We start from the raw sequence: 57671 nt of genomic DNA, 5'->3' as shown, positions 1-57671 counted from the left end.
CTATGCCGAGGCACCGGACCCGAAGCGACCGGTGGTGTGCTTCGACGAAAGCCCGACCCAACTCATCGGCGAGGTGCGACAGCCGATCCCGGCCGAACCGGGCCGGCTTGAGCGGTATGACTGCGAGTACAAGCGCAACGGCACCGCCAACCTGTTCGTCTTCCTCGACGCACACCGCTCCTGGCGCAAAGTCAAGGTCACCGAGCGGCGCGCCGCGGAAGACTTTGCCCATTGCATGCGCGACCTCGTCGATATCCATTACCCGCAGGCCGAACGCGTCAGGGTGGTGCTCGACAATCTGTCAACCCACTCGGCCGCCGCGCTCTACCAGGCTCTGCCTGCTTCACAGGCGCGACGCGTCCTTCGACGGCTGGAATTCCACTACACGCCCAAACACGCCAGCTGGCTCAACATGGTCGAGATCGAAATCGGCGTCCTGCGCGGCCAGTGCCTCGATCGTCGCATCAATAGCTATGATCGCCTCGTCGCGGAGACCGCTGCCTGGGAGCACCTGCGAAACACCAGTGGCGCTCGCATCAACTGGATGTTCTCTACCGAAAACGCACGCCTTAAGATGGCCAAAGCCTATCCCAAGCCGACTTCCAAAGAGTCATAACCTCTGTGCAGAGGTACTAGGCCGTAGACTCATAAGCGCGAAGCCACAGTCGCATTGAGGCGAGCTGGATCATGGCGAGGAAGTTAGCTGCCAGTTTGTCGTACCGTGTAGCGACACGGCGGAAATGCTTCAGCTTGGAGAAGAAGCGTTCGATCAGGTTGCGCTCGCGATAGAGGCGCTTGCTGAAGCACGGCTTCCAGCGCCGGTTGCTCTTCGGTGGGATGTTGGGCGTGGCACCGTGCTGCTGGATCAACTCCCGGATACGGTCGGCATCGTAGGCCTTGTCGGCCAGGACGATAATGCGCGGGCCGAGATGGTCGAGCAATCGATCGGCGATCTGCCCATCGTGCGTTTGTCCCGCCGTCAGGCCGAGCCGGATCGGGAGTCCTTGCGCGTCGACGACGACGTGGATTTTGGTCGTGAGGCCACCTCGGCTGCGACCGAGACAATTATCTGCGCCCCCCTTTTTGCCGTCGCAGCCTGCTGGTGCGCCCGAATGGAAGTGCTGTCGATCATCTGGATTTCACCATGATGGGCTCGGCTGATGGCGTCCATCAGCCGAGCCCACACGCCTGCTTTTCGCCAACGCGAGAAGCGGTTGTAGCAGGTGGTGCGTGGCCCATAGCGCTCGGGCAGGTCGCGCCATGGCGCACCGGAGCGCAGCACCCAGAAGATTCCGTTTAACACGCGTCGGTCATCGACGCGCGGCACGCCTCTAGGTTTGTTGGGTAACAGCGGTTCGATCACGCGCCACTCGAAGTCGGTCAGGTCATATCGGCTCATGTAGAGCCTGAATCACAATCCCGCGCGATATGGAAGCGAGTTGGCAAACCCATCAAAATCAGACGTTCCGCGCCACAGCCTAATCGTAGTAGCCCGGTCCGAATGTTATCGCGGACATCACAGGTTGATCGGCTTCGCCCGTCGAGGACCAGACGCCTATACCAAGCTGCGTTGAGGTTGCGCCATCCGGCCCCAAGCGTAACTTCGGGTCGAGAGATTGGAGAATCTGTGTCGCTTCGCCCATCGATACCGAGATAAGAGCCAATCCGTTCAACGTCGGGTTGCTTGGGCTTGCAAACTCCAAGGCCTCCAGGCGCTCGTCAGAATCATAGTAGGCAAAAACGCCTGCATCCGCCCAATAATCTGTCGGATTGCCTTCGGGTGTACGCTTAAACGGCTGGTGCTTATCACCGAAAAATGTCCGAACGCTTCCTTTGGTTGATCCAATCGGAAGACCTCTCAATCCGCCGCCGGGTTCTAATGCGAGTTCAGTCATTCCTCGACAATATGTGCGATCGGTCAAACGACGCAATGATCGCTTTTCACCCATCTCCCTCATTCCCATTTATGGGTTCACGACCTAGCCGAATTGGTGGCAGTCCCAATGCCGAGTTCGCGACCGAATACTGAGTTCACAGAACCCATGGCCAGCTGCGCACGCCGACACTGATCTCGCCTCTGCACAGCCTTTCCAGCTTGGTCGTTATGGACATTGTGAGGTAATCGATTGATAGTCCCTGGGGCTCATTCCTGGACGGGCTCGGTTGCCAAGATTCGGGACCTTGCCATTACCCAGGACTGGGCGATCTCAAGTTGCATCTGGTAGCGTTCAATCAGCGCCGTCCAAAGCGGTCTACCATGAGAGTACGCGGCATTTTCAACAGTTCGTCTCGCGTCAACCAAACGAGCCAATCGTCGTCATGTATCCCGTGCGCAGGCAAGTGCAGGACTGATCCGTGCGGCTCGCGGTGAAGATAGCCATAGCGGTCGACAACGCCTTTTTCGATGTGCCAGCCGGCAACCAGTGCATAAATGAAGTCCGGCGACCATTTGGCCCATGCCAATCCGAATGCGATGCCACCAATAAAGGTAGAGAGTCCGCGGCCTCTGAAGTCCTCGCGCAACCAGATGTCGCCATGATACGCGACCAGCCCGGTTATGCTGCACGCAGTCGGAGCGTCGCAGCGAGATGACGAACCCGGCCCGGCTTTCAGGTTAGGATCCGCGAACCAGGCTCTGAGCGACCCAAGGTGCTCAGCGAGGTCTATGTTGGATAGATGATCTAAACGCAGTGCCTGGACATGAGCAACTCCCCCTCCCCGATCCCGCCCGATGATCCAAAAGGCCTTCCCAGGCGGAAGATCAGAACTGTCAGGACGGAAGCATGGATAAGTCGATGACTTACCGGCAAGTCTGCTGGTAATCTCAACGTACTCGTCGAAATCGTCGCCCGTCGTGATGTGGAGACCGGACTTGCGGCCCAGCTCCTCGGCCGCATAAAGGTACTTCGAAAACTCCAACGTGGTCACGTTGCTTTGCATGCCGATGCGCCCTGATCAATGGACTGAACCCAGCATCGTTTCTAGAGTTTGCGGGCGGCCGCCGATACTACGGCATCTGGTAGTTGACGCGTCCGCCTATAGGCACGAAAGCGGTCCAGGCCGAATTAGCTGGTTAACACCTGCTGCCTTACCGGGGCAGCCGGATGGATAGGGAGAATCGCCTTGGATTTCGACTATATTGTTGTGGGTGGAGGTTCGTCTGGATGCGTCATGGCGAGCAGGCTCTCCGCCGATGGAAATCGCGTGCTGCTCATCGAAGCCGGTCCTGATACGCCCCCCGACGCCGTTCCTGACGACATCCTCGACGGTAATCCGACGCGGGCTTACTTCAATCCCGACTATCAGTGGCCTTCACTCGACGCGACCATGATACGGGATGGTCGCAAGCCCGTTCATTACGAGCAGGCCCGGGTCATGGGCGGCGGCTCCAGCATTAACGCCCAGGTGGCGAACCGTGGTGGTCCGGGAGACTACAATGAATGGGCCGCGAGCGGTGCAACGGGCTGGGGTTGGGAGGAGGTTCTACCTTACTTCCGTCGCCTCGAATGCGACCTGGATTTTGACGGCGAATTTCACGGCAAAGCGGGTCCCCTGCCTGATCGACACGCAACGATCCGAAGCCGATACACGGATCGGTTCCATGGTTGACCTGGGCTCCGTGGCAATGATAGCGCCCCGTATTGCCCTTGCTGCCGGAATAGGAGACGTGCAGCTTTCGGCCGCAGTGGCCGCAGCGCAAGAGGCCGCCCAGAAGCAACTCGCCCCGGCGAAGAGCGCCGCGCGGCATCAGGCCCTTGCTTGTGGCATTGTCCGTGATCAGGCGCTGATTCCTCTCAAAATCGTGCCAGCTCAGGTAACCCTCATGATGATCGACGAGCAAGACCTCCCAGTCGGCGCGATCGCGCCTGAACCCACGTGTGATTCGTTTGCGTCCGTTCTCGATGGTAACTTTGCTGCCGGTTCGCCCGAACACATAGATCTGGTTCCAGGACGAAGCAAGGATCGGCCAGAAGAACGGGATTGTACGGCAGTGGGCCAGACGCGGCACGCGACCGCGACAGCCTGTCGAAGACGGTCGAAACCCGCTGATAAACGACGACAAGATCTGAAGCGCTGGAAGAGCAAAGGCGGCCGCCCGCGCGCTCTTCAACTAGCGCTGTAGCGGGCGGCCGCCTTTGCGGCGCGGTGCTGATCATGGGAGGTTGAAGGGATAGACGCGGGGCACGTCTCCAGCCGCCCTGAGGCGGCTTTCGACGTACCCCGCCATGCGCGTGCCTTGTGGTAGATCTGCGGGTAATCAGCGCCGCAGAAACAATCCGGCGTAACACCGATCTCAACTGGCAAGTCCGGGCTCGGTGTCACGCTCCACTGACGGTGCGCGACTGCATTATCGCATTGTCAGCGCATTCCGTCGACCTTTTCCCCGAACTCCCAGCGGCGCTCCGAAAGGATCGTCGCGGATGCTCACGGGCCGCTTCTTTCTGTGCGGCCGCTGCCGTTCGCAGGTAACGATCTGCCGCAGCTGCGACCGGGGACAGCGCTACTGCGGCCAGGACTGCGCCCGTGCTGCCCGCCGCGAGAGTGTGCGCGAGGCGGGGCGACGTTATCAGCGCAGCCGCCGGGGACGCCTGGCTCATGCGGTCCGGGCCCGACGATATCGGGCTCGGCACAATAAAGTGACGCATCATTCTCCACCTGCATCTCCTGCCGGTTCACTACTGGTCAGTCCCTCGAACGATGTCGTCGCTGCTTTTGCTGACGTCGCCGGGCGGGCGACGACATCGGTCATGCCCACGCCGTGCTGTCGGCGCTGCGACTGTCGACTGTCGCCGTTCGTTCGCACCGGCTTCGTGCGTCGCCGGGGGCCTCGTTATGCCCGTGAAGCTGACTACGCAGACGGAGAGCCCGTATCATGACCATCAGCCCCGAACTGGAAGCGCAGATCCTGCGCCTGTATCACGCCGAGAAGTGGCGCTGCGGCACCATCGCCAGGCAATTGCATGTCCATCACACGACGGTGCATCGCGTTCTGGCCCAGGCGGGATTGCCCCGGCACAAGCCGCTGCAGAGAGCCTCAATCATTGACCCGTATCTTCCATTCATTGAGCAGACGCTGGAAAAGTTCCCCTCGCTGACCGCCAGCCGCCTTTATGCGATGGTGCGCGAGCGCGGCTACCGGGGCTTGCCGACGCACTTTCGGCACCTGGTCGCCCTGCACCGTCCCCGCAAGCCGGCCGAGGCGTTCCTGCGGCTGCGCACATTGCCGGGCGAGCAGGGACAGGTCGACTGGGCCCACTTCGGTCACATCGAGATCGGCAACGCCCGCCGGCCGCTCATGGCGTTCGTGATGGTGCTTTCTTACTCACGCGACATCTACCTGCGCTTCTTCCTCGACGCGCGCATGGAAAACTTCCTGCGCGGTCACGTCGGCGCGTTCAACACATGGTGCGGGCTGCCCAGGGTCCTGCTCTACGACAATCTCAAGAGTGCGGTGCTCGAGCGCCAGGGCGATGCGATCCGCTTCCATCCGACGCTGCTTGCCTTCGCCGGCTTCTATCGGTTCGAGCCACGTCCTGTCGCGGTTGCCCGGGGCAACGAAAAAGGCCGCGTCGAGCGCGCCATACGGCATATAAGGGAAGCATTCTTCATCGCCCGCAAGTTCACCGATCTCGACGATCTGAACGCCCAGGCCGAACAGTGGTGCCGCAACCAGGCAGCCGACCGGCCATGCCCCGAGGACCGGACGATGACGGTCCGCCAGGCGTTTGCGCAAGAGCAGCCACTGCTTCTGCCGCTGCCCGCCAACCCATACCCCGTCGAGGAGCAGGTCGCCGCCAAGGTTGGCAAAACGCCCTATGTGCGCTTCGACCTCAACGATTACTCGGTACCGCATGCTCATGTCCGGCGCACGCTCAGCGTGCGCGCCGATCTCGGCCTGGTCCGCGTCTTCGACGGCGCAAAGATGATCGCCAGTCACCGTCGCAGCTATGATCGCGACCAGCAGATCGAGGACCCTCAGCACCTCAAGGCACTCGTCGCAATCAAGCGCGAGGCGCGCCAGCATCGCGGCCTCAACAGCCTGACCCGCGCCGTGCCGGCCTGCCAGACCCTGATGATCCGGGCCGCCGAGCGTGGCTCCAATATCGGTGCGATCACAAACGCGTTGCTGAAACTGCTTGACCTGTACGGCGCGCAGGAACTGCAGGCCGCCGTCGAGGAAGCTTTGCATGCCGGCGCCTCCCATTCGAGGTCGGTTCGCGACGTACTGGAACGCCGCCGGGTCGCCCGCGGTGCTCCGCCGCCGGTCGAAACGAGCCTGCCCGAACACGTGCGGCGCAAGGATACGACGGTACGGCCGCATCGCCTCGACAGCTACGACCAACTGACCCTTGGAGGCAAAGATGATGAATAATCCCGACATCCTGCTCAACCGGGCCAAGGCGTTGCGCCTCAATGGCCTGATCACCCATTGGGACGAAATCGCTGACGCGGACTGGCTGGCCGCCGTGCTTCAATGGGAAGAAGAGGAGCGCTCCGACCGTTCGATGCGGCGACGCACGCGTGCCGCCAGGCTCGGCCACTTCAAGCAACTGTCCGATTATGACTGGCACTGGCCTCGCCGCATCGACCGCGCCGCCGTCGAGGATCTGATGACCCTGTCCTTCATGAACGATGCCGCCAACATCGTCTTTATCGGCCCCAACGGCGTCGGGAAATCGACACTTGCTCGCAATGTCGCTCACCAGGCGCTCATCTGCGGTCACACCGTCGTCTTCCGAACCGCCAGCGAGATGCTCGGCGAACTCGCCGCCCTCGACAGCGACGCAGCCTTGCGCCGACGCCTTCACCACTACGCCGCCGCCGACGTTCTTGCGATCGACGAGGTCGGGTATCTGTCCTACTCGAACCGTCATGCGGACCTGCTGTTCGAACTCATCAGCCGGCGCTACGAAAAACGCTCAACCATCATCACCACCAACAGACCCTTCGCTGATTGGTCGGAGGTCTTTCCCAATGCCGCCTGCGTCGTCAGCCTCGTCGACCGCCTCATGCACCGATCCGAGGTGATCTCCATCGAAGGCGATTCCTACCGCTTCAAGGAAGCGGCCGAGCGATCAAAGGCACAGCGCGAAAAACGCACCAGCCGCTCCTCCGGCGAAAAGGTGCCCGCAGCATGAAACCAGATCCTCAACCGTCCGGCCTCAGTCGTGGTATCCACTTCCTCATCAATCCCGAATGGACACCCGAACAGGCGCTCGCTGTCTTCGAGCTCCTCAACGATCTCGCCGATAGCATCTGGTCTCACTACGGCGTCCAACTCCAGGAACTTATCCAGGAGCAGCAACGAACACCGACCGATCACAGCGATATCGAAAAAGCCCCGTCCTCGCTCTAAAGCACACATCCTCCACACTCGGCGGCCTGCAAAGGCCGCCTTTTTGTTCCGTCCACAAGCACCAAACGCTTGTCGTCGTTTAGACGCGCTTTTGAAAAGCCATCAACACCAGGCGACGAGGTCTGGCTCGTCGGCGAACGCCGGTCGACTGGCGAGCAAAAATACTATGTGTCGAACTTACCGGCCGATGCGAGCCTCAAGATGCTCGCCGCCACGATCAAGGCCAGGTGGGTCTGTGAGCAGGCACATCAGCAATTGAAGGAGGAACTCGGCCTCGACCACTTTGAAGGCCGATCATGGACTGGATTACATCGACACGCCTTGATGACCATGATCGCCTACGCCTTTCTCCAAGCCCGCCGCCTCAAAGCAGCGGGACGGAAAAAAAAGAGCCGGCGGACCACCGCCACAACCGAGCATGCCAGCTGTTAGACAAGCCATTCTCGACCTCTTCACGCGGTCGCCACCCCGCAGATGTCCTCACTGTCAGAAGCTGCTCGCACACGCCCTCAAACCTAAACTGCCAAAGTAGTGCTAGAGCGGTTTTCCCTTAATCGGAGTCGTTTGTTTGCAGTGAACGGCTTGTTCTGATTCCCTGATCGAAGTGATTTGCGGAAGGAGCAGCGGCATGGCACGAGCTTACAGCCTGGATTTGCGGACGCGTGTTATCGAGGCGATAGAGGCAGGCCTGTCGACCCGAGAAGCGGCACGGCGGTTTGCCATCGGGATATCGACGTCTGGTGCATGGTATCGGGCCTGGCGTTCGAGCGGCAATCTGGAACCTGGGCGGCAGGGCAAGCCGAAGGTATCGAAGCTGGACGCGCACGAGACTTTCATTCTCGCCTTGGTCGAGACCGATGAGCGGGACATCACGCTTGCCGAGATCGTCGATCGCCTTGCGGCAGAGCGCGGGGTCAAAGCCAGCCTGACGACGGTCCATGCGTTCTTCGCAAAGCGTGGCATCACGTACAAAAAAAGACAGCGCACGCGGCCGAACAGCAGCGACCGGATGTTTTGGCAGCGCGGGAAGAGTGGTTCGAAGGCCAACTCGATCTCGATCCGAGCCGCCTGATCTTCATCGACGAAAGTGGCCTCAATACCAAGATGGCCCGGCTACGAGGCCGCTCTGCGCGTGGACAGCGTTGCCGGGCGGCTGTTCCTCATGGGCACTGGAAATCCACGACCTTCACGGCCGGCCTGCGCCTCGACGGGATCGTCGCGCCCTGGCTCCTGGACGGCGCCATGGATGGCGAAGCATTCCTGGTCTACTTGCGCCGCGTCCTCGTGCCGACGCTTCAACCCGACGATGTCGTCGTGATGGACAACCTGCCTGCTCATAAAGTGGTCGGTGTCCGCGAAATCATCGAGGCTGCGGGGGCTTCCCTTCGCTATCTTCCGCCCTACTCCCCGGACTTTAACCCCATTGAGATGGCCTTCGCCAAGCTGAAGGCTTTACTGCGAAAGGCAGCAGCCCGGTCCATCCCGGAATTATGGGACGCCGTGGCCGTCGCCATCGATCGTTTCCACCCCAAAGAATGCGAAAACCTGTTCGCCCACGCCGGCTACGATGCCTAACCGTGATTATCCAGAAACTGCTCTAGGACGTAGAGACGATTTAAGGGTTTGGGATTGAACGAAGCCGCTGACGCGGCATTTGGCGGGTGGGTTTGCGGTTGAGGCTTCTGTTTTGAAGGATTGCGGCTGTTGAAGCGCAATCTTGAGAACAGGAGCAATGAGATGGCCGAGTTGAGCCCTCTTCGCCGGCGCATGATCGAAGACATGACGATCCGCAATCTGTCGCCGGCCACGCAACGATCATACGTGCACGCGGTGGCGAAGTTTTCCCGCCATTTCGGCCGATCCCCTGACCGCCTTGGCCTTGAAGATGTCCGCGCCTTTCAGGTGCATTTGGTCTCGGCCGGGATATCGTGGCCGGCGCTGAACCAGACGGTGTGCGCGTTGCGTTTCTTCTACGGCGTGACGCTCGGCCATGCCGAGATTCCGGAACGGATCGTCTATGCCCGCTCGCCACGCACGCTGCCGGTGGTTCTCGGCACCGATGAGGTCGTCCACTTCCTGGAGGCAGTGCCGAGCCTGAAGACGCGCACGGCGCTGACGACGGCCTACGCAGCGGGTCTTCGCGCCTCGGAGACCGTCGGGCTGAAGGTCGGCGATATCGACAGCGGCCGCGGCGTCATACTCGTTCGTCACGGCAAGGGCGGCAAGGACCGCACCGTGATGCTGTCGACGCAGCTTCTTCGGATCCTGCGGGTTTACTGGCGACTGGCGAAGCCGCAGGGCTGGCTGTTTCCCGGCCGCGACCCCAATCGCCCCATCGACGTGCAGGTGCTGTATTCGGCCTGCCGCTCGGCGCGCGCCGCCGCCGGCATCGACAAGCGGGTGACGGTGCACACGCTCAGGCACTCATTCGCCACGCATCTGCTCGAGAACGGCACCGATATCCGCATCATCCAGGTGCTGCTTGGCCACAACAATCTTTCCTCGACGGCACGCTACACCAAGGTCTCGAACGGGCTCATCCGGCGCACGACGAGCCCGCTCGACAGGCTGAACATCGAAGTGGTGCCGCCAGGCTGACCGGTTCCGCCCATGTCGGCGAGACTGGAGGTGGCGCATATCTTCGGCCGCCACGGCGAGGCGTATCGGCAGGTTCATGACGGCCATCTCGGACGTGTCGAGCGGCGTGTGATGAGCGCGATCGAGCTCTGCCGGACGGCCGAGCTCGGCGGCCATGTCGAGGGCTGCCGATCCTGCGGGGCGATCCGCGTGGCCTACAATTCCTGTCGCAACCGGCATTGCCCCAAATGCCAGGGACAGGCCTGCCGCGACTGGCTCGCCGCACGCGAGGCCGAACTCCTGCCGGTTCCCTACTTCCACGTCGTGTTCACGTTGCCGGCCGAGGTCGCCGCAATCGCCTTCCAGAACAAGGCGGCGGTTTACGCCATCCTGTTCAGGACTGCGGCCGAGACGCTGCGCACGATCGCCGCCGATTCCAAACATCTCGGCGCCGAGATCGGCCTCATCGCGGTGCTGCACAGCTGGGGGCAGAACCTGCACTACCATCCCCACATCCATTGCATCGTGCCGGGCGGTGGCGTCTCGCCCGACGGCTCGCGCTGGGTTTCCTGTCGGCCAGGGTTCTTCCTTCCGGTGCGCGTCCTGTCGCGCCTTTTTCGCCGCCGCTTCCTGGAGGAATTACGAGCCGCCTTCGACGCGCGCGGCCTCAAGTTCTTCGGCGACATTGCCGGCCTGACCGAGCCAGCCGCCTTCACCCGCCTGTTGGCCAGGACGCGCCGCCTCGATTGGGTGGTCTACGCCAAACCGCCATTCGGCGGTCCAGGGCAGGTGCTGGCCTACCTCGGTCGCTACACCCATCGCGTCGCCATCGCCAATTCCCGGCTGATCAGCATGGAGAACGATCGTGTCGGATTCCGCTGGAAGGATTATCGTCATGGCGGAAGGACAAAGGTGATGACGCTCGACGCGCACGAGTTCATCCGCCGCTTCCTGCTGCACACGCTGCCGGACGGCTTCCATCGTATCCGCCACTACGGCTTCCTCGCCAACGGCCATCGCGCCGCTAGGCTCGACCAGTGCCGCAGGCTGCTGACCAAACCACAACAGGATGATCGCGAACCGGATGCCGAAAGCGCCGCTGCCGCTCCTCTTGCGGCAACGCGCCGCTGCCCATGCTGTGGAGGACGGATGATCCCGCTCGCCGTCTGGCGATGCGGACAGGCACCGCCCGGCCCGTTCTGGTGCGACACCTCATGATCGCGGCCGGCGCCTCCTCATCGCCATGCTCAGCATCCGTCACCATGGGCGCCGGAACGCCAACGCTTGGCCCATCGCACAAGGGCGCAAGCAGCCAGCCTGGTGATAGAAGGCACCACAGCCTGTCCGATAGCACTCGCCATCAAGATGCCGCCCCCTGCCGCAGCGTCCATTGCCGTCATTGCATCCCGACGGCCCTTGATCATTCCCGCGAAGACTATCCCGGTCACAGCTCCGGGCTACAATCCCCATAGCGCCAGTCCTGCCCGCGGCTGCGTTCAATCCGGCTTGCAATGAGGTCCGACTGCCAACCCGGCCGCTCCCTCGTGCCCGCGGACCTCACAGAAGCCTCCAGATTCCCAAGGATTGGCAAATCAGATTCAACGCTGATTTTTGGAGATCGGCGATGGATTGCGATGCGCTTGGGGACGACCAGTGGGACCGGATCAAGGGTTTTGTGCCCGGTGGCACGAAAGGCAAGCGCGGCCCGCGTACAGATAATCGGAAGTTCCTCGACGCGCTGTTGTGGATGGCGCGTTCGGGTGGCCGTTGGCGCGACCTGCCGGAGCGGCTTGGCGATTACCGCTCGGTGAAGCGGCGTTATTATCGTTGGATCGGGATGGGCGTGCTGGACGATATGCTGGAAATGCTCGCCCGCGAAGCCGACCTCGAATGGCTGATGATCGACAGCACGATCGTGCGAGCGCACCAGCATGCCGCCGGGGCACGCAAGGTCAAAGATCCCATGAGGCGACGGGCGGCGGAACTCAGGTAAGGTTTCGGGGTCCGACATCCTAACCCTGGAGACGTCTCATGAATCTCTCATCCATTGCTCTGCCGCCCGTCGACGAGAAGACTGCCACAATTTTCATGGCACTGGAATTGAGCAAGTCGACCTGGCTTGTGGCGCTGCACTCGCCGGCGGTCGACAAGATCAGCCTGCATCGCCTGCAAGGAGGTGACACCGAAGGGCTTATGGCTCTCATTGAACACCGGCGCGAACAGGCGCAGGCCGCCTTGACGCGTCCGGTTCGGGTAATGTCGTGCTACGAGGCCGGCTACGACGGTTTCTGGCTGCATCGTTTCCTGTGCGACCGCGGCATCGACAATCAGGTTCTGGACGCGGCCAGCATCCTGGTCGACCGCCGGTCACGCCGCGCCAAGACGGACCGCCTCGATGCGGCGGCGCTGCTGCGCACGCTGATGGCGCTGGAACGTGGCGAGCCGAGGGTCTGCCGGGTTGTGCGGGTGCCGAGCCTCGAGCAGGAGAACGATCGCCGTCGCAGCCGGGAACGGGCTCGGCTCGTCAACGAACGCGGCCAGCATTCCAGCCGCGTCAAGGGGCTTTTGATGACCCAGGGCATCCGCGACTTCAAGCCAGCCAGACGGGACTGGCGTGAGCAGCTCGAGACGCTGCGCACGGCTGACGGGCGGGATCTGCCGTCCTGCCTGAAGAACGAGATCAAGCGCGAGTGCCACCGCTTGTGGCAAGTGATTGAGATGATCATGGAGGTCGAGGCTGAGCAGCGTCAGGCCGCCGAGATCACAGCTCCCGGGATCATCCAACTGAGTCATCTGCGTGGCATTGGCCTGACGATCGCAAGCGTAATGACGAACGAGGTGTTCTTCCGCGACTTCCAGAATCGGCGTGAGGTCGCCGGTTATCTCGGTCTTGCATCCAGCCCTTGGAGCAGCGGCGCGGTCAGCCGCGATCAAGGCATCCAGAGATCGGGCAATCCGCGAGCGCGTCGAACCGCCATTGAACTTGCCTGGCTGTGGCTGCGCCATCAGCCCGATAGCGGTCTCGCGCGCTGGTTTCATGAGCGCGTCGGCGCCGGCAAAGGACGCATCCGCCGCACCATGATCGTCGCCTTGGCGCGCAAGCTGATAATCGCCTTGTGGCGGTATCTGACCCAGGGCCTGCTGCCGGAGGGCGCCATGACCAAGGCCTGACGAAAGAGTTCGACGCGAGGGGCGGCCAACGTCACTTGCGACGAAGCGGGATGGATGTGGACCGGCGCCCCCCAGGGCTGTTAACGCCGTCAAAAAGATGGGTCCCATCCTTCCCGGCCTCGCCAAACTTGCCCGTGCATGCGGGATATGGGTGCAGGCTCCACCAGAGCCGACCGGATATGAGGTGATGTGGACTTGTTCCGCAATTCGCCGCGAGGCCGATCCCGACAGCGTCCGAAGGTGATTAAGCCGCCGCCGCTACTATTGACACAACGAGCCTCATATGAGGGGGGCGGATGCCCAGGGCCTGGGTCGGTCTCGCGGCGGCCTGAGTACCAAGATCCACGCCGCCACCGAGGCGCTCGGCCTTCCCATCCGCCTGATCGGCACCCCCGGCCAGCGCAACGACATCGCCTTGGCCCACGACCTGATCGACGGTATCGACGCCGATGCCGCCATCGCCGACAAGGGATACGACGCCGATCACCTCGTTGACAGGATCACTGAACAGGGCGCAGAGGTCGTCATCCCGCCCAAGCGCAACCGCAAGGCCCAGCGGCCATACGACCGCGATCTCTACAAGGAGCGCAACCGCATCGAGCGCTTCTTCAACAAGCTCAAGCAGTTCAGGCGCGTCGCAACCCGTTACGACAAGCTGCTCGCAAACTTCATGGGTTTCGTCAAACTCGCAGCGATCGCCATTTGGCTCAGATAGTTAAATCGTCACCACGTCCTAGAGAATCGTAGTGTTGAAGATCGCCGCGTGGCCGACATAGTAAGCGAAGAGCGTTGCTGTCAACGCCGCACATAATCCGACCGGAGCGAGCCAGGCCGCGGGAGTGTCGGTCTCCTTAGGTCGCTGATCGGAAAGGATCGCGACGAAGACGACGATGATGGCCGAGTGCCCGATCACATCCAGCTTGCCGAATTCGAAGCACGCGCTGATGAACATCTCAACCAACACGGCCGCCGCAACGCGTCGGACCAGCGGCGTCCAAGCGAGGGCAAAGGCGAGCGTGAACTCGATCATGCCCGCGGCTCGCATGTAGAACTCGTTGTTGAAGCCAAGGGTGATACCGGGGTGCTCGATCAGGAGCGGGAAGCTCCATTCGGGATAGGCCCACTTCTCGACCGACGCCCACATCAAGGTGACGGCGGTCGCATAGCGCACGACGTCGAGCGGCTGAACGCCGAATAAGTTCTTTTGCAACCCGGTGAGAGCGAGATAGGCCGCAAGCCCCAGAAAGATCGGATAGTCAGCCAGATGAAACGCGCCGTAATCGCGCACGGCTAGCCCGAACAGGACGACGATCCCCGCGGCGGATAGGGGTGTGGTGCGGCGTGACAGCAGACCGGCCGCGATGGCGAGCTGCAAAGGTCCCACCAATGCGGACGTCGTTTTCAATTCGGGGGTTAAGAGGATGCCTCCGACCGCCCAGAGCGAGATGAAGAAAAACCCACAGATCGCGCGGACCATCGTCTCGGTATGCAGCAGCAAGCCCTCCGTGAAGCGGTTGAGCGAGCGGGTTATCATCTCGCCTAGAGACGTCCGCTCCACCACGCAGCCGGAAAAGATACAGAGCAAGGCAACGCCCAGGAGGAGCTCGAAATCCTGACAAAGGACGTTTTCGAGGCCGCGCGGCTGGCCGGCAACGTCATAGGCAGAGAACCATTTGACGTGGGCGCTGGCAGCCCGGGTCCCGAGGATACAGAAGGAAAATCCCGCAATGGACTTAGCAAACAGGAACATTCCCCGAGAGGCGGAAAGGGGATCCCGCCCAAAAAATCTGAACATTTCGAAAGAATCCCCGTTTTGGAAGGCACAGCTTTAACGATTCACCTTTAGGATGAATTTTAAGGTCATGGACGTCCTCTGCACCCGCCGGTTGTCGGGTGGTTATCCGGCCTCGGGCTGAGATGGCAGAAGGCCCCTATGAGGACTTTGAGGCCGCACTCGAAATGGCACCTGCCGCGCTTGCGGTATCTGCCAAAGCGGCCGTAATTTCCCCGTTTTGCGAGAGCCGATGCCTGGCCAACCTGAGCCCGTTTTCGGGTTCATTCTTGCACCTGAATCCGAGAGCGTTTGACAGGCAACTTCTACAGTACGGTCGAGCCTCTTCGTTACTTGTATGCACTCCCGGCGTGTCATGGACAGTTCTCGATAAGGGCGGTTTCAATCCCCGTGCAGTTGACCTCCCTTTCAGGCCGGCCTTGGCGGAGCACCCACGGCAGGCGCCGCTTCCATCGTTCACCTCGCCGCAGAAGAACATCTGTCTGCCACCGCTTCTTCTTGCGAGTCCGTCTGCCTTCAGTCGGTGCGTTCGATGCCTCCAGAATCTTCGCTTCCCCAAACGTCGGCGGCATAGGGAGCGATACGTCGGGCGTGGTCACCTCCTTGGCGTCGGATGCTTCATCAATGGCGGCCATGGGCCGAGAACGAACATCTTCACAAGGAAAAATCGGCGCTTCAGCGATCGCTTCCGCCTCCGCGATATCATTCGTGATAGCGGCCAGGTCGATGCCGGCCCAGATTGATTGTGGCCGCTTCACGAGCTCACGCTTCTGTTTGATCTCGACGACAAAGGGTCGCTGCTGCCTCATATGCTCTCGGCGGACTCGGGAGAGTTGCGAATGTCGTCTAGGCCGATAGCACGCTTTCGTCCACCCGCCCCACGTATTCTCCAACGGTTTTCGAAGACGTTGATGTCTTCGACGCCAAGACGCCAGCGGCTCACCGCCGACCTCCCGGCCGGCACTCTCGATCTCCTGTCCTTGTGTCAGTGCGATCGCTACTACGATCATATGTTCGGCCTTCACGGCGATCGTGTTCTGGATCAACGTTCGCGCCAAAGAAATGGGCGGCGTCGCCGCCCCCAGATTGCTGACAAACCCCTGGCAATTGCCGTGGGTTTTTGATTCACTGGGTCATGTTGAAGCGACCGGCGCCTGAACAGACCGCGCTTGAGATTGTAACGTTGGATCAGCTTGTTCCGGCTGATCATCTGTTGCGCAAGATCGACCTCGTGATCGACTTTTCCTTCATCCACGATCTGACCGCACCGCTGTACTGTGCCGACAATGGCCGGCCGCCGCTCGACCCGACCTTGATGTTCAAGGCGCTGTTCATCGGCTACCTGTTCGGGGTTCGCTCGGAACGCCAGTTGGTACGCGAGATCGAGGTCAACGTGGCCTATCGCTGGTTCTTGCGGCTGAAGCTGACGGACAAGGTGTTCGATGCCTCGACGCTGTCGCAGAACCGGCGCCGGCGCTATCAGGACGAGACCATCGCGCAGGGTATCTTCGACAGGATCGTCGAGCAGGCGATCCGGCATGGGCTTGTCGACGGCACGGTGCTCTACACCGACAGCACCCATCTCAAGGCCAGCGCCAACAAGAACCGCTTCGACCTTGCGGTGGTAGCCAAGTCGCGCGCCGACTACTGGGAGGCGCTGGACGCCGCCATTGAGGAGGACCGCGCCCAGCATGGCAAGAAGCCGCTCAAGGACAAAGAACGCCAGCCCGTCGAGAAGGAGACCAAGGTGTCGCGTACCGATCCCGACAGCGGCTACATGGTGCGCGACGGCAAGCCGAAGGGCTTCTTCTACCTCGACCACCGCACGGTGGATGCCGCCCACGCCATCATCACCGACACCCATGCCACGCCGGCCAATGTGCATGACTCGATCGTCTATCTCTCACGCCTCGACCGGCAGGTGGAGCGCTTCGGCTTCGATGTCGCCGCCGTCGGGCTTGACGCCGGCTATGCCACGCCAGGCATCGCCAAGGGGCTGGAGGAGCGCCGGATCAGGGGCGTCACCGGCTATCGCAATCCGACACCACCCAGGCCCGGCATGATGAGGAAGAGCGCCTTCATTTATGAGCCGGAGCTTGAGGGCTACCGTTGCCCTGAAGGCCAGGTCCTCGCTTACGCCACCACCGACCGCACCGGCTACCGCCACTACAAGAGCGATCCCGCCATCTGCCGCAATTGCCCGTTGCTGGCCTCCTGCACGACAAACGCCAATGCAACACGGTTGATCACCCGCCATGTCTGGCAGGATGCGCGCGAACGAAACGACGCCAACCGTCTCACTCAATGGGGCAAGGCTATCTACCGCCGCCGCAAGGAGACGGTCGAGCGTTCCTTCGCCGATGCCAAGCAACTGCATGGCCACCGCTACGCACGCTTCCGAAGTCACGTTCGCGTCGCCTGCCAATGCCTACTCACAGCCGCCGCACAGAACATCAAGAAAATCGCCCTTTGCCTGTGGCCAAAGCCAAAATCAGGCCTCGCCTGAGGACAGCGAACCACCCTGCCGACTTCCTGCAACCTCCTGGCAAATTATCCTGACAGCGAAATCACAAGCCTATTCAATTCCATAAAACAAAACCCCGCCTAAAATAGACGGGGTTTGTCAGCGGTCTGTGGGCGGCGTCGCCGCCCCCTTCCGTATCTAAGGCTGATTGGGTTGGATTTAGAAGTCCATGCCGCCCATGCCGCCGCCGGGCATGCCGCCGGCAGCTTCCTTCTTCGGAGCTTCGACGATCATGGCTTCGGTGGTGACCAGCACGACGGCGACCGAGGCCGCGTCCTGGAGAGCGGTGCGCACGACCTTGACCGGGTCGACGATACCCATGGCAATCATGTCGCCATACTCGCCGGTCTGGGCGTTATAGCCGAAGGTCGCGCCCTTGTTGTCCAAGATCTTGCCGGCAACGATCGAGGTTTCAGCAGGTGGCAGGGTCATCTCCGATTCGGACTCGTCTTGATGGAGACATATCATGGCTAGACACAATCCAGGCGAGCGCGCCCTCTCAAGGAAGTGCGGGCAAAATGCGCAGACATCGATCAAGTTTTCCCGGTGCCGAGGCGATGCCGAAAGACTACCCGAGCGGTTGAGACAGAGAGGCTGTTTCGATACGGTCATAGAGAGATTGTCTCTATTGGCGGGTAGACGCACAGGATCTATCTAGCCCACGACCGGCAGCAGATCGGCCACCGGAAACACCCTCTCGTCCTTCACCGTCTTGATGACGATGTAGGTGAAGTAGCGGTCGATGCCGATCTCGCGCTCGAGCAAGGCATCGACGAGGTGCTGATAGGTGTCAATGTCGCGCGCCATCACCTTCAGCACATAATCGACGCCGCCGCCCACCGACCAGCAGGCGACGATTTCGGGAATGTCGCGGATGACGCGCTCGAAGCGGTCGAAGTCGGCCTGGCGGTGGCTGGCTAAAGTCACCTCCATCAGCACGGTCGCCACCGGCGCGATCGTGCGCATGGCGATCGCGCCGTGATAGCCGGACACGATGCCGGCCCTCTCCAGCTTGCGCAGCCGCATCCAGCACGGCGTCGGCGACAATCCGACCTTGTCGGCCAGCGCCAGCTTGGTAATGCGCCCGTCGCGCTGGATGGCGTCGAGGATTTTGAGATCGATCGAATCGAGTTTCGCTGCAGTCATCACCGTTCACTTTTTTCTCACTACCATGTTCGTGTCGTGAGGGCAGTCTGGATGCCGCAAGTTTGTCGTTTGAGAGGAGTGATCAAAATGCCGATCTATATTCGGTGCTTTAGGCCCGCTTCAAGCTCGAGGTTATAAACAAAATTGGCGCCCAGAGATTGGCCAACACCGGCTTGTGGGTTGATGGATAGAGAATGCTTGATTGAAGGTGCACGTCCGACTGGCCGGGGACACTAAGATCAGACGCTTTGGGCGCGTTTCCTCAGGCGGCCGGCTGCAAGGCGGCCCTGAGCAGCATGCCGAACAGATCGCGCGGCTCGTCGGGATCGGCGAGCAGGTCGAGCTCTTCATAAAGGCCGGTCGCCTTGAGCTGATCGCGGACGTAGCGCAGCGCAGAGAAATCCTCGGTGGCGAAGCCGACGGAATCGAACAGCGTGATCTGCTCCGGCGTCTTGCGGCCTTGCGCCTGGCCGGTCATCACCTGCCACAGCTCGGTCACCGTATGGTCGGCATCGAGCTGCTGGATCTCGCCTTCGATGCGGGTCTGTGGGGGAAACTCGACGAAGATATCCGATCGCAACAGGATGTCGCGATGCAGTTCGGTCTTGCCGGGGCAGTCGCCGCCGACGGCGTTGATGTGGACGCCCGAGCCGACCATGTTGTCGGTCAGGATGGTGGCGCATTGCTTGTCGGCCGTCACCGTGGTGATGATGTCGACGCCTTCCACCGCATCCTGACCGGTCGTGCAAATGGTGATGTCAAAGCCCTTGCCGAACAGGTTGCGGGCGCATTTTTCCGAAGCCGAGCGGTCAATGTCGTAGAGCCGCAGCCGGTCGATGCCGGTGAGCGCCTTGAAGGCGATGGCCTGGAACTCGGACTGGGCGCCGTTGCCGATGATGGCCATGGCGCGTGACCCCTTGGGCGCCAGGTATTTGGCCGCAAGCGCGGAGGTGGCTGCGGTGCGCAGCGCCGTCAGGATGGTCATTTCACTGAGCAGCATCGGATAGCCCGAGCCGACATCGGCCAGCACGCCGAAGGCGGTGACCGTCTGGCGGCCCTCGCGCATGTTCTTGGGATGGCCGTTGACATATTTGAAGCCGTAGAGCCGGCCATCGCTGGTCGGCATCAGCTCGATGACGCCGTCATGGCTATGCGAGGCGATGCGCGGTGTCTTGTCGAACAGCTCCCAGCGGCGGAAGTCTTCTTCGATGTAGCCGGCAAGCTCGGTGAGAAACCGTTCGATCCCGATGGCGAGCACCAGCTTCATCATGCGGTCGACACTGATGAAGGGGACGATGGCAAGGCGAGAAGGCTGGGTCATGGTCAGATGCTTCCGGAATGACTGCGGGTCGGGTGGTCCATGATGCGACGGCCCATCAGGCTGGCGGTGAGGTCGACCATCGGGTCGCGGTGCGGCCGCGCTCGTCCAGGAACGGGTTCAGCTCGACGAGGTCAAGGCTGGATACCATGCTGCTGTCGGACACTATCTGCGGCCTCCGGGCGAGTTTCCGGAACGGGAATCACTTTGCATGCACCATTTCCCCGATTGATGACCTCGTCACCGGCAATGGTGCGGGTGCGTCCGCAGCGAAGGTTCCGTGCCCGCTCCGTCGGCGTTCTACGACTTCCGAGCGAGCCTCACGTGGAGCCAGTCCATAATTCTCGCGATATGCCTTTGAAAAGTGCGAGGCCGAGATGAAACCACAGGCCATCGCGATCTCGACGATTGGAAGTTGCGAGTTCAAGATCAACAAGTGCGCGCGCTCAAGTCTCATCTCGAGATAGTATCGCGCAGGCGAACGTCCTATTTGTTGCGAAAAGATGCGTTCAACTTGGCGCCGAGACAAGCGGCTGGAGGCAGCGATGTCTTCGAGCGCGACTGGCTCGTCGAGATGCCTCTCCATCTGCTCGATGATCTTCAACAGGCCGTCATGGTGAATGGCCGCGCCTGCATGCAGAGGTAGTCTCTGACGATCTCCAGGTTGACGGACCGTCATAGCGACCGCCTTCTCGCACACCCGGTTGGCTGTAGGGGATTCATAATCTTCTCTGACGAACTGCACGAACATGTCGAAAGCAGCATCTCCGCCAGAGCAGGAGTACGTGTCTCCGTCGATCTCATAAGCAGCTTGAACAGCAGCGATACGTGGAAATTGTTCAACGAACGAAGGGAACTGTTCCCAGTGTACTGCACATCTTCGTCCATCCGCCAGACCGGTCTGGGCGATGCTGAAGATCCCGCTCGCGATTCCGACCAGACACAGTTTCCTAGCCCGGCATTCTCGCAACCAACCATGCAGGGCCCGATTTGCGGCAAGTGGGTGGCTCCCCCCGCAAATTACGGCGACTGAAGGGGACCAGCCCGTTTTGCCAAGGAGGCCGCGTTCCTCCTTGAGCGACGTATCAACGGAGATCGTAGGTCCACAACTCGATCTCACAGGGAGTCCGTCGTCAGATACAACTCGCCAAGCGTAAATCTCCGATTCGAGCACTTCGTTGGCAAGCCGTAAGGCCTCAACTGCAGAAGAAAAGGCCTGCATCGAAAATCCAGGCTCCAGATAGAGACTGAACAGACGTTCTGCTCCCTTTATCTTCAGCATCTCTACGCCTCTCACGAAGTGCCTTCTTGCTATCAGTACACTTTTGAATAAGCGGCACAGCGCTCTTTGACGGTGCGATCGCTCAGGTGCGCGATTTCGGCACGCTTGTGCGCAGTATAAATCGAGGCAAAGCCGTCCGGAAACCAACGCGTTACAACATCGTTCTGCTCAAAACGCAGCAAAGCCTCTTCCAGGGATTGTGGTAGCCGCTTGTAACCGCGATCAGACAGCTGGGCCTCAGACAGCACGGATAAGTTCTCCTGAGTTACCTGAGGTGTGGGGAGACCGTCTTCGATGCCCTGGGCACCTGCATTGAGAATCGATGCCAAGGCCAGATGTGGCGAAGCGGCGGCATCGGCCGCACGGTACTCAAAGTTATATTGCCTGGCGATCTTCTCGGGATCTGCGGAGGTCGTGGGACAGATTCGAACTGAAGCCTCGCGATCGCGGAAGCCAAGATTGTTATATGCCGCGCTCCAGCGGTTTGGCGTCAATCGCAGATAGGAAATGTCAGACGGCGCGGTTAGCGCAACGATGGAGTCGAGATATTTGAGTACGCCGGCGATGAATGACCCGGTAAGTTTGGACATGCCGAACGGGTCGTTCTCGTCGTACGTTGCCGGGGAGCCATTCCCATCCAGGAAGCTCATATGGATGTGAACGCCGTTACCGACGCTGGTGGGGTCTAAAATTGGTGCGAACGTCACCTGCTCACCGCAGCGTTGCGCCGCCATGCGGGTCAACTCCCGAAGAATTACCGCTTGGTCGGCAGAGCGATGACCCTGAGCGGGGCCATTGGTAACCTCGTACTGGTTTGGACCAAATTCCTTCATGAAGGTATCGGGCGTCAGGCCTGCCTGAGCGAGAGCCGCCATTAAAGCCTCTCCGAGCTGCCGCCGCCGAGTAAACCCGCGCAAGCTGTAGGCGTCGGGAAGAACCTCGCCGGCGTCGAGCATCTGGAATTCATGCTCGAAGGCGCTCACAAGCTGGATACCGCCGCAAGATCGGAGCCGCTCAAGTGCCGCTTTGAGAATCGAGCGAGTACAACAATCCCATGGGCGGCCGTCGAGATCGGTGATATCCCCCAACATGAAATGCTCAACCAGGCCGCCGTCTGCGAAGTCGACCTCAACGCGCGCTTCAGGATCAGGGATCAGAAGGAGATCGCCGAGCGAGCCAAAGGGGCTTGGAGCGATCGCGTCGAAGCAGGTAATCATTACATTCGTCGGCGTCCAGCCGATTCCACGCTTTAGGCGCTTATCCAGTTCCAACACTGGAAATGCTTTACCACGTGTTCTCCCGGCAATATCGGACGTAGCTGCGAAGACAAGCGGGTTCGAAATCATCGGTGTCCTTCAAAACGTTGGGCTCAGCAGAACAAGATCGTGAGGTTCAAATTAGTCAGTTTCATAACGTACGCCAGTGCTCCGCGGCCATAGGCAACCCCACCACCGCGATAGCCTGTCTCGAAACGACCATGTTGCCTTCAGTGCACAAAACCTCAATGAAATTTTTTTGTCAATCACAAATACTGAGTTGACATTGAAAATGAAATCTCGTCCTGTTTGCAGCGAACGATGGGAGCACGCGGCGGGGCTTCCTGAGAGAGTTGGTCCCCAGGGACATTTGCAATCTCAATGCATTGGTGGCTCAGGCGTCGGCAAGCCCGTCGATCTCTCGAAGGACAGAGAATGGCATGAAGCAGGGTTATGATACGCTACGCTTGCTGGGGCAGGGCGATCCGGACCCGTTTGAGGTCATCAACCCCGACGGGTCAAGTTCTGTGTTCCTGGTGTGTGAACATGCGGGGCAGGCGATCCCCGCGGCGCTCGGAAATCTGGGCATTTCTCTTGAGGTGCTTGACGATCATGTCGGCTGGGATATCGGGGCAGCCGAAGTGGCGCGTCTTTTGGCGCGGCGGCTAGATGCTGTTGCTGTCTTTCAGCCGTATAGCCGCCTGGTCATAGATTGCAACCGGCCGCCGGAGGCATACGATGCTATTCCTGCAACAAGCGACGGGATCAGAATACCCGGCAATCAGGAAGTCGACATTGCCGATCGCGCGGCTCGCGTGGCCGAGATCTTCGAGCCTTTTCACACAGAGATCAGTCGACGTCTAGAGGAGGGTCGACACACAGTGGCGATATCGGTTCACAGTTTCACCCCCCGTATGAACAACGTATGGCGCCCGTGGGATATCGGTTTCCTATTCCGTCGTGATACGGATACGTCAGCGCGCCTGAGAGACTCTGTTACACGCAGATATCCGCGTTTAATCGTGGGGATGAATGAGCCCTATCAGGTCAACGACTCGACCGATTGGTTTGTGCCGCGGCATTGTGAGACACGTGGCTTGAACAACAGCCTGATTGAGATCCGAAATGACCATCTCCGGACGCCCGATGGTCAGAAGCGCTGGGCCGATATCGTCGCATCATCGATCGAAGACTATTTGGATGGGAACTGAAATGAGCCTTACTCGCAATGTGCCTGTGGTGCCGGAGCAATCGGCCTTACTTTTTATCGATGTCCAAAATTTCAGTGCTCACCGTGACGGCGCCGAATTTGCTGGGCTTCCGAAAGACGATTTTGCAGCAAAGTACGGCTGGTTTTTCGGCGAGCTTGAGGCTCGGGTCATTCCGAACATGCAGGCTTTGCAAGCCGCCTTCAGGAAGGCCCATATTGAAGTAATGTATACAACGATCGAAAGCTTGACAGCTGATGGTCGGGACAGATCTCTCGACTACAAGATCACTGGGTTCCATGTCCCAAAGGGGTCATGGGACGGTAAGGTAATTGACCAGATAGCTGTGCAGGGTGATGAGATAGTTCTGCCCAAGACGTCATCTTCCGTCTTCATTTCCACAAATATCGATTACATCTTGCGGAATCTCGGTGTTAAACAGCTCGTACTCGCAGGGTTGGTTACCGACCAGTGTGTAGAAGGCGCAATCAGGGATGCCTGTGACCTTGGCTATCTCGTCACACAGGTTACAGATGCATGCCTGACTTATACCCGGGAACGCCATGATAGCTCGCTACGGGCGATTAAGGGGTATTGCCGTCAGGTCACTACCCGTGAGCTCATTGCCGAAATACAAGGCCTGGAACACGCCCCTAAGCCGCTAACGCCCAGTGCTGGTTAGAGCAGCACCTCATTCTCGTGGCGGAGCGCTGGAGCTTGCTAGCTAGGTCTCACTCCCCCATACTGAAAACAGCAGTGCTTAAGGGTTTGCGGGGTAGCCGGCTTTGGAGAGATTATGACCGATAGCACAATTCCGGGCGAAACCGTAAGGGAGCAGATAAGGAGAGCAGCAGATTCTTTAACCGCCACGGAGCGGCGCTTATCTGCGCTAATTCTGTCGAATTATCCGTTTGCCGGACTTGAGCCAATCCAGGTAATTGCGACCTCCTCAAACGTCTCTGCTCCCTCTATCTCACGCTTCGTGAGTAAACTCGGCTACCAGGGTCTGCAGGAATTCCAACAACAACTTATAAAGGAACTGAAGCAAGGGCAAAAGTCTCCGCTCGATTTGCGGACAACAACAAGCGGTATAACGGACGAGTTTTTCGAGAATTTTATCCAAAAATCAACCGAGTTGCTAAAGGCATCCGCCGGGGCGATCACTGCCGCCCAGTTTGAAAGAGTAGGGGCACTAATTTCCGACCCACGATCTGATATATTTACCTTGGGTGGTCGGATCAGCGATCTAGTTGCGCAGTATTTGTCTAGGCACTTGAAACAAATCCGCGCTGGTGTTCATCAGGTATCGTCCGAGGATGACTGGTGGCCAGAGTATATAATGCGAATGCGGCAAAGGGATGTATTAGTCCTCGTCGATTTTCGAAGGTACCAACGTTCCCTTGAAGAGTTCGCCGAAAGAGTGTCAAAGCACTGCGGGCTGAAGATCATCCTGATAACGGATCGATGGATGTCTCCAATCTCCAAATATGCATCAGAAGTGATAGCGCTGCACATTGAGAACGAGACTGCATTTGACAGCAACGTTGCCGCGTTCGCGTTGATCGAGGCGCTCATAACCCGGGTCGCCGAGGCGAACTGGCCCCAGGCAAGCCAGCGGATAAAAAAATGGGACTCGTTGAGGACTTCGGTCTCGCATCAGAGAGAGCCAGTGAGGGAGTCATAACTAAAGAAAAGCTAAGGCTAATGGAAGGGAAGATGCTCTTCGGGCCGGCTATTGGAGTTTTTGACGAGAACTCCCGTTGCTCTGATTTTTGTGCGCGTGGGCCTCGTTAAGTGTCACATTGCTCTCGTGACGGATTTGTTCGAGTTCCTCAATCCGGCGGCGTGTCCGCTCGCCGGTGGCTGCAAAAATCTGAGCGACGACGGCTTCGATCTGCGCCACCGCCGGTGCCATCGTGTCATAGGGCGAACTGACTTCGATCGGGCACGAAAGGGTAACTTCGGCGAAATCGGAAATCGGCGATAGCCATGGATCGGTGAACAGGAGGATGCGAACGTGACGGGCGGCGGCTTGTTCGGCAAAAGCGACCACGTCGCGTTGGTAGCGGCGGTAGTCAAAGACGATCAGAACGTCTCTCTTTCCTAAATCGACCAACAGATCCAGTTGCTGAGCGGATAGTGTCTCGATGTAGGCGACGTTGGCTCGAAACTGCGATAAGTAGCTTGCCAACATTCCCGCGACGTGCCGACTGTAGCGTCCTCCGAGCAGGACCACCTTACCTTTGGAGTCCATGACAAGTCGGGCTGCGCGCTCATATGTAGCCAGCGGAGTGGTCGTCAACGCCTTGTCGAGGCTCCCGGCAACCGAATGCATGTAGGCTATAGCCGCGCCTTGTTCGCCGTCGGTGGCCAACTCTGGCCGCTTCGCTCCCATCATAAGCAGTGGCGAATGCAATCGCGCTTCGATGTCGGCGAGCAACCGCTGCTGGAAGTCGGGAAAACCTTCAAAGCCGAGCTTGATGGCCAGGCGAACCACAGTGGGGTCACTGACCCCAGCACGCTTCGCCAAGCTCGTTGCGGTGCCTAGCCCGGCCGTCGGATAATCGGTGAGTAACACCTGAACAATGCGCTCCTCCGACGGGGTGAGCGATAAGCCGCCTTGAAGCAGCATGTCTCGAAACTGCATCAATCAGTTCCCCTTGAACTCCTGAAGAGGAAATTACAAATCCTCGTGACCTGCGTCAACATGTCAATTTCTTAATCGCATCGAGCGACTCAAAAAGGCAAGCGCTCTGCAGAAATAGGTTTGTCCGCTCCACAGCTTTCAGCCCGAGGGCGAATGGCATGATCACAGAATAAGGGAAACCTACGAGGTAATTACTCACGCCCTTGTCAGGGGCAAGAATCCCTGAATCTATGGGGATATGGATCGCACTGATTTGCAGCGTCTGACGAAGGAAGAGTTGATCGATCTGGTGCTGCGGATACAGCGGCCAGAGAAGACATCGCGCACGTCGTCCAAGCCACCTTCGAGCGATCGCAAGGCGCGTCGGGACAGGGCAAAGCCTGGCGGCGCTAAGGCGGGTCATAAAGGTCACAGCCGCGCCATGAGTGAGGATGCCGATCGCATCATCGATCATCATCCCGACCAATGTCTTTGCTGCCGCGCCAGCCTGTCGAGCGATCTTGCTGCCGAAACCGTCAGCGAGCACGACAAGATTGAGCTTCCTGCGATCAGGCCTTTGATTGAGCGCCATCGGCGCCTGGCAGTCCGTTGCCCGTCCTGCGGCACGCTGGTCGTCGCGGCTGTGCCAGATGCGGCGAAGGGGACGCCGTTCGGGCCACGCGTACACGCCGTAGCGACCTATCTCAAGACTTTCCAGGCCCTGTCCTACGAGCGGCTGCAGGGCGCGTTCGCGAACCTTTTCGGTCTCAACATTAGCCAGGGCGGACTGATGAACATGTTGCGCCGTGCGCAGGGCGCGTTCGCGGCCGAGTGCGACAAGGCCGTCGCGGCGTTGCGCCGGGCCAAGGTCATCGCCTCCGATGAGACCGGCGTGCGGATCGAAGGAAGCAACGCCTACCACTGGGTGTTTCGCTGCGCCGAAGCGGTTGTTCATCAAGCGGCGCCAACGCGCGGCGCTGTCGTGGTCCGGACCCTGATGGACGGCCATCGTCCCGACGTCTGGTGTTCCGATCGCTATGCCGCACAACAAGGTCACGCAAATGCGCATCAGACCTGCCTGGCGCATCTCGCCCGCGACGTCGCCTATGCGGACGAGGCAAGTGAGGACATGCTGCCCTCACGGCTCAAACGTTGGCTGCAAAGGGCCTTCGCCCTAGCCGACGGTATGGAAACCTTCGCCGCCTCGACCATCGCCGGCAAGCGTCGCGCCCTGGAGCGAAGTCTGGACGATATCTTCGCCACCACAACGTCGTGCGATCTGGCCCGCGACATCCAAAACAAGTTCAGGCGAGCTCGTGATCAACTTTTGACCTTTGCCCAATGGCCAGGAATGGTCGACGCGACGAACAACGCCTGCGAACGGGCGCTGAGACCCGCCGTCGTTCAACGGAAGATCACCAACGGCTATCGCGCCATGTGGGCCGCCCAGGGCGAAGCCGACATTCGAACCGTCGTCGACACGGCTCGTCTCGCGCCAGGCATGAACCCCTTCAAAATCATCCTTCAAACCGTCAGCGCCTGAAATCTGCGATGACTGAGCCCGCGACCTTGATCTTCCGAGCCTCTCTTCGGGCACGGCTTTGTCGGGACATCGAGGTGTCGAGTTCGAGCACGCTGGCGGATCTGGCCGAAGCCATCGTAGCGGCATTTGGCTTCGACTTGGACCACGCCTACGGCTTCTATTCAAAGCTGACGGGAAAGCTGTTTGACTCGCCCCTGCGGTTCGAACTCTTCGCCGACATAGAGGGGAGCGGCTCTCGCAGCGTGAAGGGCACGCGCGTCAGCACAGCCTTCCAGAAGGTGGGCTCGGCAATGACCTTCTTGTACGACTAGAGCGGTTTTCCCTTAATCGGAGTCGTTTGTTTGCAGTGAACGGCTTGTTCTGATTCCCTGATCGAAGTGATTTGCGGAAGGAGCAGCGGCATGGCACGAGCTTACAGCCTGGATTTGCGGACGCGTGTTATCGAGGCGATAGAGGCAGGCCTGTCGACCCGAGAAGCGGCACGGCGGTTTGCCATCGGGATATCGACGTCTGGTGCATGGTATCGGGCCTGGCGTTCGAGCGGCAATCTGGAACCTGGGCGGCAGGGCAAGCCGAAGGTATCGAAGCTGGACGCGCACGAGACTTTCATTCTCGCCTTGGTCGAGACCGATGAGCGGGACATCACGCTTGCCGAGATCGTCGATCGCCTTGCGGCAGAGCGCGGGGTCAAAGCCAGCCTGACGACGGTCCATGCGTTCTTCGCAAAGCGTGGCATCACGTACAAAAAAAGACAGCGCACGCGGCCGAACAGCAGCGACCGGATGTTTTGGCAGCCCGGGAAGAGTGGTTCGAAGGCCAACTCGATCTCGATCCGAGCCGCCTGATCTTCATCGACGAAAGTGGCCTCAATACCAAGATGGCCCGGCTACGAGGCCGCTCTGCGCGTGGACAGCGTTGCCGGGCGGCTGTTCCTCATGGGCACTGGAAATCCACGACCTTCACGGCCGGCCTGCGCCTCGACGGGATCGTCGCGCCCTGGCTCCTGGACGGCGCCATGGATGGCGAAGCATTCCTGGTCTACTTGCGCCGCGTCCTCGTGCCGACGCTTCAACCCGACGATGTCGTCGTGATGGACAACCTGCCTGCTCATAAAGTGGTCGGTGTCCGCGAAATCATCGAGGCTGCGGGGGCTTCCCTTCGCTATCTTCCGCCCTACTCCCCGGACTTTAACCCCATTGAGATGGCCTTCGCCAAGCTGAAGGCTTTACTGCGAAAGGCAGCAGCCCGGTCCATCCCGGAATTATGGGACGCCGTGGCCGTCGCCATCGATCGTTTCCACCCCAAAGAATGCGAAAACCTGTTCGCCCACGCCGGCTACGATGCCTAACCGTGATTATCCAGAAACTGCTCTACGGTGACGAGTGGCGCTTCCGCGTTGAAGTTATTGGAACAGGGCAGGCGCAGCCCGATGCCAATTACCCGAGGATCGTCAGCAAGATCGGCAAGGCTCCCCCGCAGTACCCGGACATCGACGACGAGTGACGACGCACCGTGCCGCATCGAAAGGGTGGGTAATTACCCTACGAGGGCGCGTCGACCGAAGACCCTTGTCGAATGACTCGAACTCGACCTTGCGATGGACCTGTCCGACGAAGGCTGTTGATGCCGTTGCGATGGTGGCCGCTCTTGTTTGGTGTGAGCGTGAGACTGTCTTCCGAGACAGACCTATGACGGTATCCTTGTTTTACCGCCAAGGAGGTCTCGCCGGGCAAGGGCGCCGCTGGGGCCGGCCAGCATCGCTGCTTTGCCCGGCCCCACGCTCGGAAGACTGCGATATGTCTAACTGAGCTAGATCAAACTTTGAGCATCTCGCGGGGATTTACCCTGACGCGCTCGCCTTTGGGATCGAAGAATCGGTAGCTGGCGGTGACTTTCACCTTTTTGGGACCGCCGTTGGATTGAACCTCCAACTCCGTACCTGGCTCGGCGAATTCGCTATTGACCCATGCTCGTCCAATATTGCGTTCGAGCAGTGGGCTGACCCAGCCGATCGTCGTTTCACCTGCGTTCTTCTTGGGACCACAGGTCAGCTTTAAACCTCCCGCTATCTGAGGTTCCGTTGTGTCGGCCTCTATTCCTACGAGTTTGGTGCGGAGGCCTGCTTGCTTGCGGCGCAGCATCTCATCTCTGCCATGGAAAAAGCCCTTGTCAAAAGCTACGGACCATCCAAGGCCATATTCAAGAGGGGAACCTCCCGCATAAAAGTCGGCTCCGAACAGAAAGCCTTTATCAACCGCGATTGGGAAGGCGGCCATCAGTCCGGCCGGGCCGCCACCGTACTTCGCGCAATACTCAGTGAACTTTTCCCACATGCCGTGAGCATATTCAGGCCCGAAATGGACCTCGTAACCGAGTTCACCTGAAAAGCCCACTCGTGCAATCGTGGTTGGAACGCCATGGAAATCAACATGCACTAATCGGTTGTGCTCAAGATCTGCAATGTCCACGGCTTGTTGAAGTACATTGATCGACTTTGGGCCCTGTATGGAAAGGAACGTGTTAGACAATTCAGTGACCCAGACCTTTCGACCATCTGCCTTTTCCAAAATCCACTTGCGCGAGGCGTCGCGAGTAATTCCACCGTGGATCATAAACTGATCTTCGCTAATCCAAAAAACGATAACGTCGTCGATTAGACTAGCCTTGTCGTCAAGGATACTTGAGTAAATAGTGCCGCCAGGGGTGATCTTTCCCAAGTCGTTTACGATAAGTTCCTGTATGAATTGAAACGATTCCGGTCCGCACACCCCAAAACAACTCTGGAAATCATACTCGGCAAAGCCGACATTGGAGCGGACCATCATGTATTCATCGTTTGAAGAAGTTATGTGCGAAGCGACTTTCCAGCCTCCAAAGTCAATCATGGGGGCGCCAAGCTTCTCGTATATTGAATGATATGCCGTTCTTTTTTCCATGTTATCCTCCAAATTTAACAAATGGCTATCTTTGTCGGCCGATCCGCGACATTGGCGCCGTTCTCAGAACGGCAACCCCACTTAGTCTCCGATGCTTGATAGGCTGCCAGCATGTCCTCGATCCCGGCGTCCATCCTGCATGCAACGAACATGCTATCTCACAAAGCATGAATTTCTGAAAATTATTTGTCAATGATGCGATCATTTTGATAGATAGAAAATTTTTTCCGGCGTGGCCTTGTGTTCAGCCATGGCCTCAAGTTCGCGATAGATCGGATGAGGCTTGGTTTGTTGAGCAAGCGGGAAGGTCGAAGGTGGCCGAGGAGGTCGAGTGCCGCGGACTGAAAGAATTTCTTCAAACATTGCAATTAACTGTAGACAGGAAAAAAATTCCACATTATTTTCGCTCCTCAGCCAGCCTATCAGCGGACTGCTTGGCCAAAGGTGGGGAGGGGTGGATCTTGTGCAGAGGGCATTCTGCTCTGAAGAAAGTTGATTGCGAGCCGGTCGCAATCGTCGTCCTGGCCCTTCACCACTCGCCGTACCGGAAGTGGCTGCATCGATAAGGATAGCCGGTTGGGCTTTTTCTTGTAACAGGAGCATCAAATGAGCGAAAGATACAGCTGTGACGTACTCGTTGCGGGAGCGGGAATTGCGGGTGCGGGGGCAGCCTACTATCTGTCGAACCAAAATCTGAACGTTATCCAAGTCGAGTACGACCATCCGGCTTCCGGACCGACCGGCTCATCGTCCGCGGTGTGCCACGCGTTCTATGGCGATCCCGAGTTATCTTTGCTCGCAAAACGGGGAATCGAGATCCTTAAGGATCTCCCCGGCGCCTTTCATCAATCTGGCTGCCTGTGGGTTTGCGGTCCTGAGCACGAACCCGCAAATCGCGAGATTGTTAAGCGGATCCGCGACGATGAAGGTAGCCGAATCGAGGGTCTGACCGGAGAACAGGCGCAGGCAATTCTCCCTCATTTCAATATGGAGGGGATCACTTTTGCCGCCTGGGAAGACGAATCGGGACACTGCGACCCTTACGGTGCAACTAACGAATTGGTCAATCGAGCTCGCGCAAATGGCGTTAAGTTTATGGGCGGCCGCTCGGTTACCGAAATTCAAGTAACAAATGGAAACACGACCGGGGTGACGCTAAGTGATGGCACCGTCATCTCTACCGGTCGCGTAATTCTTGCAACGGGTGTTTGGTCGAAGGCGCTCCTGGCTAAGCTTGGAGTTAGCCTACCGACGTTTATTGAACGCCACTTCATGGCAGTAATGGACGCACCAGGTGTCGCAAGGAAGTTACTTCCGCATTGTTGGGTTGATGAAACTACGAACTGCTATGCTCGGCCGGAAGGCGAGAATACAATTTTGGTTGGAACCTGGGGGGGGCGGCGGCACAGGCGTCGAGAACGACGCGCTTAAAGAAGCACACGCGCGCATGAACTATCGCCTCGAGGTCGCGGGCCAATTGGACCGAACGATCACGCAAGAGGAATCGGTCTGGGCCATTGAACATATCATGTCCCGTTCTCCTGAGATTGCCGAATTGGGCATCCGTCCCGGCTACGCCTGTCAATATGATATGAGCCCGGATCACCTCCCTATAGTTGACGAGATTCCGGGCGCAAAGGGAACTTTCGTGATCACCGGCTCAAGTGGGCATGGCTTCAAGCTTGGGCCTGCCATGGGCGAAGTCGTCGCACAATGGGCGTTGGGTCAACGTCAGGAATTGCTCAGGAAGTTCTCATTGCATCGCTTCGCATAACGTCCTCAGCGCATTTGCATCCATGGCGCGCTACTTGGTCGTCATGGATGCCAGCGCGGGCTTTTCCTCTTCGAGGAGACGCGCGTTATCCAGCGATGCACTCGCCTGGAGGCGGATCTCCTCCAATTCCTCGATACGTTCGCGCGTCCGCTTCTCCATGGAAGCAAGGATTTGAGCGATAACAGCTTCGATCTGCGCCACCGATGACGCCATCGTGTCGTAGGGCGAATTAACCTCAATTGGGCAGGTTAGTGTTAGTTCTGAAAACTCGGCAATGGGCGATAACCAAGGGTCCGTAAACAGAAGAATGCGAACGCGGCGGGCTGCAGCTAATTGGGCGAACGCAACAACGTCCAGCTGATATCGGCGATAATCGAACACGATTAAGAGATCGCGCTTTCCCAAGTCGACTAACACGTCCGTCTTTTGCGCCGATAGTGCGTCGATATGCATGATGTCTGGCCGAAATTGCAACAAGTAGGCTGCTAACATGCCTGCGATAAAACGGCTGTACCGCCCGCCGAGCAGGACGACCTTGCCCTTTGTATCCATTACCAGGCGGGCGGCCCGTTGATATGACGCCAGCGGGGTCGATGTCAGCGCTTTGTTGAGGTTGCTGGCCACCGAATGCATGTAGGCGATCGCAGCTCCTTGTTCGCTATGCGTCCCCATGTCGGGCCGTTTGGCTTCCATCATAAGCAGCGGCGAATGCAATCTTGCTTCAACATCTGCAAGTAACCGCCGTTGGAGGGCGGGGAACCCTTCGAAACCCAGCTTCATGGCAAGGCGAACCACAGTAGGGTCACTGACGCCGGCGCGCTTTGCGAGACTCGTGGCAGTGCCTAAGCCGGCCGCCGGGTAGTCGGTCAGGAGCACCTGAACGATCCGCTCTTCTGATGGTGTCAACGAAATGGCCCCGTGCAGCAGCATGTCTCTAACGTTCATCGTGTCCTCCAACTGACATTGCTGAAGAGAATATTACAAAATTTCTCATTGTGAATATGTTAGCGGGCTGTCCGAATAATGCACGATGGCAAGCCACCAAAGTGCGCGCAAGCGCGGCTACGCTAGTTTTCGGCTACAGAAAGGCCGTCCACATTGTCGGGCGGTCGCGGCCAACATCGGCTGCCTTGGCCTTGAGCCAGCCTACAGGTCACACCGGTCGCCGTCCATTCCCAAGTCGACCGGATCTCTTTCGGCTGGGGGGACGTGGAAGACGCTCTGAACCATCAGACGCGCCACTGCCCAACTCCAGGGAGAACCGATCAAAGCGGCGTGACTCAGACGAAGCCGCCCCAGCGACCCCGGTGGATCAGATACAGCAGGACCTGGTCTGAAGACAGGTTTTCTTAGCCTTCGTTGCGCAATAGAGCTTTGTGCCGTTGTAGAAAGTTGTCAAGATGAATCTGACCATCGCTTGAGTCTTCACCTTCCGCCTGAGCGAACGCGAAAAGCGCAATTTCGTGGTCAAGAAGTAACTGGATATAGGGTCGGTCGTCAACCGGCGCCTCGACAAGCAGAGTCTCAAACTCACGAACGAATGGCCCCAATAGCTTCTTGAGCTTTACCGCAAATTGAGTCCAACCAAGCTCTGCGTACTCAACGGTTTCATCGCGTCCCTTCTCAGCAAGCAATACTTTGCTATTTGGTTCAAGTTTGTAACGCGTGATAACTGGAAAAAGCGCCTCTGCTACAAGCCGCTCAATGGCGGCCAAATTGCGCAACTTTACGCGAGATTGTTCACTGTCAGCCTTCTGGGCAAGAACGCTAAAAAATTCTTCCCCCAAGATTTCACCCTCATAGGCGCTGAGCACGCGATTTTCGTAAGTCGGAGCAACAGAAGACCGCATCGGAACACCTTTATCGATCATGATTGTTGAGGGGCGCGACGGAACGAGCCGATTTGCTGAAGGCTCGTTCCGAAATACAAATTGTGGGCGGCTGGAGGCTGACCAACCGGCATCATACTCAAAGCCTGTTCGAGGGTAGCTGCGGCCTAGGTGCGTGTCAATATCTCTTCAGAGGCTGGCGCTGATGGAAGAAAAGTAGACGAGTCGGCAACGAGGAGGGGTAGGCAGCCTGTAGCAGGATCCAGGCGAGGAGATTGCGGCATGGATTGAAGATCAAACTTCCTGGGTGCTGTTTATGTGCGATTTCGACGATGGACAAGGGCACCAGGAATTCGGCAGTGAGGTAAGACCAGGGATGCCGCCCTTGCAGGATAAGGATCGGATGGTCCTCAAAGCCTTCCCGTTCTGGTCTGACTGTCTCCAATATCGATCAGCGCGCGCCGATCGGCATCGATGGCTATTGCTCAGCTCGGTGGGGATTGTGCACCGGGAGGTCAAGTTCTCCAGCCTCTGGGGTAGCAATCAGCAATCTTACGACCCCAGCAGGAAGGCTGTAGCGCCTTCTGCACAATTTTTCATATGACAGAATGATGTAATGATATTGACATGAAGGTTGACCTGTCCAATAATCGTAATTCCGCAGAGGAGCAGACGGATGGTCAATCCCCGCATCAAGGCTGTGACGATGGATTCGCTGGCTTTGGCCGTTATCCTAGTGGCAGTAGGGATCTTGGCCGGTGTTTTGTTTGGAGCGAATGGAGTCCGGATCGCGACATCGATGTCAATCGTGGTCACTGCCTGCGTTGGTTTGCAGGTTTTTTCCGGCAACACAGGTATCGTGTCATTCGGTCCTGCAGCCTTCATGGGGGTGGGCGCCTACACTGCAGGCATCCTCACGATGAGCCCTGTTGTTCAACGGACCGCACTTCCTCACCTCCCGGTCTGGATGGCGGGCTATGGTCTTTCAGTCTGGTCGTCGTTGATTGTAGCCGCCCTTACGGGGCTGGTTTTGGCTGGGGTGAGCGGCATCGTTATGCGGCGGTTGTCCGGTTCGGCTGCGTCCATCGCCACTCTGGCATTGCAGATTATCGTCTACACGGTTCTGGTAGCGACAAAGGATATCACGCGCGGCAGCCAAACATTTTACGGTGTGCCCCGCAATACCACGCTTGTGGTTGCTCTATCTGTGGCGGCGCTGTCGATCGCAGTTGCCCGAACATTTAGGGATACAAGGACTGGTCGCGCCGTCCGAGCCACGCGAGAAGACGAAGTAGCCGCAGCGGCAGTGGGCGTGGACGTTCGCCAAGCGCGACTTAGGGCATGGCTGTTGAGCGGGACCATTTTGTCGATTGCTGGGGCGTTGACGGCTCAGTTTTTAGGTGCCTTCGGCCCCAAGGATTTCTACTTCGAGTCGTGTTTTCTGCTGATTTCGATGCTGATCGTCGGAGGCATCGGTTCTGTTTCGGGCGCTTTAGTGGGCGTGATAGTAATCACAGCAGTCACGGAGCTTCTGCGGGCGCTAGAGGGCGGGGGTGATATCCTCGGATTTTCGGTCCCGGCCTTGTACGGACTGCCTCTCGTTGGTGCTTCGCTCGCAATGATTCTCGTCCTCTTCATCAGGCCCACTGGTCTTGTTGGTAGCCGGGAACTCGAGCTGTCAAAAGCATGGGATCCTTTGAAGGGGCGCGACAGCAAGCTCCTTCCAGGATCGCAAGATTTTCAGGCACCAAAGGGTGCACACGCTTTGGAGGCAAATCAGCTGTCTCGTCATTTTGGCGGTGTGCGGGCCGTCGACGGGGTAACCTTCAAGGCTGAAGCTGGCCTCATTACGGGGTTGATCGGTCCGAATGGTGCCGGGAAGAGCACCTTGATCAATCTGTTGACTGGCCAGTTACGACCTAGCGCAGGTCATGTGGCGCTTGGATCGGATTTGATAGAAAATAAGCAGCCTCACATAATTGCCCGCGCAGGTTTGGCGCGAACTTTCCAAAACCTTCGTGTCTTTGCTGACATGACTGTAAGGGAAAATGTCTTGGTTGCCGCTGAGGCATGTGCGGCCGACACGGCTCTATCTGTATGGCGCACCAATGACGCCCTGGCGCGTTTTGGCCTGGAAACATTAGGGGACCGGCTTGCCGGCAGCCTTCCGTACGGACAGAGACGTCTTGTAGAAATCGCCCGCGCTCTTGCCACGGGCCCCAGGTTCCTCCTTCTTGACGAGCCTGCTGCGGGGATGAATCCGGCCGAGACTAAAGAGCTAATGGGCAGGTTGGCCGCACTGCGCGCGGACACAGGCGTGGGCATTCTCGTGGTTGAGCACGACTTGCACCTTATAATGTCGCTTAGTGACACCATCGTCGTTATCGACCGGGGCAAGCGCATCGCCGTGGGCACGGCAGACGCGGTCAGAACCGACCCTGCCGTGATATCAGCCTATCTCGGAAGCAAAAGGATGGGCGAGAAAAAAACTCAGGTCGAAACAAGCTCTGTGGTGCAGGTCATCGGCGCTAGCGCGTCCTAGAGATGGTATCGCTGAGTTACTCAGTCTGATGGATATTTAATGGTTACAAAAGTACAAAGGAGTTGCAGACAGAATAACTATTAGACTTCGGAAAACGAAGCATTGGTCAAACCTCACACGGGAACTCAAAAATGAACAAGCTAAGATATGCAACTGCGCTCGCTTGCCTTGCTGCGATAGCGCTCTCGTCAAGCGAGGGATACTCATCGGCGGATGAATACAAGATTGGAGCCGCAATGGCCCTGACTGGTGCCTTGGCACCATACGATCAACCCGGCCTGGCCGGCTTCAAGTTAGGCATCAAAGATCTCAATGCCAAGGGCGGCATTGGGGGCATGGCGACGGTCACTCTCGAAGTTATCGACACCCGGTCCGACACAGCGGCTACCGTCAACGCGGCCCAGAAATTGATCGAAGACGGGGTTCAATTTCTCATTACCCCGGCCGATGCCGATCCCTCGATCGCAGCGGGTCAGATCGGACAGGCAGCGGGCATTCCGATGCTCAACCTCGCTGGTTCGCCCAGCCTAACACCTGCTGTCGGCGACTATATGTTCATTTCTTATCCATCCGACACTGTACAGTCGGCCGCGCTAGCAAGTTATGCCGCAGAAACCGGCTACAAGACGGCATTTCTTCTGAAGTCGCCCGACTCCGCCTATACGTCCAAATTCCCAGACTATTTTGGCGAAACGTTTCGGAAAAAGGGTGGGAGCGTTGTCGGTGAAGCGTCCTACTCGATGGGGCAGCCAGATTTTTCTGCGGTGGTTTCTCAAATCAAGCGATTAGCACCGCAACCTGACGTTATTATGACGACCGCGTACGAGCCTGACTTCCCAGCCTTCATCAAGCAGTTGCGCGGTGCTGGTGTTAAGGTTCCTGTTATCGCCTCGGATGCCATCGGTACTCCGACGGTGTACGGACTCGGTTCGGTGGTCGATGGCGTTGTGCATTCCTCAGCCGGCTTTCCAACCCCTGGCAGCGGGATGGAAGCTTTCAACAAGCGCTTCAAGGAGGAAACCGGTCATGACGCGGAAACCTCATACGAGGCATCAGGATACGAATGGGCACAATTGCTCGACGCCGCAGCTCGCAAAGCAGGATCGCTGGACCCCGCGAAAATCAGAGACGCATTGGCTGGCCTAGAAGATGTGCAGACCGTTCTCGGCAAAGTGACGTATGCTGGAACTGAGCGTGTTGCTCTGCGCGACGTTGCAATAATCCGAATTGAGGGGGGGAAGTCGACCTTTGTGAAGGTATATCGACCGACGAAGGAGGAAATCCCCAATCCTTAAGCTGGTAGGAACGCCAATGCTTCGTGTCGAGGGAATGAAAATACGCTACGGGGCCGTCCAGGCTGTCCATGGCGTCGATCTAAACGTTGGAAATGGAGAACTTGTCACACTCATTGGCGCCAATGGCGCCGGCAAGAGTTCGATTCTTGCCGGCATCGCCGGGTCCATCCCACCTGCCGAGGGCAAGGTGTTGCTCAAAGGTCAGCCACTCACCGGCCTGCCCGCAGACGTCATCAGCCGAAAGGGAATAGCACTAACTCCTGAGGGTCGCCGTGTTTTCGCCCATCTCACAGTTGGTGAAAACCTGCATTTAGGGGGAGCGGCGTTCGCGAAAGGTAATGAGCTGCGGGCTCGCCGAGATAGCATGCTCTCCCGCTTTCCCATCCTTGCTGAGCGCATCGATCAAAAGGCAGGGAGCCTGTCGGGCGGTGAACAGCAGATGCTGGCGATCGCCCGATCTTTAATGAGCCAGCCCGACCTGCTCTTGCTCGACGAACCTTCGTTGGGCCTTGCGCCTCAAACGATAGACAAGGTCTACGAATTAATCGAAGACCTGCGCAAGCAGGGGCTTACCATTCTGCTTGTTGAACAGAATGTCGAGTTGGCTCTGTCCGTGGCCGATCGAGGCTACGTGGTAGCCAACGGCCGTATTGCTCTAAGCGGTACGGCATCTGAACTCGCCAGCTCTGACCTTGTGCGGCAGGCATATTTGGCAATCTAGGAGGTCGTCATGGAATTCGTCCAGTACCTGGTTAATATTCTTAGCCTGGGTGGAATATACGCTCTCCTGGCGCTGGGGCTGGCGATCGTATTTTCGATCGTTGGGCTCATAAATTTCGCACATGGCGAACTGATGACGATTGCAGGCTACCTCATAGTACTGTCGCTTTCATTCGGCCTGCCGTTGCCTGTAGTTCTTCTAGTGGCCTGTCTGGGAGCGGCGCTCTCTGCGGTATTGATGGATCGAATAGCGTTTCGTCCTATGCGGTCCGCGTCCGTGACGACGCTTATGATTACCAGCTTTGGCGTAAGCACCATTTGCAAGGTTTTCTTTCAAAACGGAGTTTCTGCTCGCGGAAGAGCGGTCGCTCTGCCGGAATGGATGTCAGGAACTCTTACTTTCGGAGGCTTTCAGATCGGTATGGTCCCGCTGACATCCATCGCCCTGACGGCACTAGCTCTAATCGGGCTCGACATCTTCTTACGCAAGACCACTTTGGGCGTCGCGATGCGCGCCGCATCCGAAGACTTCATCATGGTTAGCTTGCTTGGTTTGCGCGCAAACACAGTCATTGCGACGTCCTTCGCGATATCAGGCCTTCTTGCTGGTATTGCCGCGATATTGTGGATTTCGCAGCGTGGCTCGGTAGATCCGCTCATGGGCTTTACTCCGGTCCTGAAGGCCTTCATCGCTGCGATCATCGGCGGGCTGGGTTCTTTGCGGGGAGCCGTGCTGGGCGGCTTTGTGCTCGGCGCGTTGGAGGTCGGTTCAGAACCGTTCCTCACCACTGGAACCGCGCCATACCGGGATGCGCTTGTCCTTCTGGCGGTAGTTCTTTTGTTGCTTGTCAAGCCGGACGGTCTATTGCCAGCCGTACGGGGTCTTCGCTCGTGAATATGCACGCTCTGGTGGCGGGTAGGAATCAGACCGGATGTAACAAGTACCGACGGCAAACGAGCAAGCACTGACGCCGCTATGGCTTCAGCCCGTTGAGCAACATTATCAATTTGCCGCGACGGTGTGGGTATATCGGTATAATAAGGAGGAGAACAGTGATGGATTTAACACTAAGTAACGCCGAGCTGGTACGCAATGCTCGCGCACTCCGACCGCTTTTGCGTGCAAATGCGGAGGAATCCGCAAAAAACAGACGACTTGCTCAGGAGAGTGCTGCGGCGGTGCGAAGCGGCGGCTTTCTGCAGGGTTTGGTGCCGCGCCGCTGCGGTGGTCACGAGATTGATATCCAGACATACTGCGAGATTTGTGAGGAACTAGCCCGCGGCGACAGTGCTGCTGGTTGGCTCGCCATGGTCGCCAATAGCAGCGCATCTTTGATGGGGCTCATGCCTGACAAGACGCGCGACGATGTCTTTGGCTCGGATCCCCGCGCGGTCGTCATCGGTCAATGGGCCCCCACCGGGAAAGCCACCGCGGTCGAGGGGGGCTGGATGTTGACAGGCAAATGGCCCTGGGCGTCCGGATGCTTCGAAGCGCAGTGGAGCTTCGTGGGCTCCGCGGTCCTGGATGCCAGTGGGGCTCTGATCGACGTACGGCTTGCACTGGTGCCGACGTCCGAGCTGAAGATCGAAGACACATGGCATGTCGCTGGGATGGCAGGGACGGGGAGCAATACCTTTGTGGGAAAAGATATCTTCGTGCCGGAACACCGGACGATGCTCATCAGCGAAATGCTTTCCGGCTTCAGTCGCTCGGACCATTCTGACGAACCTCTCTATCGGGCACCGCTCATAACCGCGCTTCCGTTGGGCATATGTTCTGCGGCTGTCGGGATGGCGGAGGCAGCTTTCGATTTCACGTTGGAGAACCTCGAGCGCGGCAAGCCCATTGTGACGTCCCTATATACAGATGCAAGGCAGTCCCCAAGCTACCAGCTAAATCTGGCAGATGCTCGTGGTCTGATCGACTCCGCACGGTTGCATACGATGCGCGCGGCCAGCGATATCGATCGCTCCGTCAGCGACGGTACAAGCATGACCGATCTCGAGCGAGCTCGCGTCCGACTTGACGCGGCGGTTGCGCAAAAACGCGTGCGCGAGGCCGTAGACCTGCTGCTGAACATAGGCGGAGCGTCGGTTTTCATGCTCAGTAATCCGGTCCAGCGGATCTGGCGCGACATGGAGACTTGCACGCGACATGCCTATATTAATGGCGACATTGGGCGCGAGATATACGCCCGGGCGCTGCTGAAGCTTGACCAGGTGAGTGCAGGCTTCTGAAAATTAGGTCTGCGATCAATTCAGAACGGGTCACTGCTACGGAGGACAGACTTGGATAGGAACGATGCCTTCAGGGAGGCGATGGGCCGTTTCGCCGGGGCCGTCAATATCATCACGACTGAAGAAGATGGCCTTCCGAGCGGCCTGATCGCCACTGCGGTTTGTAGTTTATCCTTCGATCCGCCGTCTGTTCTCGTTTGCATCAACAAGTCGGCCAGTTCGCACGACACGATTTTACGGCGAGGTATCTTCGCCGTAAATCTGCTATCTCCTGCGTTGTCCAATGTGGCGCGTCGATTTCAATCTCAAAAAGGTCCAGATCGCTTCGAGAAGAAATATTGGGTCGCGGGCAAAACCGGGGCACCGCTCCTTGTTGGCGCGCCGATGGCGCTTGATTGCAAACTTAGCCATACCTACGACGGTTTTTCGCACAGTATCTTGATCGGCGTCGTCACCGACGTGCAGCTTGGGGAGGGCGATTCCCACAATTCGCTCCTTTGGCAAGGTCGCCGATACCACAAGCCGATGGAATTCGTTGAACTGGTTCGTCGACCCGCTGACGTACAAATGATTTTGGATGAAATGATTTTCTAGGTTCAGAAAGGATCGCATGATCAGTCGCACCCGCGAAATCACTCTACGACGATCCTTGAGATCTCAGCCCCCATCATCACGCTCCGCCACTCCGCCCTCAGCTTGGCCAGTTTCCACCTTCTGCGAAGTACTCGGTCTCGAACCGCGCCGAGTCGATTCTGCCCACGGTCGCGAGGCTGGCGGTTCAATTTGCATACGTTCGCGCAGATCCTTTGAATCTCGGACAATTCGCGGCTGCGTTTCTTCAGCCCTCGCAAGCACTGACTTACTAACTCGGTATTCACGAAGCCGAAACGGGACAACTTGGTGAATATCACCAGCCGGCAAAGGATGAGATCAAGTCGGGCGAAACCTTCCCAGCGGCGACATCTTGAAGTGCTTGACCAATAATAGAAACGCCTTCGTCGGCTTCACTTGTACTCAATATGAGCGGCGGGGTAAGCTCCAGGACGTTCGAATTCGAACCGACATAATACATTACGAGTCCAAGCTGGAACGCTCTATAAACAGTGAGAGCGGTCTGGATTTTCGCTGGTGCGCGACTAACGCGATCGCCCACAAGCTCAATCCCAATGGCAAGCCCTTTCCCCCGGACATCGCCAACCAAATCCCAATCTCTGCTTCGCTTCGAAAGTGAGGCCAACATGTAAGAGCCGATGTCTGCCGAATTTCGGACCAACCCGTCCTTTTCGATCGTCTCCAGTACCGCCAATGCCGCTGACGCGCAGATCGGATTGCCGTGTAGCGTTTGGTAGGAAAAGGTAGGGGAGTGATTCATAATGGGTTCGGGGCCGACGACCGCAGATATCGGCAAACCTCCGCCGAGGCCTTTACCAAAAACCACAATGTCTGGCTCAATCCCTGAATGTTCGAAGGCGTGCAGAAGTCCGGTTCGAGCTAGGCCAAACTTCACTTCGTCACACACCAGAAGAATTCCGTGCTGACGGCAAAACCGTTCGATCTCGGCGAAGAAACCGACAGGCGGCACTAGCAATCCTCCATCGCCCTGTATTGGTTCGATAAAGAAGGCAGCAACTTCTTCTGGCCGAACGTCCGCCGAAAAAACCTCCTCGAGATGGGACAGCGCCGCGGCACTGGCAGCTGTCGGGTCACCTGCCGCGTAACTGTTCGGATAAGGCACCAAGATCAGGCCGCCGAATTTCTCCACACCTTTGAGCGCCGGATGACCCGAAACAGCCATGGAACCGCTGGTCCCGCCGTGATACGCGCCCTTGAAGGCCAATATTCGACGGCGTCCGGTGGCTGCGACGACCATTCGAGCTACTGTTTCATTAGCATCAGAGCCAGAGTGCCCCAACCAAACTCGGCCGCGGCTGCGTGGTGGAACCAATGATAAAAGCTTCTCAGCAAGAAGCACGCTAGGTTCGTTTGCGGAAGACAGGTAGCTTGCACCAGCTTGATCTGAAAACGCCCGCGTAATGGCCTCGCGAACCGAAGGATGAGCATGCCCCAGGCTCGCAGCTCCCCAAGAGGCCGAAAAATCAAGAAGCTGGCGACCATCATCGCCTCGCAAATACGATCCCTTCCCTCCAACGACCGCTTGAGGAAAGAAACGAAGTTGAGCCATGTTCGAAACTGATTTGCTTTCACGGCGATAAAGATCGGTCACTGGTCTTCCTTTCATATCGGCAGCGGGGAGCACCGGGCGATTTCGGCTATTCGATCTTCTTGCTCGCCATAGGTAAGGCGCTCAATTCGGCTCTATTGCTTGCCAAAACGCGCCGTTGACCAGGCGCGCGGCCATTGCGAAATTATTTTCAGAATTTTACCATTACTGCAAATAGAAAAAATTTTAACATTTTAGTACGGCCGGCAAGGAACGGGCATCGGGGCCGGAGATTAGGCGCACAACGAGGGTGGCGTCGACCAAGAGCGCAGCTCCGGCATAGCATCGAAAGGCTGCGGAGTGTGGATAGTCAGCCTTGGCCTATTGCGGATTACGCCAGCCGGCGCGCACCCTGGCTACCATGGTGGCGGAGCATGTTGAACTGGCGTTGTTTGAGCAGTCGCTCGGCAATCGCGAGGGCCTGCATCAACCGTTCGGTGATCGTGTGGCTGACGCTGCGGAGAAAACAGCAGGAGCGGTTCTATTCGACGTACGTGTCGACGGCGATATCTGCGTTCAGCGGATGGCTGGGATTGGATATGGCGAAACCGGCACAGCGATAATCGTAATGGAGAAGAGCGGACAGCTTAGATGCGCCTCGATCAACGGAGACACAGCCCTTTTGGTGGCAGAATTGGCTGCCTGGGATGCGTCGCCGCTAAGCGAGCAAGCGAGGGGTGACCACCGCGGAACGGCCATCATCCTGCTCGCGAGGCTTCGTGGCTCGGGTCACTTCGCCCCGTTCCCAGCCGGCTGAGCGCTGCTTCTTACGGGAGGGCACATTCGCGTCGGTACGGCAGCTCTCGGCAAAACAAAAAGGCCCGCGACGACGTCGCTGGCCTTTCCGTTCTGATCGGCAGGGGTTCGATCAGAAGTTGCGCTGGAAACGGACGATGCCGCCAACGCTATCCTTCTTGTCGGCCTTGGTGAAGTTGCCGAACGGAGTGCCATCGTCGAAGTGACCGAATGGTCCCAGTCGACTTCGGTCGTGATCGTGAAGCCCGGAACGATGGTATAGGCGACGTTCGCAGCCAGAGCGTAGTTCTTGTCGTCGTCAGCCGAAGCCTGGAGGTTGAACGCGGTCTTGGCATTGAACTTGTAGGTGCCGCCGCCCCAGACGGCCCAGTTGCCGCCCCACGGCTTGTAGAAGCCGCGGCCATGAGCATCGATGGCATTGCCGGGATCGTCGCTGAGGTTATCGTCCGTGCCGTAGCCGCCCATGATGAACAGGGTCAGTTCCTTGGTGACGTTGACGTCCAGTCGAACCTTGCCAGCCACTTCCATAGGAGCTGTCATAGGCGACGACACCCGTGACCGCGCCCCAGTCGCCTTTGTATTTCAAGCCGCCGACAACATGGGGGACATAGCTGTCGATTGTGCCGGTCGCGCCGGAGCCTTCTTCCAGCGAGACAACGCCCGAGAAGCCGCTGCCAGCGTCGAAGGTCCTGCCGACGACGAGCGCTTTGGACCTTGCGGGAAGCGTCCCTGAACAATCGATCGGGCATTGAACCCAAAGGGAGAGCGCATTGCGCCGCGGCCAACAACGCGGCGAGCCTCCATGATTGTTTCACCCCGATTGGATCGCGAAGCAAACTCCAGCGCAGACGTCCGACGTTGTTGACCCAGCGACGCCAGACGACACGGATCATGCCGTCTCAAGCACGTCGGTCCATCTCGGCAAACTGCGTCCCGACGCGATCGAGGAAGAGGACGTCGGCGACGGCACCGTGCCAACGTGGAGCGGCTTCACGTCCTCTCTGCAACGGCAGTTCGTGGGTGGCGAGCACGGGACCATTTATGTACGCACTCCACTAAAGTATCGTCGGCGCTTGCGTGCCCTCGTTGCGCGGCCGCCACGTCTGCCGGTGCTGAATGCGGGAGGCTACAGCCTTCAAGCTGTTTGAATATTCCAGATCGTCTAATTTCAGCTCACAGGAGTAGACCACAGTCTGGCGCATCGCAACGATCACGTGGTCCTCGCAGTCGTGCTCGGCCTCGGCCGCCCGCATCCTGAGTTGTTGCCCGCTCCGCCGCAGAATTGGTCGCAAATACGCCCGGGGTATTCTTCAAGCTCTCGCTTCATCGCCTCCGGCATCGGCACGAGCGGCGGCGTGGCGTTGCCCTGCACGATGCCGCGGCGTCTCGAAGTTCGAGTCGGCGCCAGCGCGTTCGCCGGCGATGTTACTCGAACGTTATCCACGGCACGCCTTGAACCAAGCGCCCACCGTGTGAACAGGAATCTCCCATCCGCGCAATCCTCTTGCCGTTGATCCGCGCGATTGAAGAGCCTTCTTTAATGCTGTCGGAGGTTGTCGGCGCGCCGGAACATAGGCATCTGTCGCTCACGGTGGCGATTGGAACGCCCTCCACGCAGACAAAATTCTGACCGGTCAAGATCACGGGGCCGCCGATATGCGGCCGTGGTCCAGGCTCGACCAGGGGGCAGATATGCATGTGGCCTTTGAGGCTAACAAGTTGTCCAACCATGTCCATCTTCTCAGTCCCGTCCCATTATGCTCCCAGAAAGTTGATCGAGATCCACAGGAGCCATCCGGCGATTTCAAGATGAGCTGATGGCACGACGACCGTTCTCGACTTCGACGGAGCCCGGACGCCGCGGGCTAGGGCATGACCCATTCGACCAGACATTTCCGAGCTGTTCAGGACGCGAATGACCGACGCGAGAACACCACGAGACATTTGCCAACAGCGGTGACATGATCAAGCTTTCGTGCTCCATCAGTTCGTACCGGCAACGCGGCCGGAGGCCGCCCGATTGCAAGACTTGAATTACCCTGGGCGGAAAAACCCCAAGTGAATGGGTTTAGTTCCTAGGACACAGGGCTGCCAGGGCGGCAGCCCGAGCCCACGGATGGACAAGACCTTCAGCAATAGCAGCGAGACGCTGCTGTAGCGCGGGCGGAAACGCTCCCACGCTTGCTCCAAGGACCCGCGCGGCCGCGACACGGTTGTCCGGGTCGTTAAGACTCTCGGCGAAGGTGACCAGGCGCTCCTGTAGCTCGGGCGGAAGCAATCCCGCGCTCTCTCCGAGGCTTAGCAGCGCAGTGACACGATCGTGTGGGTCGTTAAGATTCTCGGTGAGCACAACGAGGCGCTCCTGTAGCTCGGGCAGAAGCGATCCCGCGCTCTCTCGGAAGCTTTGCAGCGCATTGACACGATGGCGTTGGTCGTTAAGATTCTCGGCGAGCACAACGAGGCGCTCCTGTAGCTCGGGCAGAAGCGATCCCGCGCTCTCTCCGAGACTTTGCAGCGCAATGACGCGATGGCTTTGGTCGTTAAGATTCTCGGCGAGCGCGACGAGGCGCTCCTGTAGCTCGGGCACAAGCTTTCCTACGGCTGGTTTCAGGGCTGCGAGGGCCGAGGAGTAATCTTCGAGGTCAGGGTTCACGACGAGGTCGACGAGGCGCCGCTGGAGCGTGGGCGCAAGTCCTTCGACGCCCACTGCGAGGCCCAGCAGAGCTGTGACGCGATGCTCGTACTGGGCGAGCCCCTCGGCGAGCACGACGAGGCGCTGCTGTGGTCCGGGCGCAAGCGATCCTAGGTTCGTTCCGATGCCCCGCAGGGCTTTAGCGCGAAGCTCGGGATCGACAAACGCCTCGGCGAGCCTGACGAGGCGCTGCTGTAGTGCAGGCGCAAGCTCTCCTAGGTTCGGTCCGATGTCCTCCAGGGCTTGAGCGCGATGCTCGGGATCGACAAGCCCTGCTGCGAGGTCGACCACACGCTGCTGGAGCGCGGGCACAAACTCTCCCCCGCTTATCCCGAGGGCTGACAACACCGAGACGCGGTCTTCCGAGTTGAGCTCCTCGACGCGATCGACGAAACGCTGCTGGAGCGCCGGCACAAGCCGTCCCACACCCATTGCCAGACCAGCGAGGGCAGCGACGCGAAGCTGGGGATCGCCAACCCCCTCGGCAAGTTCGATGAGACGCTGCTGGAGTATGGGCGTAAAGTCACCCACGGCCAGCCCGAGGTCATCCAAGGCCGAGAAGCGAAGTTCGGGGTCAAGCGCCTCGGCGCGATCAATGAGACGCTGCTGGAGCGCAGGCGCGAGCCCTCCCACCCCTTGTCTGAGGGCTGCCAGGGCATCGACGCAGTGCTCTTCGTCGTCAAGTCCTTCGGCGACCTCGACGAGGCGCTGCTGAAGCGTGGGCGCGAGCCCTCCCAGCCCCCCGCCGAGGGCTTGCAGGGCAAAGACGCGGTGCTCGGGGTTGTTAAGTCCTTCGGCGATGGCAACGAGCTGCTCCTGCTGCACGCCGGTCAGGCAATTGAAATTGGATGCCAGAGATTCCAACGCGCCGGCAGCCATTAGTCCGACATAGGGATTCGCGACTCCTGGCTGCGGGACCATTAACCTGTTCCAGACGGCCTGAACCCGGATTGCCATCTGGCGCCGTTGTTCCAACGCCGCGGACATTTGGACAGCAGCACGCAGCTCGCCGTCTGTCTGCGACACCGCCAGCAGATCGATCGGGCTGAGCCTTTCCGCAATCGCGCCGAGTAACTCCGGGAGCAGCCCCGTTATTCCTGTTACCTGTTGGAGCCAGTGGTCCAGTTGTGGCATCATTTCGCTTGGTGTCCTCACTCACAACTTCGAGCCTTTGGTCCGGAGCACTTGGCATCAGCGCGACTTGATCTCGCGGGCCAGTTCGTCCTGAGCTGGGCCCAAACGCCAGCTCCACATGGCCGTCGCCGGTCGGGCGCGCCTCGTTGAGCGTTGGCTACGCGGCTTTCAACTCCTTGCCCATCGCCTCACCAGCCGCTCCTGCCGGGCCGACTACCGTCCCCGAGTCTCCCGGGTCTCCTGGCCGGCAAAACGGCATTTCTTTGTTTAGCTGCGATGTGCTGAAGCGTCCCATACAAAACGGATATGCCATCATGCGCGTTCGAGAGCATTCAGCAACGCCGGATCCAGCGGGTGATAGAGCTCTTATGCATAATGGTCAGTATGAATAGGTTGGACGCCCAAGTGTGAAGGCTTTGATTTGCGACCATCAGCTCGTCGTGGCGAGTGGATGGTGTGGGGATGAAGTCGGTGGATACGATTGCCCGGGTTCGGCGCGCCTTCCATGTGCAGGGATGGTCTCTCAAGCGGATTTGCCGCGAACTGCATGTGTCGCGGAACAAGTCCGCAAGATACTCAGGTCCGATGAGACATCGTTCCCCTACGAACGCGAGCGGCAGCCCAAGCCCAAGATCGGTCCGTGGCAGGATCAGCTTGACGGGTTTTTGAATGGCAACCGTGGCAAGACGGCGCGCGAGCAGCTGACACAGATCCGGATTTACGAAGAGCTTTGCAGCCTCGGCTACGAGGGAGGCTATGACGCCGTCCGTCGATACGCGAAGAACTGGGCGAAGGCACAGGGGTCGGCGATGGCGGACGCCTATGTGCCGCTGTTCTTCGCGCCGGGCGAGGCCTACCAGTTCGACTGGAGCCACGAGATCGTCCTGATCAACCGCGTGACGGTGACCGTGAAGGTCGCCCATGTCCGGCTCTGCCACAGCCGCATGATGTTCGTCGGGACTGTCAGGAATTTCGTGTGCGGGCGGGCGGTTGAACATTACGCCGCCATGGCCCGGATGAAGCGCTCGCCGAAGATGACGGCGAACTGGGCCTTGGCCATTGTCCACTCACGTGGCGGCATTTTCCACTCTTTCTCGGATCGGTTCAAGATCAGGTAGAGCAACTTGGTTGCCGCATCGTCGCTTGGGAAGTGGCCCCTGGCCCTGACAGCCCGCCTGAGCTTCGAGTTCAACGCCTCTATTGAGTTCGTAACCGGTATGAAGATGGCGGTGCCGATGTCCGGCTGCGGTTTTCGTGATCGCGGCGTATGGTGCGACCATCCGGGACAGAGGCACCGGGAGCACGAAGGTGCGGGCAGGCCGATCTTGTACGTTGAGCTGCGAGCTCGTGTTAGTAGATGGCCGCCTCTGCGACTCGCCCGGTTGCGCTGAGAGCGCGGATCCGTAGTTGTCGTGTCGCCCGCCGCTCCCCTCTGACTGATCGAGAGGAGGCAGGAATGCGACGTGTAATTGGAATCGACACCCACCGCACCTTTGGCGAGGTGGTGATCTGGGAAGATGGTCGACTGCGGCATGTGGGCCGGGTCGATATGACGCGAACCGCGCTGGAAGGCTTCGGCAAAACCCTTCTGGCCGACGACGAGGTGGTCATCGAGGCCACTGGCAACTGCATGGCGGTCTCTCGGGTGCTGTCGCCATTCGTGAAGCGGGTGGTGATCGCCAACCCGCTGCAGGTCAAAGCGATCGCGCACGCTCATGTGAAGACCGACAAGATCGACGCCGGCACGCTGGCCAGCTTGTACGCAGCCGGCTACCTGCCGGAGATCTGGACACCGGATGCCGCCACGGAGCGGATGCGCAGACTGGTCGCGCGGCGCTACCAGGTCGTGCGGCATCGGGCCCGGATCAAGAACGAGGTACATTCGATCCTCTACGCCCACCTGATTCCGCGGTGCCCCCATGCCGACCTGTTCGGGCGCCTCGGTCGTGCCTGGCTCACCCGTCAGCCGGTGCCAGATGACGAGCGCGCCGCAATCGAGCGCCATATCCGGGAACTGGACAGGCTGGGTGACGATCTCCGCGTACTTGACCGGGAGATTGCCGAGAGCGCGCTCGATGATGCGGTGATCAAACGGCTGCTCACAATCACTGGCGTCAATCTCGCAGTGGCCGGCGGGCTAGTGGCGGCTGTCGGTGACATCGGCCGTTTTTCCAGCCCGCAAAAACTGGTGAGCTATTTCGGCCTGAACCCACGCGTGCGCCAGTCGGGGCTCGGCGCGGCCCATCACGGGCGGATCAGCAAGGTCGGACGCAGCCATGCCCGCGCGATGCTGGTGGAAGCCGCCTGGGCGGCCGCCAAGACGCCGGGGCCGCTCCATGCGTTCTTTGTCCGCATCCGGGCCCGGCGCGGCCATCAGGTTGCCGCCGTCGCCGTGGCGCGCAAGCTGACGGTGCTCGTCTGGCATATGTTGACGAAGGAGGCGGACTACCTCTGGGCGCGACCCAGTCTGGTTGCACACAAGATGCGCAGCATGGAACTGCAGGCCGGCAAGCCGCAGAAGAAGGGCAACAGCCTCGGACCGACCTATGCCTACAATGTCAAGGAGCTGCGGAACCAGGAGATGCGCGTCGCCGAGCAGGCCCAGAAAGGATACGAACACTTCGTTGAGGCTTGGCGCCCGCGCCTGCCAAAGGAAAAGGCGCGCGGGCGCCTCAGTCCGGCAAGGCTCGAATAAGGCGGCCCGGCGGCGCTTTCAGCCGATGCACCACGCTTCGCCACGAGGTCGCCCGCGCACGAAGACAATAGCTGACTGCGTCGGGTATTTCCAGTTGCGCCAGCCCTCGGGGCTTTGCACCTCCGATCCGATCGAGCATGCCGCCGTGCTCGGGCCGATCAAGGCCCAAGCCTTGCGGTGGCCGCGTAAAACGCGGCCAGCCTTGACTGCCCCCGCGCGCGGCGGCTGTGAAATGGGGCGGTCGGGACGGAAGAACACCAGCGATGCGGTCGAACCAAAGAACATACTCGGGGAGGTTCCAGGGCTCGTCACAAAATAGCGCTTGTCGATCTCATCCGTGGTGTAAATGATCCGACGGACGTCGTCAGGGAACGCGAAGAATGGAATGACCTCGCCCCAGGCGCGCCGCCAGCTCTGGCCGATGGCGGGATAGCGCTGGCCCCAAGGGCCGGCCTCGAACGCCGCCAGCGCCTTTTCGGCGGCATCGGCATCGACGGCGCGGTAGATTTCCTTGAGTGCGCTGGCGAGGCTCTTGCGGTCTTTCCAAGACACGAAGTCCATCGAGTTGCGCAGCAGGTGGACGATGCACGTCTGGACGATCGCCTCCGGGAACACTGCGGTGATCGCGTCCGGGAAGCCTTTCGGGCCATCGACAACAGCCAGAAGGATATCCTCCGTGCCACGGTTCTTGAGCTCGTTCATCACCCGCAGCCAGAACTTGGCACCTTCATTCTGCTCGAGCCAGAGGCCCAGCACCTCCTTTGCACCATCGGCGCGCACGCCCAGTGCGATATGGATGGCCTTGTTGCGGACCATCCCTTCATCGCGGATCTTGACCCGGATCGCATCGAAGAAGACCAGCGGGTAAATCGGATCGAGCGGCCTTTGCTGCCAGGTGGCGACTTCGTCGAGCACGGCGTCCGTCACCGTTGAGATCAGGTCCGCCGACACTTCGATGCCGTACAGATCGCGCAGGTGCCCGGTGATCTCCCGGGTGCTCATGCCGCGCGCGTACATCGATACGATCTTGTCATCAAATCCGGGAAAACGGCGCTGGTACTTGGCGATCAGCTGCGGATCGAAACTCGACTGGCGGTCGCGCGGAACATCGATATCCAGCTTGCCGGTCTCGGTCGTCACCGTCTTGCGGCCATAGCCGTTACGCGTATTGCCAGCGTCTTCGCCGCTCGCCAGATGATGGTCCATCTCCGCGTTCAGCGCGCGCTCCGTCAGAGCCTTCTTGAGCGTATCCAGCAGGCCGCCCTGTTCGAAGGGTCGACCTGTGCCTCTTTACGAGCAGGTGCTTCTGCAACGCGACGGCTACGCGCTAATCATGCTCTCCCGTGATGTACCCGCGGGAAATGACCTCTTCAGAGCGGCTTAAACGCCGTCTGAATCCCGATCGATAGTGCGGTCAGAAAGAAGCCGCAAATCTATTCGTTGCGATCGCCGAAGAGGTCGCCGCGCTTTTTGTATGTGATGTCGTGCCGGTGAAGGTGCTCCGGCTTTCGTGCAGCATACGGGAGCGTTGGCAGAATGCGCGGCGCGGAAGGAGAGTGCCGCGATATCGGATAAATAACCGAAATATCTTTACTTTTTGCACGTTTTGCGTGATAATCACGTTTAAACAGGAAAGTCGTAGCTATGTTGTTGGAATTTCGGATAAAGAACTTTCGTTCGTTCCGGGACGAGGCTGTTCTACGCATGACGGCGAGCAGCGACACTTCGATGCAGGCCACCCATACGCGTGAGACCGGACTGGAAAAGGCCAAGCGCGTGGTAAACGCGGTTGCCATCTTCGGAGCCAACGCTAGCGGCAAGACCAATGTGGTGCGCGCTCTTCAATTCATGCAGCTCATGGTCGCAACCTCTAACCAAGTCCAGCCGGATCAAGAGAGCAATCTGTCGCCGTTCGCGCTGCGTCCAGAGGCCGCGAGCTATCCGACGCTGTTGGAGATGACGTTCCTAATCGATGGGGTGCGGTACCAGTACGGCTTCGAGTTCACACGTCGCGCGATCATTGAGGAATGGCTCCAAGTCTACGAGACTGCCAAGCCGCAGGTCTGGTTTCATCGCAAGCGCGATGAGAAGACGGGAAAATATAGGTACACCTACAGTGACTATTTCCTTGGCCAGAAAAAGGTGTGGGAGGGCGCCACGCGCAAGGAAGTGCTCTTCCTAACCACGGCGGTTAATCTCAACAACGAACAGTTGCGCCCGCTCTACCAGAAGTTCGTCGACGATATGGCGGTTTCCCTCCAAGGCGGCGCGATCGGGACCGATTTCACCGCCAACTATGTCCAGGATTCCGGGAGCCAGCGGCGCGTGGTGTCGTTACTCTCTGCCGCTGACACCGGGGTTTCCAGCTTGGCCTTTGACAAGAGACGTGGGCAGCAATTGCAGGTGAATCTGGCAAGCGGCCTGCACGAAACATCTGAGGTGGAATTCAATATGCCGCAGCTGGGTCACTTGGCCAACGGTGTGACCTATCCCTTGGACTTCCAGGACGAGTCATCCGGGACTCAGATTATTTTCAGCCTGGCGGGACCGGTGCTCGACATTCTTCAGCGCGGTCGATTGCTGGTGGTCGACGAACTTGACCGAAGCCTGCATCCGTTGTTGGTGCAGCAACTGGTCGCAATGTTTAACGATCCTCAGCAGAACCGGCATGGCGCCCAACTGATCTTTACCACTCACGATGTCTCACTCCTCGACAGCAAACACCTGCGCAGAGACCAGATCTGGTTCGCGGAAAAGGACCAGGGGCAGGCTTCACATTTCTTCCCGCTCCTCGACTTTTCGCCGCGGAAGGGTGAGGCCCTAGAAAAGGGCTATCTGGGCGGACGCTACGGTGGCATACCGATCCTGGAACCGTTGCAGGACTAGAGCAGTTTCTGGATAATCACGGTTAGGCATCGTAGCCGGCGTGGGCGAACAGGTTTTCGCATTCTTTGGGGTGGAAACGATCGATGGCGACGGCCACGGCGTCCCATAATTCCGGGATGGACCGGGCTGCTGCCTTTCGCAGTAAAGCCTTCAGCTTGGCGAAGGCCATCTCAATGGGGTTAAAGTCCGGGGAGTAGGGCGGAAGATAGCGAAGGGAAGCCCCCGCAGCCTCGATGATTTCGCGGACACCGACCACTTTATGAGCAGGCAGGTTGTCCATCACGACGACATCGTCGGGTTGAAGCGTCGGCACGAGGACGCGGCGCAAGTAGACCAGGAATGCTTCGCCATCCATGGCGCCGTCCAGGAGCCAGGGCGCGACGATCCCGTCGAGGCGCAGGCCGGCCGTGAAGGTCGTGGATTTCCAGTGCCCATGAGGAACAGCCGCCCGGCAACGCTGTCCACGCGCAGAGCGGCCTCGTAGCCGGGCCATCTTGGTATTGAGGCCACTTTCGTCGATGAAGATCAGGCGGCTCGGATCGAGATCGAGTTGGCCTTCGAACCACTCTTCCCGCGCTGCCAAAACATCCGGTCGCTGCTGTTCGGCCGCGTGCGCTGTCTTTTTTTGTACGTGATGCCACGCTTTGCGAAGAACGCATGGACCGTCGTCAGGCTGGCTTTGACCCCGCGCTCTGCCGCAAGGCGATCGACGATCTCGGCAAGCGTGATGTCCCGCTCATCGGTCTCGACCAAGGCGAGAATGAAAGTCTCGTGCGCGTCCAGCTTCGATACCTTCGGCTTGCCCTGCCGCCCAGGTTCCAGATTGCCGCTCGAACGCCAGGCCCGATACCATGCACCAGACGTCGATATCCCGATGGCAAACCGCCGTGCCGCTTCTCGGGTCGACAGGCCTGCCTCTATCGCCTCGATAACACGCGTCCGCAAATCCAGGCTGTAAGCTCGTGCCATGCCGCTGCTCCTTCCGCAAATCACTTCGATCAGGGAATCAGAACAAGCCGTTCACTGCAAACAAACGACTCCGATTAAGGGAAAACCGCTCTAAGGCCTGTTGATATTCAGGATTGAACGAAGCCGCTGACGCGGCATTTGGTGGGTCGGTTTGCGTGTGAGGCTTCTGTTTTAAAGGATTGCGGCTGTTGAAGCGCAATCTTGAGAACAGGAGCAATGAGATGGCCGAGTTGAGCCCTCTTCGCCGACGCATGATCGAGGACATGACGATCCGCAATCTGTCGCCGGCCACCCAGCGATCCTACGTGCATGCGGTGGCCAAGTTTTCGCGCTATTTCTGCCGCTCCCCTGATCGGCTCGGTCTGGAGGATGTCCGCGCGTTCCAGGTGCATCTGGTATCGGCCGGAATCTCGTGGCCGGCGCTGAACCAGACGGTGTGTGCGCTGCGGTTCTTCTATGGCGTGACGCTGGGCCATGCCGAGATCCCGGAACGGATCGTCTACGCCCGCTCGCCACGGACGCTGCCAGTGGTGCTGAGCGCCGATGAGGTCGTCCGGTTTCTGGAGGCGGTGCCGAGCCTGAAGACGCGCACGGCCCTGACGACGGCCTACTCAGCCGGCCTTCGCGCCTCGGAGACCGTCGGGCTGAAGGTCGGCGACATCGACAGCGAACGCGGCGTGATCCGTGTCGAGCACGGCAAGGGCGGCAAGGACCGCACCGTGATGCTGTCGGCGCAGCTTCTGCGCATCCTGCGGGTTTACTGGCGGCTTGCGAAGCCGAAGGAGTGGCTGTTTCCCGGGCGCGGCGCCGATCGCCCCATCGATGTGCAGGTGTTGTATTCGGCTTGTCGCTCGGCGCGTGCGGCCGCCGGCATCGACAAGCGGGTGACGGTGCACACGCTCAGGCACAGCTTCGCCACGCATCTTCTGGAGAACGGCACCGACATCCGCATTATCCAGGTTCTGCTCGGCCACAACAACCTGTCGAGCACGGCGCGCTACACCAGGGTCTCGAACGGCCTGATCCGGCGTACGACGAGCCCGCTCGACCGGCTGAATATCGAGGTGGTGCCGCCGGGCTGATCGGTTCCGCCGATGTCGGCGAGACTGGAGGTGGCGGATATCTTTCGCCGCCACGCAGAGGCGTATCGGCAGGCCCATGATGGCCGTCTCGGCCGCGTCGAGCGCCGCGTGATGAGCGCGATCGAGCTATGCCGGACCGCCGAACTGGGCGGCCATGTCGAGGGCTGCCGGTCCTGCGGGGTGATCCGCGTTGCCTACAATTCCTGCCGCAACCGGCATTGCCCGAAGTGCCAGGGACAGGCCTCCCGGGACTGGCTTGCCGCACGTGAGAACGATCTCTTGCCGGTTGCCTATTTCCACGTCGTGTTCACTCTGCCGGCGCAAATCGCGGCGATCGCCTTCCAGAACAAGGCGGCGGTCTACACGATCCTGTTCAAGACGGTCGCCGAGACGCTGCGCACGATCGCTGCCGATCCCAAACATCTCGGCGCCGAGATCGGCCTGATCGCAGTCCTGCACAGTTGGGGTCAGAACCTGCATTATCATCCCCACATCCATTGCATCGTTCCGGGCGGTGGACTGTCGCCCGATGGAATGCGCTGGATCTCTTGCAGGCCCGGCTTCTTCCTGCCGGTGCGGGTGCTGTCGCGCCTGTTCCGCCGGCTCTTTCTGGGGGAACTTCGGACAGCCTATGAAGCGGGCAAGTTGAGCTTCTTCGGCAGTCTCGCCGAACTGGCGGCGCCGGCTACATTCAACCGCAAGCTCGCCGAGGTTCGTCGTGTCGATTGGGTCGTCTATGCCAAGCCGCCGTTCGGCGGGCCGAGGCAGGTGCTGGCCTATCTCGGCCGCTACACCCACCGCGTCGCCATCGCCAATTCCCGACTGATCAGCATGACCGACGATCGGGTCGCGTTCCGCTGGAGGGATTATCGCCATCGCGGCCGTACGAAGGTCATGACGCTCGACGCGCACGAGTTCATCCGTCGCTTTCTCCTGCACACCCTGCCGGACGGTTTCCATCGCATCCGCCACTGCGGCTTCCTGGCCAATGGCCATCGCGCCGCCAGGATCGAGCTGTGCCGCAAGCTGCTGGCCAGCACGATACAGCAAGCCGACGCTCCGAAGGTCGAATGCGATGCAGGCGCCGCTGTCTCGCTCCCGGTGGCGCGTCGCTGCCCCTGCTGCGGCGGCCCGATGGTTACGCTCGGCATCTGGCGATGCGGACAGGTGCCGACGAACCCCTTCTGGAACGACACCTCATGATCATGCGCGGCAGATCCTCATCATCAGGTTCGGCATCCGTCGGCGCGCGCGCCGACATGCGGGTTTTTGACCCGTCTCATGCAGGTGAACACTGCCGGCCTGGAGACGGCCAGCGTTGCGATGACCCAAGACCCAACCAACGCCAAAACTTCCTTGCCTATGCGGTTGCGGTCCGCCCCCATCCCATCGGGCGTGACCTTCGAGAACTCCTCCGTGACGACCCCGACCGGCCGTCCCGGCAACAATCCCCATAGCGCCAGACCACCCCGCGGCTTCGCTCAATCCGGCTTGCAATGAGGTCCGATGTCGAGCCCGCGTCCCAAACCGGTGTCTCGGACCTCACAGAAGCCTCCAGATTCCCATTCTGGCTTGATCGTGATTCAAGCTTCGGATGGAACGATTCGTGCTGACGGACGCCCAGTGGGCGAAGATGGAACCGCATTGTCTGGGTAAGCCAGCAGATCCCGGGCGAAGCGGCCACGACAATCGCCTGTTCGTAGAAGCGGTTCTTTGGATCGTGCGGACCGGCAGTCCGTGGCGTGATCTGCCTGCCCTGTTCGGAAAGTGGAACAGCGTTTTCACGCGATACCGAGGTTGGGTTAAAGCGGATGTTTTCATTCGGCTTTTCGAGGCCTGCTCAGGCCAGCCGGACATGGAATACGCCATGGTCGACGCCACCATCGTCAAGGTCCATCGCCACGGCCAGGGCGCAAAAGGGGGACTCAAAGCCAGGCCATAGGTCGCTCCAAGGGCGGCATGACAACCAAAATCTTGGCGCTTACCGACGCGCTCGGCAATCTCGTGCGCTTTGTCCTGCTGCCAGGCCAGCGCTTCGATACGGTCGGTGTCGAACCGCTCATCCAAGGCCTCTCCTTCGGCGCTCTGATCGCCGACAAAGC

Annotated in this window: 48 protein-coding genes and 12 pseudogenes (2 of these 60 running past the window's edge); 36 read left to right on the top strand and 24 right to left on the bottom strand. The window is 59.2% G+C overall.

Annotation, left to right across the window (positions count from 1 at the left end):
- Window positions 1–616 carry the 3' portion of an IS630 family transposase gene (locus ACFSQT_RS09545; RefSeq protein ID WP_379016738.1) on the top strand. It extends 509 nt beyond the left edge of the window, so 616 of the gene's 1125 nt are visible here — the last part of the coding sequence; its start codon lies off the left edge, out of view; its stop codon occupies window positions 614–616.
- A 16-nt stretch (window positions 617–632) separates the two neighbouring features.
- On the opposite strand, the gene ACFSQT_RS09540 is transcribed toward ACFSQT_RS09545, so the two are convergent.
- The 3 genes from ACFSQT_RS09540 to ACFSQT_RS09530 form a co-directional block, all read right to left on the bottom strand.
- Window positions 633–1399 (bottom strand): IS5 family transposase gene (locus ACFSQT_RS09540; RefSeq protein WP_379018080.1). Its coding sequence is split into 2 segments (ribosomal slippage): window positions 633–1075 and window positions 1075–1399, totalling 768 coding nucleotides; the frame shifts between segments, so codons are not numbered across the junction.
- Window positions 1400–1478: 79 nt separating this feature from the next.
- A complete protein-coding gene (locus ACFSQT_RS09535) occupies window positions 1479–1949 on the bottom strand; it encodes an RNA-binding protein (protein WP_379018079.1) in 471 nt (156 codons plus the stop codon).
- A gap of 283 nt (window positions 1950–2232) precedes the next feature.
- Window positions 2233–2940, bottom strand: a complete 708-nt coding sequence (locus tag ACFSQT_RS09530; protein WP_379018078.1) for a hypothetical protein — start codon at window positions 2938–2940, stop codon at window positions 2233–2235.
- Between the two features lie 183 nt (window positions 2941–3123).
- Between ACFSQT_RS09530 and ACFSQT_RS09525 the strand changes: the two are divergent.
- A pseudogene (locus tag ACFSQT_RS09525) lies at window positions 3124–3564 on the top strand (GMC family oxidoreductase N-terminal domain-containing protein); the annotation flags it as partial.
- A 73-nt stretch (window positions 3565–3637) separates the two neighbouring features.
- Here ACFSQT_RS09525 and ACFSQT_RS09520 read toward each other — a convergent pair.
- Window positions 3638–3748 (bottom strand): annotated as a pseudogene (locus tag ACFSQT_RS09520) (recombinase zinc beta ribbon domain-containing protein); the annotation flags it as partial.
- A 1125-nt stretch (window positions 3749–4873) separates the two neighbouring features.
- Here ACFSQT_RS09520 and istA point away from each other — a divergent pair.
- The 10 genes and pseudogenes from istA to ACFSQT_RS09470 all read left to right on the top strand — a co-directional run.
- A complete protein-coding gene (gene istA, locus ACFSQT_RS09515; protein WP_095085188.1) occupies window positions 4874–6373 on the top strand; it encodes an IS21 family transposase in 1500 nt (499 codons plus the stop codon).
- A complete protein-coding gene (istB, locus tag ACFSQT_RS09510) occupies window positions 6363–7139 on the top strand; it encodes an IS21-like element helper ATPase IstB (RefSeq protein ID WP_206073656.1) in 777 nt (258 codons plus the stop codon). The genes istA and istB overlap by 11 nt, the downstream gene beginning before the upstream one ends.
- On the top strand, window positions 7136–7357 hold the full coding sequence (locus tag ACFSQT_RS09505; protein WP_095085189.1) for a hypothetical protein: 222 nt from the start codon (window positions 7136–7138) through the stop codon (window positions 7355–7357). Before istB ends, ACFSQT_RS09505 begins: the two co-directional genes overlap by 4 nt.
- A 108-nt stretch (window positions 7358–7465) precedes the next feature.
- Window positions 7466–7789, top strand: a pseudogene (locus ACFSQT_RS09500) (transposase); the annotation flags it as partial.
- Between the two features lie 196 nt (window positions 7790–7985).
- A protein-coding gene (locus ACFSQT_RS09495; RefSeq protein ID WP_417568608.1) for an IS630 family transposase occupies window positions 7986–8932 on the top strand; the annotation gives its coding sequence in 2 pieces (ribosomal slippage) (window positions 7986–8327 and window positions 8330–8932; 945 coding nt in all).
- A gap of 162 nt (window positions 8933–9094) precedes the next feature.
- Window positions 9095–9955 (top strand): site-specific integrase, encoded by an 861-nt coding sequence (locus tag ACFSQT_RS09490; RefSeq protein WP_379018077.1) that lies wholly within the window; start codon window positions 9095–9097, stop codon window positions 9953–9955.
- Between the two features lie 12 nt (window positions 9956–9967).
- A complete protein-coding gene (locus tag ACFSQT_RS09485; protein WP_379018076.1) occupies window positions 9968–11152 on the top strand; it encodes an IS91 family transposase in 1185 nt (394 codons plus the stop codon).
- 406 nt (window positions 11153–11558) lie between these two features.
- Window positions 11559–11891 (top strand): annotated as a pseudogene (locus tag ACFSQT_RS09480) (IS5 family transposase); the annotation flags it as partial.
- Between the two features lie 74 nt (window positions 11892–11965).
- The gene (locus tag ACFSQT_RS09475; RefSeq protein ID WP_120019114.1) at window positions 11966–13105 is read left to right on the top strand and encodes an IS110 family RNA-guided transposase; all 1140 of its coding nucleotides are present in this window, start codon (window positions 11966–11968) and stop codon (window positions 13103–13105) included.
- Window positions 13106–13394: 289 nt separating this feature from the next.
- Window positions 13395–13820, top strand: a pseudogene (locus ACFSQT_RS09470) (IS5 family transposase); the annotation flags it as partial.
- 18 nt (window positions 13821–13838) lie between these two features.
- On the opposite strand, the gene ACFSQT_RS09465 reads toward ACFSQT_RS09470, so the two are convergent.
- A complete protein-coding gene (locus tag ACFSQT_RS09465; RefSeq protein ID WP_379018112.1) occupies window positions 13839–14855 on the bottom strand; it encodes a hypothetical protein in 1017 nt (338 codons plus the stop codon).
- A 395-nt stretch (window positions 14856–15250) separates the two neighbouring features.
- A complete protein-coding gene (locus ACFSQT_RS09460; protein WP_379018075.1) occupies window positions 15251–15706 on the bottom strand; it encodes a hypothetical protein in 456 nt (151 codons plus the stop codon).
- Window positions 15707–16032: 326 nt separating this feature from the next.
- On the opposite strand from ACFSQT_RS09460, the gene ACFSQT_RS09455 reads away from it, so the two are divergent.
- A complete protein-coding gene (locus ACFSQT_RS09455) occupies window positions 16033–17403 on the top strand; it encodes an IS1182 family transposase (protein WP_379018074.1) in 1371 nt (456 codons plus the stop codon).
- Between the two features lie 177 nt (window positions 17404–17580).
- Here the strand turns inward: ACFSQT_RS09455 and ACFSQT_RS09450 are convergent.
- The 6 genes and pseudogenes from ACFSQT_RS09450 to ACFSQT_RS09425 form a co-directional block, all read right to left on the bottom strand.
- Window positions 17581–17838 (bottom strand): annotated as a pseudogene (locus tag ACFSQT_RS09450) (TCP-1/cpn60 chaperonin family protein); the annotation flags it as partial.
- Window positions 17839–18075: 237 nt separating this feature from the next.
- Window positions 18076–18567, bottom strand: coding sequence for an Lrp/AsnC family transcriptional regulator (locus ACFSQT_RS09445; protein ID WP_379018073.1), 492 nt, complete (start codon window positions 18565–18567; stop codon window positions 18076–18078).
- Between the two features lie 262 nt (window positions 18568–18829).
- Entirely contained in the window at window positions 18830–19888 is a 1059-nt protein-coding gene (locus ACFSQT_RS09440) for an ornithine cyclodeaminase (RefSeq protein ID WP_378924178.1), read from the bottom strand.
- A gap of 2 nt (window positions 19889–19890) precedes the next feature.
- Window positions 19891–20045: pseudogene (locus tag ACFSQT_RS09435) on the bottom strand (arginase); the annotation flags it as partial.
- A 42-nt stretch (window positions 20046–20087) separates the two neighbouring features.
- Complete coding sequence (locus ACFSQT_RS09430) at window positions 20088–21167, bottom strand: GlxA family transcriptional regulator (RefSeq protein ID WP_245331290.1); 1080 nt, start codon at window positions 21165–21167, stop codon at window positions 20088–20090.
- Between the two features lie 32 nt (window positions 21168–21199).
- Window positions 21200–22513 carry a glutamine synthetase family protein gene (locus ACFSQT_RS09425; protein WP_379018072.1) on the bottom strand — a complete coding sequence of 438 codons (1314 nt, stop codon included), beginning with the start codon at window positions 22511–22513 and terminating at the stop codon, window positions 21200–21202.
- A gap of 350 nt (window positions 22514–22863) precedes the next feature.
- Between ACFSQT_RS09425 and ACFSQT_RS09420 the strand changes: the two genes are divergently transcribed.
- From ACFSQT_RS09420 to ACFSQT_RS09410, 3 genes are all read left to right on the top strand, one after another.
- A complete protein-coding gene (locus tag ACFSQT_RS09420; RefSeq protein WP_379018071.1) occupies window positions 22864–23634 on the top strand; it encodes an N-formylglutamate amidohydrolase in 771 nt (256 codons plus the stop codon).
- Window positions 23624–24313: a cysteine hydrolase family protein gene (locus tag ACFSQT_RS09415; protein ID WP_379018070.1), complete on the top strand. Its 690-nt coding sequence runs from the start codon at window positions 23624–23626 to the stop codon at window positions 24311–24313. Before ACFSQT_RS09420 ends, ACFSQT_RS09415 begins: the two co-directional genes overlap by 11 nt.
- Window positions 24314–24427: 114 nt before the next feature.
- Window positions 24428–25315, top strand: coding sequence for a MurR/RpiR family transcriptional regulator (locus ACFSQT_RS09410; protein ID WP_378924185.1), 888 nt, complete (start codon window positions 24428–24430; stop codon window positions 25313–25315).
- A 48-nt stretch (window positions 25316–25363) separates the two neighbouring features.
- Here ACFSQT_RS09410 and ACFSQT_RS09405 read toward each other — a convergent pair whose 3' ends face one another.
- Entirely contained in the window at window positions 25364–26278 is a 915-nt protein-coding gene (locus ACFSQT_RS09405; RefSeq protein ID WP_378924187.1) for a MurR/RpiR family transcriptional regulator, read from the bottom strand.
- Between the two features lie 238 nt (window positions 26279–26516).
- Here ACFSQT_RS09405 and tnpC point away from each other — a divergent pair, with 238 nt between their 5' ends.
- From tnpC to ACFSQT_RS09385, 4 genes are all read left to right on the top strand, one after another.
- Window positions 26517–27800: an IS66 family transposase gene (gene tnpC, locus ACFSQT_RS09400; protein ID WP_095090354.1), complete on the top strand. Its 1284-nt coding sequence runs from the start codon at window positions 26517–26519 to the stop codon at window positions 27798–27800.
- Between the two features lie 8 nt (window positions 27801–27808).
- Window positions 27809–28111, top strand: a complete 303-nt coding sequence (locus ACFSQT_RS09395) for an IS1096 element passenger TnpR family protein (protein WP_379018069.1) — start codon at window positions 27809–27811, stop codon at window positions 28109–28111.
- A gap of 90 nt (window positions 28112–28201) precedes the next feature.
- Window positions 28202–29148 (top strand): IS630 family transposase gene (locus ACFSQT_RS09390; RefSeq protein WP_417568608.1). Its coding sequence is split into 2 segments (ribosomal slippage): window positions 28202–28543 and window positions 28546–29148, totalling 945 coding nucleotides; the frame shifts between segments, so codons are not numbered across the junction.
- Window positions 29149–29150: 2 nt separating this feature from the next.
- Window positions 29151–29303, top strand: a complete 153-nt coding sequence (locus tag ACFSQT_RS09385; RefSeq protein ID WP_379018068.1) for a plasmid pRiA4b ORF-3 family protein — start codon at window positions 29151–29153, stop codon at window positions 29301–29303.
- A gap of 311 nt (window positions 29304–29614) precedes the next feature.
- Here the strand turns inward: ACFSQT_RS09385 and ACFSQT_RS09380 are convergent, their stop codons facing one another.
- Entirely contained in the window at window positions 29615–30736 is a 1122-nt protein-coding gene (locus ACFSQT_RS09380; protein ID WP_379018067.1) for an aminomethyl transferase family protein, read from the bottom strand.
- Between the two features lie 201 nt (window positions 30737–30937).
- Window positions 30938–31132: a hypothetical protein gene (locus tag ACFSQT_RS09375; protein ID WP_378976909.1), complete on the bottom strand. Its 195-nt coding sequence runs from the start codon at window positions 31130–31132 to the stop codon at window positions 30938–30940.
- Between the two features lie 210 nt (window positions 31133–31342).
- Here ACFSQT_RS09375 and ACFSQT_RS09370 point away from each other — a divergent pair, with 210 nt between their 5' ends.
- Both ACFSQT_RS09370 and ACFSQT_RS09365 read left to right on the top strand, forming a co-directional pair.
- On the top strand, window positions 31343–32167 hold the full coding sequence (locus ACFSQT_RS09370) for an NAD(P)/FAD-dependent oxidoreductase (RefSeq protein ID WP_379018066.1): 825 nt from the start codon (window positions 31343–31345) through the stop codon (window positions 32165–32167).
- A 16-nt stretch (window positions 32168–32183) separates the two neighbouring features.
- On the top strand, window positions 32184–32510 hold the full coding sequence (locus tag ACFSQT_RS09365) for an NAD(P)/FAD-dependent oxidoreductase (RefSeq protein WP_379018065.1): 327 nt from the start codon (window positions 32184–32186) through the stop codon (window positions 32508–32510).
- 30 nt (window positions 32511–32540) lie between these two features.
- Here ACFSQT_RS09365 and ACFSQT_RS09360 read toward each other — a convergent pair whose 3' ends face one another.
- On the bottom strand, window positions 32541–33455 hold the full coding sequence (locus ACFSQT_RS09360) for a MurR/RpiR family transcriptional regulator (RefSeq protein WP_095090531.1): 915 nt from the start codon (window positions 33453–33455) through the stop codon (window positions 32541–32543).
- A 404-nt stretch (window positions 33456–33859) separates the two neighbouring features.
- Entirely contained in the window at window positions 33860–34324 is a 465-nt protein-coding gene (locus tag ACFSQT_RS09355) for a hypothetical protein (protein ID WP_379018064.1), read from the bottom strand.
- A gap of 691 nt (window positions 34325–35015) precedes the next feature.
- Here ACFSQT_RS09355 and ACFSQT_RS09350 point away from each other — a divergent pair.
- The 6 genes from ACFSQT_RS09350 (at window position 35016) to ACFSQT_RS09325 (ending at window position 41728) form a co-directional block, all read left to right on the top strand.
- On the top strand, window positions 35016–36881 hold the full coding sequence (locus ACFSQT_RS09350; RefSeq protein WP_379018063.1) for a branched-chain amino acid ABC transporter ATP-binding protein/permease: 1866 nt from the start codon (window positions 35016–35018) through the stop codon (window positions 36879–36881).
- A gap of 131 nt (window positions 36882–37012) precedes the next feature.
- Window positions 37013–38176 carry an ABC transporter substrate-binding protein gene (locus ACFSQT_RS09345; protein ID WP_378924199.1) on the top strand — a complete coding sequence of 388 codons (1164 nt, stop codon included), beginning with the start codon at window positions 37013–37015 and terminating at the stop codon, window positions 38174–38176.
- 16 nt (window positions 38177–38192) lie between these two features.
- Window positions 38193–38897 carry an ABC transporter ATP-binding protein gene (locus tag ACFSQT_RS09340; protein ID WP_095090336.1) on the top strand — a complete coding sequence of 235 codons (705 nt, stop codon included), beginning with the start codon at window positions 38193–38195 and terminating at the stop codon, window positions 38895–38897.
- 9 nt (window positions 38898–38906) lie between these two features.
- A complete protein-coding gene (locus ACFSQT_RS09335; RefSeq protein WP_095090335.1) occupies window positions 38907–39791 on the top strand; it encodes a branched-chain amino acid ABC transporter permease in 885 nt (294 codons plus the stop codon).
- A gap of 161 nt (window positions 39792–39952) precedes the next feature.
- Window positions 39953–41134, top strand: a complete 1182-nt coding sequence (locus ACFSQT_RS09330) for an acyl-CoA dehydrogenase family protein (RefSeq protein ID WP_378924201.1) — start codon at window positions 39953–39955, stop codon at window positions 41132–41134.
- Window positions 41135–41185: 51 nt separating this feature from the next.
- Window positions 41186–41728 carry a flavin reductase family protein gene (locus ACFSQT_RS09325; protein WP_206073804.1) on the top strand — a complete coding sequence of 181 codons (543 nt, stop codon included), beginning with the start codon at window positions 41186–41188 and terminating at the stop codon, window positions 41726–41728.
- Window positions 41729–42041: 313 nt separating this feature from the next.
- Here ACFSQT_RS09325 and ACFSQT_RS09320 read toward each other — a convergent pair whose 3' ends face one another.
- Window positions 42042–43358: an aspartate aminotransferase family protein gene (locus tag ACFSQT_RS09320; protein ID WP_095090529.1), complete on the bottom strand. Its 1317-nt coding sequence runs from the start codon at window positions 43356–43358 to the stop codon at window positions 42042–42044.
- Window positions 43359–43716: 358 nt separating this feature from the next.
- Between ACFSQT_RS09320 and ACFSQT_RS09315 the strand changes: the two genes are divergently transcribed.
- On the top strand, window positions 43717–44112 hold the full coding sequence (locus ACFSQT_RS09315; protein WP_379018111.1) for a hypothetical protein: 396 nt from the start codon (window positions 43717–43719) through the stop codon (window positions 44110–44112).
- On the opposite strand, the pseudogene ACFSQT_RS09310 reads toward ACFSQT_RS09315, so the two are convergent.
- Window positions 44085–44760: pseudogene (locus ACFSQT_RS09310) on the bottom strand (porin). The gene ACFSQT_RS09315 and the pseudogene ACFSQT_RS09310 overlap by 28 nt on opposite strands.
- Here ACFSQT_RS09310 and ACFSQT_RS39800 point away from each other — a divergent pair.
- Window positions 44704–44844 (top strand): annotated as a pseudogene (locus tag ACFSQT_RS39800) (hypothetical protein); the annotation flags it as partial. The pseudogenes ACFSQT_RS09310 and ACFSQT_RS39800 sit on opposite strands and share 57 nt — an antisense overlap.
- A gap of 692 nt (window positions 44845–45536) precedes the next feature.
- On the opposite strand, the gene ACFSQT_RS09305 reads toward ACFSQT_RS39800, so the two are convergent.
- Both ACFSQT_RS09305 and ACFSQT_RS09300 read right to left on the bottom strand, forming a co-directional pair.
- Complete coding sequence (locus ACFSQT_RS09305) at window positions 45537–45809, bottom strand: PAAR domain-containing protein (protein ID WP_342586887.1); 273 nt, start codon at window positions 45807–45809, stop codon at window positions 45537–45539.
- Window positions 45810–46179: 370 nt separating this feature from the next.
- Entirely contained in the window at window positions 46180–47940 is a 1761-nt protein-coding gene (locus ACFSQT_RS09300; protein ID WP_379018062.1) for a hypothetical protein, read from the bottom strand.
- A gap of 459 nt (window positions 47941–48399) precedes the next feature.
- Between ACFSQT_RS09300 and ACFSQT_RS09295 the strand changes: the two are divergent.
- Window positions 48400–48893, top strand: a pseudogene (locus ACFSQT_RS09295) (IS21 family transposase); the annotation flags it as partial.
- A 41-nt stretch (window positions 48894–48934) separates the two neighbouring features.
- On the opposite strand, the pseudogene ACFSQT_RS09290 reads toward ACFSQT_RS09295, so the two are convergent.
- Window positions 48935–49156: pseudogene (locus ACFSQT_RS09290) on the bottom strand (transposase); the annotation flags it as partial.
- A 255-nt stretch (window positions 49157–49411) separates the two neighbouring features.
- Between ACFSQT_RS09290 and ACFSQT_RS09285 the strand changes: the two are divergent.
- Window positions 49412–50632, top strand: a complete 1221-nt coding sequence (locus tag ACFSQT_RS09285; RefSeq protein ID WP_378924438.1) for an IS110 family RNA-guided transposase — start codon at window positions 49412–49414, stop codon at window positions 50630–50632.
- Between the two features lie 324 nt (window positions 50633–50956).
- Here ACFSQT_RS09285 and ACFSQT_RS09280 read toward each other — a convergent pair.
- Window positions 50957–51904: pseudogene (locus tag ACFSQT_RS09280) on the bottom strand (IS256 family transposase); the annotation flags it as partial.
- A 372-nt stretch (window positions 51905–52276) separates the two neighbouring features.
- On the opposite strand from ACFSQT_RS09280, the gene ACFSQT_RS09275 reads away from it, so the two are divergent.
- Complete coding sequence (locus ACFSQT_RS09275; RefSeq protein ID WP_378976924.1) at window positions 52277–53518, top strand: AAA family ATPase; 1242 nt, start codon at window positions 52277–52279, stop codon at window positions 53516–53518.
- 22 nt (window positions 53519–53540) lie between these two features.
- Here the strand turns inward: ACFSQT_RS09275 and ACFSQT_RS09270 are convergent.
- Window positions 53541–54487, bottom strand: a protein-coding gene (locus ACFSQT_RS09270) for an IS630 family transposase (RefSeq protein WP_417568608.1) whose coding sequence is annotated in 2 segments (ribosomal slippage) — window positions 53541–54143 and window positions 54146–54487 — 945 coding nt in all. Because the reading frame shifts where the segments join, the coding sequence is not laid out codon by codon here.
- A 221-nt stretch (window positions 54488–54708) separates the two neighbouring features.
- On the opposite strand from ACFSQT_RS09270, the gene ACFSQT_RS09265 reads away from it, so the two are divergent.
- The 3 genes from ACFSQT_RS09265 to ACFSQT_RS09255 form a co-directional block, all read left to right on the top strand.
- A complete protein-coding gene (locus ACFSQT_RS09265) occupies window positions 54709–55569 on the top strand; it encodes a tyrosine-type recombinase/integrase (RefSeq protein ID WP_379018061.1) in 861 nt (286 codons plus the stop codon).
- 12 nt (window positions 55570–55581) lie between these two features.
- Complete coding sequence (locus tag ACFSQT_RS09260; RefSeq protein ID WP_379018060.1) at window positions 55582–56772, top strand: IS91 family transposase; 1191 nt, start codon at window positions 55582–55584, stop codon at window positions 56770–56772.
- A gap of 391 nt (window positions 56773–57163) precedes the next feature.
- Window positions 57164–57671, top strand: a protein-coding gene (locus tag ACFSQT_RS09255) for an IS5 family transposase (RefSeq protein WP_379018059.1) whose coding sequence is annotated in 2 segments (ribosomal slippage) — window positions 57164–57494 and window positions 57494–57671 — 753 coding nt in all (it continues 244 nt past the right edge of the window). Because the reading frame shifts where the segments join, the coding sequence is not laid out codon by codon here.

Source organism: Mesorhizobium calcicola (genome assembly GCF_042682105.1).
In the GTDB taxonomy this organism is placed as follows: Bacteria; Pseudomonadota; Alphaproteobacteria; order Rhizobiales; family Rhizobiaceae; genus Mesorhizobium; species Mesorhizobium calcicola.
Note: the sequence above shows the minus strand (reverse complement) of the source record. Positions and strands in the feature narration are given on the sequence as shown.

Coding starts and splice junctions, on each gene's coding strand:
- ACFSQT_RS09535 (WP_379018079.1), bottom strand. CDS start 1,949: ATGGGTGAAAAGCGATCATTGCGTCGTTTGACCGATCGCACATATTGT.
- ACFSQT_RS09530 (WP_379018078.1), bottom strand. CDS start 2,940: ATGCAAAGCAACGTGACCACGTTGGAGTTTTCGAAGTACCTTTATGCG.
- istA (WP_095085188.1), top strand. CDS start 4,874: ATGACCATCAGCCCCGAACTGGAAGCGCAGATCCTGCGCCTGTATCAC.
- istB (WP_206073656.1), top strand. CDS start 6,363: ATGATGAATAATCCCGACATCCTGCTCAACCGGGCCAAGGCGTTGCGC.
- ACFSQT_RS09505 (WP_095085189.1), top strand. CDS start 7,136: ATGAAACCAGATCCTCAACCGTCCGGCCTCAGTCGTGGTATCCACTTC.
- ACFSQT_RS09490 (WP_379018077.1), top strand. CDS start 9,095: ATGGCCGAGTTGAGCCCTCTTCGCCGGCGCATGATCGAAGACATGACG.
- ACFSQT_RS09485 (WP_379018076.1), top strand. CDS start 9,968: ATGTCGGCGAGACTGGAGGTGGCGCATATCTTCGGCCGCCACGGCGAG.
- ACFSQT_RS09475 (WP_120019114.1), top strand. CDS start 11,966: ATGAATCTCTCATCCATTGCTCTGCCGCCCGTCGACGAGAAGACTGCC.
- ACFSQT_RS09465 (WP_379018112.1), bottom strand. CDS start 14,855: ATGTTCCTGTTTGCTAAGTCCATTGCGGGATTTTCCTTCTGTATCCTC.
- ACFSQT_RS09460 (WP_379018075.1), bottom strand. CDS start 15,706: ATGAGGCAGCAGCGACCCTTTGTCGTCGAGATCAAACAGAAGCGTGAG.
- ACFSQT_RS09455 (WP_379018074.1), top strand. CDS start 16,033: ATGTTGAAGCGACCGGCGCCTGAACAGACCGCGCTTGAGATTGTAACG.
- ACFSQT_RS09445 (WP_379018073.1), bottom strand. CDS start 18,567: ATGACTGCAGCGAAACTCGATTCGATCGATCTCAAAATCCTCGACGCC.
- ACFSQT_RS09440 (WP_378924178.1), bottom strand. CDS start 19,888: ATGACCCAGCCTTCTCGCCTTGCCATCGTCCCCTTCATCAGTGTCGAC.
- ACFSQT_RS09430 (WP_245331290.1), bottom strand. CDS start 21,167: ATGCTGAAGATAAAGGGAGCAGAACGTCTGTTCAGTCTCTATCTGGAG.
- ACFSQT_RS09425 (WP_379018072.1), bottom strand. CDS start 22,513: ATGATTTCGAACCCGCTTGTCTTCGCAGCTACGTCCGATATTGCCGGG.
- ACFSQT_RS09420 (WP_379018071.1), top strand. CDS start 22,864: ATGAAGCAGGGTTATGATACGCTACGCTTGCTGGGGCAGGGCGATCCG.
- ACFSQT_RS09415 (WP_379018070.1), top strand. CDS start 23,624: ATGGGAACTGAAATGAGCCTTACTCGCAATGTGCCTGTGGTGCCGGAG.
- ACFSQT_RS09410 (WP_378924185.1), top strand. CDS start 24,428: ATGACCGATAGCACAATTCCGGGCGAAACCGTAAGGGAGCAGATAAGG.
- ACFSQT_RS09405 (WP_378924187.1), bottom strand. CDS start 26,278: ATGCAGTTTCGAGACATGCTGCTTCAAGGCGGCTTATCGCTCACCCCG.
- tnpC (WP_095090354.1), top strand. CDS start 26,517: ATGGATCGCACTGATTTGCAGCGTCTGACGAAGGAAGAGTTGATCGAT.
- ACFSQT_RS09395 (WP_379018069.1), top strand. CDS start 27,809: ATGACTGAGCCCGCGACCTTGATCTTCCGAGCCTCTCTTCGGGCACGG.
- ACFSQT_RS09380 (WP_379018067.1), bottom strand. CDS start 30,736: ATGGAAAAAAGAACGGCATATCATTCAATATACGAGAAGCTTGGCGCC.
- ACFSQT_RS09370 (WP_379018066.1), top strand. CDS start 31,343: ATGAGCGAAAGATACAGCTGTGACGTACTCGTTGCGGGAGCGGGAATT.
- ACFSQT_RS09365 (WP_379018065.1), top strand. CDS start 32,184: ATGAACTATCGCCTCGAGGTCGCGGGCCAATTGGACCGAACGATCACG.
- ACFSQT_RS09360 (WP_095090531.1), bottom strand. CDS start 33,455: ATGAACGTTAGAGACATGCTGCTGCACGGGGCCATTTCGTTGACACCA.
- ACFSQT_RS09350 (WP_379018063.1), top strand. CDS start 35,016: ATGGTCAATCCCCGCATCAAGGCTGTGACGATGGATTCGCTGGCTTTG.
- ACFSQT_RS09345 (WP_378924199.1), top strand. CDS start 37,013: ATGAACAAGCTAAGATATGCAACTGCGCTCGCTTGCCTTGCTGCGATA.
- ACFSQT_RS09340 (WP_095090336.1), top strand. CDS start 38,193: ATGCTTCGTGTCGAGGGAATGAAAATACGCTACGGGGCCGTCCAGGCT.
- ACFSQT_RS09335 (WP_095090335.1), top strand. CDS start 38,907: ATGGAATTCGTCCAGTACCTGGTTAATATTCTTAGCCTGGGTGGAATA.
- ACFSQT_RS09330 (WP_378924201.1), top strand. CDS start 39,953: ATGGATTTAACACTAAGTAACGCCGAGCTGGTACGCAATGCTCGCGCA.
- ACFSQT_RS09315 (WP_379018111.1), top strand. CDS start 43,717: ATGGTGGCGGAGCATGTTGAACTGGCGTTGTTTGAGCAGTCGCTCGGC.
- ACFSQT_RS09305 (WP_342586887.1), bottom strand. CDS start 45,809: ATGCATATCTGCCCCCTGGTCGAGCCTGGACCACGGCCGCATATCGGC.
- ACFSQT_RS09300 (WP_379018062.1), bottom strand. CDS start 47,940: ATGATGCCACAACTGGACCACTGGCTCCAACAGGTAACAGGAATAACG.
- ACFSQT_RS09275 (WP_378976924.1), top strand. CDS start 52,277: ATGTTGTTGGAATTTCGGATAAAGAACTTTCGTTCGTTCCGGGACGAG.
- ACFSQT_RS09265 (WP_379018061.1), top strand. CDS start 54,709: ATGGCCGAGTTGAGCCCTCTTCGCCGACGCATGATCGAGGACATGACG.
- ACFSQT_RS09260 (WP_379018060.1), top strand. CDS start 55,582: ATGTCGGCGAGACTGGAGGTGGCGGATATCTTTCGCCGCCACGCAGAG.